Source organism: Idiomarina sp. UBA3176, assembly GCF_002364295.1.
GTDB lineage: Bacteria > Pseudomonadota > Gammaproteobacteria > Enterobacterales > Alteromonadaceae > Idiomarina > Idiomarina loihiensis.
The window spans coordinates 114587-172022 of sequence record NZ_DEXU01000023.1; the positions used below are offsets into that span (position 1 = coordinate 114587).

Sequence of the window (57436 nt, forward strand, 5' to 3'; positions counted from 1 at the left end):
GGGTGGGAATCCTTCGGTGGTGTCGGCATTGTTCTGATATCCGTTCTTTATGCCGCTATTGGCTTAAAGCTTACTCATGTTTTCTCCGCTAAAAGCTTATCTATTCCCGCAGGAATCTGTGCCGCCTTTGTGGTCTGCTTAACGCCGTTGGCTATTTATGGCCTTCAGCAATGGTTGGGAGTGTGGCCCGACGAAACTGTCTATCGTGAGTATCACCGATATATAAAGTGGCACTGGATATACATGGAGCTGGGCACCCTGGCTGTCGGTGTCATTATGGCGTGGAAGTACAAATATCCTTTTTTAGTTATGCCTATAGCTGTGACTCTTTGGTATATGACTATGGATATTGCCGTCATGATTGCTGGCGGTGACATCAGTTGGGAGTTAAGAAAACTCGTATCCTTGTACACTGGGCTATTAATGATAGGTCTTGCATTCTGGGTGGACATTCGTGCGCGTGATACCGTCGACTATGCTTTCTGGATTTATATCTTCGGTGCTTTGGCTTTTTGGGGCGGCCTATCTTTTATGGAATCAGACAGTGAGCTGTCAAAATTTGTTTATTTCTGCGTAAACCTTCTGATGATAGGTGTTGGTGTATTACTGGTTCGCCGGATATTTGTGGTGCTTGGAGCCCTTGGAAGTTGCTTCTATCTTGGTTATTTAGCTCAGGATGTTTTCCAGGATAGCTGGCTATTTCCGGCCGCTTTAACTGCTATTGGTCTGGGGATTATTTACTTAGGCATTCTCTGGCAAAAGCATGAGAAAGCTATTACCAAAAGGTCGCGTGAGTTGCTTCCTGCGGCGTTACGGGAGTTGTTAGAGGAAAGATCTTAACGGACAAGCTGGATGTTGGATACTGGCAACTGATACTTTGTGTTGAAACATAGCCCGAAATTGGAGGTTTCCATGTCGAAAGATGATGATTTTCTATTTCAGTCAGAAGAGCTTGAAAAAGCGCTCGCTATACTTTCAAAGCATCTCGCTGGCGACCGCGGCGTGACGCCAGAAAAGCCCGCTTTTAATCTGCCGACAGAGCTTCCGGTCGAGGGACTTGGAGGCTCGGCTGCTTTAGAGCATTTGGCGAAGGGCTTTTTTCCTTCGGCAGCCCGGCTTAATCATCCCGGCTATTTTGCGCATATGGATCCGCCGACTCCCTGGGTGTCCTGGGTTGGTGCGCTCTGGGCTGCGTCGTGTAACCAGAACCTTTTACATACAGATACCGGAAAAGGGGCTCGGCAGCTTGAGGAAACCGTCGTTCACTGGCTTAGTAAATTTTTTGGTATGGACGGTGGGCATCTGGTTCCGGGATCGACAGTGGCGAATATTACAGCACTTTGGGCGGCACGTGAGCTTAAGGGCGTACATAATGTGGTTGCGAGTGAAATGGCACACTTAAGTATTCGTAAGGCCGCCTCTCTTCTTAACTTAAACTTCCACGAGGTACCCGCGGACAGTCAGCATCAGCTGCGCCCGGAAGCGATAGAGAATATCGATATGGAGAAAACTGCTGTTGTACTAACCGCCGGGACTGTTGCGGCGGGTGCTATAGATCCTTTGAATGCTTTTCCAGATGCTGCATGGCGTCATGTTGATGCAGCCTGGGCGGGGGCCCTTCGTTTAACTAAACATTCCAATTTGTTGGATGGTATTGAGAGTGCAGACTCTGTTTCTGTGTCAGCTCACAAATGGCTGTTTCAACCTAAAGAGAGTGGTGTTGTAATGTTTAGGCAGTCTAAGGAGGCTCATGAGGCAATGAGCTTCGGCGGAGGGTACCTTGCGGTGCCGAATGTCGGGTTGTTGGGCTCTCATGGCTCTACTGCGCTTCCTCTGGCTGCAACGCTTATGGCCTGGGGTAAAGAGGGTATTGCGGAGAAAATTGAGCATTGCATGCAATTAGCGCAGCGGCTCGCGTCTCGTATAGAAACTGAACCAGCCTTAGAGCTTTTCGCAAAACCGGTTACTGGCGTTGTGCTTTGGCGGCCTCGGAATGCTTCTCCGACTGAAGTGCGCAAACGAATGAACGAGGCGTTTGTTTCATTGACCCAAGTAGGTTATGAAAGCTGGTTTCGTTCAGTAGCGGCTAACCCACAAGCCGATCCAGACCGCGTGATTGATAGTGTTCTTGCCGCAATTGAAACAGAGTAGGTATGGAACAGCCAAAAAAGGGGAACATCAATGCCATCAAAGGTCGTTAATTTTGCCGAAAAATTGAGTAAGTTTTCCGAACACTGGTCGCCACGGGTGGTTGCCGAAATGAACGACTATCAAATTAAGGTCGTTAAAATTAAAGGGGAGTTTGTCTGGCACGATCATAAAGATACTGATGAAGTTTTTCTGGTACTCAAGGGAAAAATGGGTATTGAGTTCAGGGATAACGTTGTGCAGTTAGCGGAAGGCGAAATGTATGTGGTGCCTAAAGGAGTAGAGCATAAACCCTTTGCCGAGAGCGAATGCCAGGTGCTCCTGATTGAACCAAGTGGCGTTATCAATACAGGTGAAGCCGGTGGTCAGCTTAAGGCGAAGAACAATGTTTGGGTTTGAGGTTAATTCGTAACCTGCTACAGTTGAAACAGTCTTTAAAAAGCCTTTTTAAGGTTGGTTATGAAAACGGAAACGGTTACCTATTTAAAAGAGCATGCTAACTCGCTTGAGCTAGAAGAAGACTTACTGGTAACTAAAAAAGGTAAGCCCGCCTATATGGTGCAGTCATATTCTGATTACGAGTTTCAGCAGGAAATCATGGCTTTACTTAAGTTGGTCAAGTTGTCTGAAAAGACTCTAAGCAGCAAAGAGCTGAGTCTAGATGAAGCCTTCGAATAATAACTGCGCGGTGGTTGCTTCAACGGTATTTAGATTATCGTTACAACGCTTTAGAGCCAAACCTGCAAAAAATTGATTGATGAAAGTGGATTCGGGATAGCCTAACTCAATGAACTTAGCTCTCTTTGACTTTGACGGCACAATAACTAACCAAGACACCTACACAAAGTTCCTGCTTTACGCAACCCCTAAGCACCGCGTTATAGCAGCTCTGATTTTAGCCGCACCAATTATTATTCTGTATAAACTGGGGCTTTTAAAAGCCTCACGAACGAGGCCTGCGTTATCCAGAATTGTATTCTGGAATCGTCGTGAGTCTGAAATTTTAAAGTCAGCGAAAGAATTTGCTACGCATTACCTCCCTAGCGTTATAAGAGAGGAAGCACTTGCAAAAATTGAATGGCATAAAGAGCGCGGCGACGAAATTTATGTGGTGTCAGCATCGTTAAATTCATATTTATCGTTTTGGTGTAAGGCTCAGGGTATTAAGTTCATATGCAGTGAACTGGAGCTTAAAGACAATAAATTAACAGGCCGTTATGTTTTCGGCGACTGCAGCCTGGGCAATAAGGTGAAAGGGATTAAACGTACCCTCGATTTGTCAGCTTTTGAAACCATATTTGCCTATGGTAATACCGAAGAAGACATGCCCATGTTGGCATTAGCGGATGAAAAGTACTTTAGGTGGCAACGTATATCTGAATTAGCAGAGCCTTCTGCTGGTTTGAAAAATTAAAATGTTATTTGTTAATGGGTAACCGAAAATGGATCCACATACTCTGGCTTCACAGCTACGTCACCCTAGTGGAGAGCATGCCGCTGAAGTCGCTTTAAACATGAACAGTGCAAACGGTCAGTTGAACGTAAAATGCATAAACCTTTTAAACCTACAACATTCAGAATCACTGCTTGAAATTGGTCCCGGCAATGGAGTTTTTGCTGCTGACATAATCAAACGGGCTGATAACCTCTCCTATACCGGCGTTGACTGGTCAGCAGATATGATTGCCGAAGCGAAACGCATGAACGAAGATATAGTGACTTCGGGGCAAGCGACATTTCAGCAGGGCAATTCCTCTCAACTCAATTTTGATAGTAATGTATTCGATAAGATTCTGACCGTTCATACTCTCTACTTTTGGGACAAACCGCTTGAACATTTAGCGGAAATTCGACGTGTTCTTAAACCTCAAGGGCTATTTTGCCTCGCTTTTGGCGATAGTTCGTTTATGAAAGACTTACCTTTTGTGCCTTATGGTTTTGAGCTATACGATAAAGAACTTGCCTGTAACTTGTTGCAAGAATCGGGGTTTAGATTACTAAATGCGGAGTATTATGTAGAGCAGGGCGTTAGTAATACAGGTGAAGTCGTTGATAAAATAATAAATATCATTATCTGCGAAGCTTAACTAGAAAGCCGGAAACCCTTTTACCGACTCAGTTACAGGGACAAAACTTGACCAATTTTAAATACATTCTGGTTCTTGCTTTATTGGTAAGTGCTTTCACGTATGCGGACGATACTGCGATCGCAGAGGACAAAGAAAAGTACTGTGATTTTAACTTATATTTACCAGCAAAGAGTGAGGGAGCCCCGGATACCTTACTGTTAGAGCGTTCTGACCTTAGTTCGTTAAATACAACTACCGACAATAATACGGTTCAATGGACAATAGAAGTGGCCGACCATGCGCTGAGTAAATGGAAAGCCGCGAGTAAAGAGCATATTGGTTTACCCATGCGAATTTATTGTGGTGATGAATTGATATCAAGCCCCGTTGTCAGGGCACCACTTGGAAAGAAGTTTAGAGTGACCGGAATGGACGAGGGCGCTCGTCGCATACGTTAGTTCCTCCAGGCCGTTATGCAGAAACTTAGGGTTAAGTTTCTGTAAAGGTGTCCACAACTGTATTGGAGCTGGGTATTAAGTTGGGTAAACTCAGTTTACAAAATGACAACACGGTGCCAATGGAAGGTGCATAGTAAGTTTTCTTCCGTTAGCTGTATTGTGAAGAGCCGCGCTATTACTAATAAGGGAATGTCTTATGTCGATGCACGAGTTTGAAGACCTGGTTGAGTCGTCGGTTAACTGTCTGGCTCAGTCGAAAACAAAGACGAGCCAGGAACTGCGCTCGCTATTCTGGAACCTCTATCAATTTCAGGAATGTTGGGATACTGGTTTTACTCATCTTCGTGTTATTGACACTTTGTTGAAACACAACTTTGTTTACCAATTTAAACTCACTCAACACCCTGACTACGCCGCGCATAAAGCCTTTTTCGATAGCGTACGCGAGTTTACTTTTGTTGGACTTCACCCTGAAGAAAAGTGGAACGGCGAGACAAACCCCACCGTCGGCTACATTGAACCACCTTACCTATATTGCGATGCTGGCTCACCGCTCTGGCAGAAATTCGTCGAAGCAGGCTTGCTTACGGGCGACGATGCATTGCCGCCGGTGGAAATGGCTATTCAGGATACGGCAAAAGAAGTCATTGTTGAGGCAAAAGAGCAGAGTAACCCTGAATTAGTCAGCCTGTGGTATTCCGCATTAGGCTTATATTTATGGTCTTTTCACGAGGAAGCGCAGCTGGAAGAGGCTAAGTCGGATGCATCCATTAAGGCAATTAGAGGTATTGTTCAGGAAACCGGAGCGCTTGATCTTGATCCGGGTCATGGCTTTTTACAGCAACCGCCGCCGGAAGCTTTAGAAGAATATCCGTACTTGTTCTGGTGGTTTCAAATAAACGAGTAGCACACAAAGATGTACCAAAAAAATAGGTAGGGAAACAGTGAATATATACAAAGTTTTGGGTGTTGCTTTTGTCAGCGCAATGCTGAGCGCGGGTTGTGCAGAAAGCAAGGAAGCTAAGCAGGAGGGTCGAACTGTGTACGAGCAAATTCAGCAACGCGATGAACTTCACGACGCCCGTTTTGAAATATTAAAAGGGCTTGAGGACGAAGAGCTCGGACGTGCACTGTACGGTCAGGAAATGTCTAACTTCCAATGGATGATGGACGTTTTTGTCTTTTATGCCGGGATAGAAAAAGTTGAATACACTCAGCCGGAGTTTTTCCATTTCAACCAATACAGTGACAGGGACGCAATGATCGAAGCGTACTTGCAAAGTATGGTAGCGGTAAACAGTTGGAAACACCTCTCTTGCATGCAATATTCAAACGAACAGGGTTTTACTCTGAAGCCTGGCTTTGAGTTTCCGTTTCGTTACAGTCTGACATACACCAATATGATTTTCGACAACGGTGATACCTTGGGCTTCCCTGAATATGCGAGCTTTCCTGATATGGCAAATAATAAGCAGGCATTGGGCGATATTGTCGATACACGTGAAGAATTCTGTTTCACCGAGGCACGCGATGAGAAGTCCCCCAGACCAGTTGCTGTAAAGGGAGAGTTTTATGCAGAATTGCCAGAACAGATAATTACATTTGAACTCAGCGCTGAAGATGTTGGAGAAACTCTGGAGCGGGACGGCTTTTTAATTAACGTGCTGGAGTTTGGGGAAGACTATTACGTAGTTGAAATTAGTACTGAAGACGGCACTGCCCCCGCTAAATTGTTTGGGAATGAAGATGTTCTTGCTGAGGCCGTTACAGCCAATGGGGATTATCTTGCCTGGCGGTCAACTCGACGTCGGCCTATGTCTGAGGTTTATCAGGAAAACGACCTGCTGGAAGAGGTGATAGAAAAGGCTAAACAGGGAAATATCGATTTAGAAGCTGTAAAAAAGGATTTTGAGGCCTGGCAAAAAGACAGTAAAGAGGCGCGCGCTGGTAAAATATACTTAGGCAGGGCCTTTAACGGACAAGTAGACAAAGGATTGTTAACGCTATTAGTGTACGGTGAAGAAAGCCAAAAAGTGGAACGTGAGTTAGAGCTTCCAGTGCTTGACCTGCCATATTCCCGGACTTATGAGATCAGCCTGGGCGATATACCTGAGATTGAGCTAACGGCTCCTGTTTACAATGATCGTCTGCCTGTTACAGCATCCCGTACCGAATTAAATGCACAAGAAATTTCAGATTTAATGACATTACTGCATTTCCGGGGATATGAGTTCGACGACCCGAAAAGACAGGATGTTGAAACCCCCGGAGTTATAAGGTGGTTTTACCCCAATGTACAAAGTGATGTATTTATTGAAAGTGGTAACCGGGTGGCGGCATCTGCAATGGCCGGTCATAAGTTCTTTGATGAAAATAATGAGCCAGTGCAGGATGCCGCTGAAGTTGAGTTAAAGAAAAGTGGAAACCTCGAAAGCACGGACTTAGAGAGCATTGAATTTGCTTATGACTTTAAAGCGCACAGTATTGATTATTATCCAAAAAGGTTCACAACCAAACCTGAACGTTTTAAAGCCGCGCTTCCAGTGCTTATCGCGCCTAATCTAACGAAAGAAAGCTATGCTAAAGACGAACTGCCGCAAGGCGTAAGTCTAAAAGGTAACCGACTCATTATTGACTACGCGGAGTTTGAGCCGCGCGAAACGATAAAAAGAAAAGCGTACGAACAAGAACGTCGCCGGAATGAGGTTTTTGTTAAGGATAGCAAGGGATACCTCAAGGAAATAACGAGGCAGTCTTTTGTGTATGCTCATGGTCGGAACAAGCCACCGGTAGATGTTTACTATTTTTATGGCGAGCCCGAAACCTTTGAAGTTTGGTATATGGGGGAGGCTAAATTTATCGACTATGACGTAGATATTGACTTGAATTCTACTGGCACGCAGAACGCAAAGTAGTTTATAGGCTTATAGCTTTATTGCTCTGCGCTAGCGTTCGCGGCTTAAGTTCGATAAAGTAGCGGGCATGAAAATCTCATGGTTACTCATTACAGTCATCCTGATATACAGCTTTTTTACCTGTGCGTCTGTGGTTGGCCATATGGAAGACGCAAGCCACAGCAGTGTGGATGTTGTTTTTGATGTAAACCATGGTTTGGAACATAGCCCGAATTCTTCATCTTTAGATCTTGAGCAGGGGCACGACCACCAGTTTCATGCGCACGTTAGTTGCATTACTGGTTATGGCATTAGTGTCTCTGCTTGTCCCGTTATTACCGAAGCTCAACCTACCGCTGTGATTTTTGATAAGGGTTTAGCCCATCAACCGCCGGTTCCCCCACCAAACGCTTAATCTCCATTTCTACCGTCATTTTTAAATAGCGAACAATTGGAGAAAAAACATGAAGCGTTTGAGCTTCGTGGTGGTCTTTCTGGGTGCCATATTGGTGTTTCCGGTTAGTGCTGCCGCGTCAGATTTAACTTTAAGTGATGCATTAAACCGCACGCTGAAGAGTAACCCCGATTTACAAAAGTACGATTACCAACAGCAGGCCGCCGAGGCACTGACTCTGCAGGCTGAGTTTTCACCTAATCCGAGAGTTGGACTGGAAGTTGAAAACTTTGCTGGCTCTGGTGAAAGCTCCGGTCTGGATAGTGCGCAGATGACGCTGTCCTTCTCTCAGGTCATTGAGTTAGGTGAGAAACGCCAGCAGCGTATGAATGCGGCTACAGCCGAAGAAAAAGTGCAACAGGCCGAGTTTGAATACCAGCGCATTGAGGTACTGGCACAAACCACACAACGCTTTTACCAAGTACTCAAGCTGCAGGAGTTTATTCGTCTTAGCAAGCAGCAGCTTCATCGTATGGAGAGTCTCTTAGAAACTGCGCAGGAGCGGGCAAATGCCGGCGCGGTTCCAAACTCTGAGGTAACCCGTATCCAACTTCAGCGCGAGAGCCAACGGGCTGATATAGAGGAACTGAAAGGCCAGTTGGCTAAAGCGCAGGCAAAGCTCAGCGCAATGTGGGCTGAGCAGCCAAACTTTAACCAAGTTTCGGGGACTTTTTATTTCCCCTTAAAGTTGCCGAAGCAATCGGACGTTCTAAATGCAGTAAATAAAGCGCCTGAATATTTACGCCTGTTAGATTCCGAACGCTTATTGCGGGCTCAGGCAAAGGCGTTGGAAGCAGACTCTACCTCTGACTTAAGTCTCGGATTTGGCGTACGTTACAACAATCAGTCGGATGATACCGGTTTTGTTGTTGAAGCTTCGATGCCATTGCAACTGCAAGATCCTAATATCGGGCGTATTAAGCAGCGTCGGGTTTTGCATCAATCGAACCTGCAGCAGCAAAAACTAGTGCGAACTCAGTTGCGCTCGCTGGCACTGGCGCTAATAAACAGCCTGCAAACCCACCAAAACTACCGACAAAAAGTGAAAGACACGCTATTGCCATTGGCACAGCAACTGGTCGAACAAACGAACCAGGGCTATGTGCGCGGTACGCATTCGTTATTGCAGGTGCTGGATGCGCAGAATGAGCTAGCTCAGCTCGAGTACCAAAGAGTTTCGCGGGAGCACGCCATATACAGCGATGTCATTCAGCTGGAACGTATGACCGGACAAGCATTTTTAGGAGAACAGCAGTGAAACTATCAACTTACTTTTTAGCAGCTGCTTTGTTGGCTGTCTGTAGTTACCCCCAAAAAATCTGGGCGTCGGAAGATGACCACCATGAAAAGTCGCATACCGAACTGAGCGATAAAGCTATTGAAAACGCCGACCTGACTATGGGACAAGTTAGCTCCCAACGCATGGCTGTGACTCAAACTGTTTTCGGCGTAATTGCCCCGGAGAATAACAATATTGCGCATATTAGCGCCCGCTATAAAGGCATTGTGAGTTCGCTTAATGCCAATATCGGCGACTCAGTTAAAAAGGGCGAGGTACTTGCCGTAGTCGAAAACGTCAGTACAGGTACCAAGTTCAATGTGGTCAGCCCCATTAGTGGCGAGGTTTCTGAACGATTTACTAATATTGGTGAACTGGTTGATCAACAACCTTTATTTCAGGTAATTAATACCGCTTCAGTTTGGGTAGAGTTGTCAGCATTTCCCGAAAACGTGGAGGCAATGCAAGAAGGTCAGAGCGCTGAGGTATATGACTTACACCACCATAAAACGGTAAGCGGTACAGTATCTTACATTGCACCTCAGATGACCGGCGGTCACATAGCCCGGGCACGCGTCGTGTTGCCCAATAAGTCAGGACATTGGCGCCCGGGAATGCATGTTAAAGCGGATGTCACAACTGACACCTTTACTGCCGATATCGCGGTTGAGTCCGATGCCATTCAGACCTTGAACGGAGAAACCGTAGTTTTTATCCGCAACGGCAACCGGTTTGAAGCCAGTGAGATTAAAACAGGGCGCAAATCGGGTGACTACGTCGAGGTTCTTTCGGGGCTTCAGTCAGGCGCAGAGTATGTCATTGGCAACAGTTATTTGATTAAAGCTGACATTCTCAAACAAGGTGCAGGGCACAGCCACTAGGGGGACTATCATGATTGATGCACTCATTCGCTTTGCGGTTGAACGCCGCTGGTTAGTGGTGGCTGCGACCTTTTTGATTGCGGCTGTTGGTGTGTATAGCACCATGAAGCTGCCAATTGATGCGGTGCCGGACATTACCAATGTGCAGGTACAGGTGAATACCGAGGCGCCGGGTTATTCACCGCTGGAAACAGAACAACGTATCACTTACCCGGTAGAAACGGCTATGGCGGGCATTCCGAAGCTGGATTATACCCGCTCAATTTCTCGTTATGGTTTGTCTCAGGTAACCGTGGTATTTGAAGAAGGCACCGACATTTACTGGGCTCGACAGCAAATTAGTGAGCGACTACAGCAGGTTAGAGGGGAACTGCCGCAAGGCGTTGAACCCGCAATGGGACCCATAGCCTCCGGTTTGGGAGAGATCTTTAACTACGTTGTCAGAGCAAAACCAGGGGCAACCGACGCAGAGGGTAAGGCTTATACTGCGGAAAGTCTGCGCACTATACAGGACTGGATCATTAAACCGCAGTTGGTAAAAGTACCGGGGGTTACCGAAATAAACAGTGTTGGCGGCTATGAAAAGCAATACCAGGTTGCACCTCAACCGGGGCGTATGCTGGCTTACAAAGTGACCATGAAGGACTTACTAAAAGCTCTGGACTTGAACAACCGAAACGCCGGCGCCGGATATATAGAAAAGAACGGGGAACAGTGGCTGGTGCGCTCGCCGGGTCAGTTACAATCTCTGGAAGACATTGGCAATGTGGTGGTATCAAAGCGGGACGATGCGCCGGTTCGGGTGCGCCATGTCGCTGAAGTCAAACTGGGTGAACAGCTGCGCACCGGTGCAGCTACATCTAATCAGGAAGAAGTGGTTCTGGGCACCGCCATGATGCTTATTGGTGAGAACAGCCGCATAGTGTCACAAGCGGTGTCTGAAAAGCTGGAACAAGTGCAACAAAGCTTACCAGAAGGCGTGGTTGCTGAGCCTATTTATAATCGTACTACCTTAGTGGATAAAACCATTGCCACGGTTGAGAAGAACCTTTTTGAAGGTGCGGTTCTGGTTATTGTGGTTCTGTTTATCTTGCTCGGCAATATACGTGCTGCCTTGATCACCGCATGCGTTATCCCGCTTAGTATGCTGTTTGCTATTACCGGAATGGTCACGAATAAAGTGTCCGGCAACCTGATGAGCCTGGGTGCGATAGACTTTGGCATTATTGTCGATGGGGCCGTTATTGTAGTGGAAAATGCTTTGCGACGACTGGGTAATGCGCAACAGCGGTTAGGAAGAGTGTTAAGAACTCAGGAACGCTTAGTTGAGGTTATGAAAAGTACGCGTGAGGTATTCAATCCGGCGGTATTCGGTGTCCTCATTATTATGCTGGTATACCTGCCCATATTCGCGTTAAGCGGCGTGGAAGGAAAAATGTTCCATCCTATGGCCTTTACTGTCGTTGCGGCGCTGCTGGGTGCCTTGATTTTTTCGGTCACTTTTGTCCCTGCCGCTGTCGCTATCTTTGTCCGTGGCAATATTAAGCACGGCGAGAACAAAGTGATGCGCGGCGCTCGTAAAGCTTATCAACCGGTATTAAGGGGGGCTCTAAAACTTCCGGTGTTCGTTATTGCTATCGGTTTCGGCTTGTTCGCTGTTTCTTTGTTTCAGGCCAGTCGTATGGGTACGGAGTTTTTGCCGCAACTGGACGAAGGCGACATTGCGATGCATGCCTTGCGAATTCCGGGCACAGGCTTACAGCAGTCGGTTGATATGCAAAAAGACGTAGAAGCCGTGGTGGCGGAATTTGCCGAAGTAAAGCGCGTCTTCTCTAAAATTGGTACACCAGATGTAGCAACGGATCCGATGCCACCGAGCGTGGCTGATACCTTTATTATGCTGAAGGAGCGCAAAGACTGGCCCAACCCGGATAAAACTAAAGAGCAACTGGTCAGTGAAATTCGTGAGGAGGTACAAGAGTTACCCGGTAACAAGTACGAATTTACCCAGCCGATAGAAATGCGGTTTAACGAGCTGATTGCTGGAGTGCGGGCTGATCTTGGCGTACGTATATACGGCGACGACCTTGAGCAGCTCAAACAACTGGGTGACTCAGCCGCGGCTATTATCAGAGAGGCTCCGGGGGCTTCCGGCGTGCGCGTTGAGCAAATGACCGGCTTACCTATCTTGTCTGTTGAACCTAAGCGAGACCATTTGGCGTTGCTGGGGCTTACGGTTGCTGATGTACAAAGTACACTGCAGAGTGCCGTAGGCGGCATTCAGGCTGGGGTTATTTATGAAGGTGACAAACGTTTCAAGTTATTGGTTCGGCTGGACAATGACTGGCGGCAGAACATTGAAAAATTGAAACAACTGCCGGTAGATGTGCCTGCGGCAAATAACCCAGAGCTACAGTATGTGCCGTTAGGTGAAGTGGCTAAACTGACTTTAGCTAATGGGCCTAATCAAATTAACCGGGAAAGTGGTAAACGGAATGTCATTGTCAGTGCTAACGTTACTGACCGCGACTTGGGCTCATTTGTTAATGCGGTTCAGGAGAGTTTAAACACAAACCTGGATATTCCGACTGGTTATTGGATTGATTATGGCGGCACTTTTGAGCAGTTGCAGTCAGCTTCACAGCGCTTAAGCCTGGTGGTTCCGTTGACGCTGTTGCTGATTTTAGGTCTGCTGTATAGCGCCTTCGGTTCTTTAAGCAGCGCATTGATTATCTTTACCGGAGTGCCCTTGGCATTAACCGGCGGGATTTTCGCTTTGTCATTGCGAGGCATGCCTCTGTCTATTTCTGCGGCGGTGGGTTTTATTGCCTTGTCCGGCGTCGCGGTGTTAAACGGGGTTGTTATGCTGTCTTTTATCCGACAGTTGCTTCGGGATGGTTTACAGCTGAAAGACGCTGTATTTGAGGGGGCGCAACAACGTCTGCGACCGGTACTGATGACGGCTCTTGTGGCGAGCTTGGGCTTTGTTCCTATGGCATTTAATACGGGTACCGGAGCAGAGGTTCAACGGCCTCTGGCCACCGTTGTTATTGGTGGTATTATTTCGTCAACGCTTCTGACGCTGGTTGTTCTACCCGCGTTGTTTTATTTGGTAAATCGATTTAAACAGGCGAAAACGTAATTTTATTAATCCCTCCGAATAAGCGTGTTCATTTTGAGCGCGCTTTTTTATTGATTTACTCTCAACTTGCTTTTAGTCTGATACCCGCAGCTGTTATTTGGACATATGTTCTTTTTCATTATCTAAATCGGTTTGATGATTAAGCTTCCATAATTAACAACGGATTGGAAAGGGACAATAATGGAAGATAAAAAAGAATACGCTAAGTACGCCGGGTTTCGAATTCGCTTTGCAGCGATGTTAATTGACGTTGTTATCTTGGTGATTTTGTTTTCAATACCCGTTGGATTTATCTACGGTCAGGAGTACTGGCAAGGTGAAAAGCTGATATACGGCTTCTGGGACGTACTGATTAACTACGTTATACCGGCCATACTGACTATCTTTTTCTGGATTAAGTTTTTAGGAACACCCGGTAAAATGATATTGAAATTACGGGTAGTGGATGAGCATACTGGGGGGACCCTGAGTATAGGGAAAGCCATCGGCCGTTATTTTGCTTATATACTCTCGGCACTACCTGTCCTTTTAGGCTTTTTCTGGATAGTGTTCAGTGACAAAAAGCAGGCCTGGCACGATATATTAGCTGGTACCGTAGTGGTTCGCAGCGAATCGAAAGGGCCTTTTGAGTTTAGATCTTAGCGTTTTTTTGCTATATTCTGGAGCCTAGCCACAGCACCCTGAAATGTCAGTTTTCTCACCCGTTTTTACTGCTCGTGCATCGCGAATAATGCGTATTGCAGAGCGCAGCACAATTAAAGCAATGACTGTGGCTATGACTAAGTCCGGCCAGGCCATATTAAGCTTAGCAACCAGCAGAGCTGAGAGAATTACCCCGCCGTTCATTATCATGTCGTTGCGCGAGCATATCCAGCTGGCACGAATGTTAATATCGCCATTGCGCGAGCTGTACAGCAAAGCGAAACAAGCGATATTAACGGCAAGAGCGAGCAGGGCAACCCAGAGCATCATGTTGGCGTTAGGCTGGCTGCCAAAAATTAAACGTTGTAACACATCTGCCAAAACCACAAGTGCCAGCACGGTTTGCAGTGTGCCGTTAAGAATGGCGGCGTTGGCTTTGTATTTTATGGCTTTACCAACAGCATACAAACTAACTGCATAAACCAGAGTATCCGCCAGCATATCTAATGAGTCGGCAATAAGCCCACTGGACTCTGCTAACCAACCCGCAATAAATTCAACGAAAAACATCACTCCGTTAAGAACCAGCACGGTCCATAATAATGTCCTTTGTGCTTTGTCGATGTGTTGTTGTGCGGTGGTGCTACAGCAGGATGACATAAAGTAACTCCGAATAGGTTTTAGCTGGCGCTATACTAGCAAAAGTGCTTGGTTGGAGACAGGTGGCGTGCTTTTTATTTGTTGTTAGGGTCGTCTTTCGGTATACTACTTTCCCGTCTGAATGCAATCCCAAATTTGACCTGACCAACTAGGTATCACATGGCGACAAACTATATTTTCGTAACCGGCGGAGTTGTATCCTCGCTGGGTAAAGGCATTGCTGCAGCCTCCCTGGCGGCAATTCTAGAAGCACGGGGCCTTAACGTTACTATCATGAAGCTGGATCCCTACATTAACGTAGATCCGGGTACCATGAGTCCAATTCAGCACGGTGAAGTTTTTGTCACCGTAGATGGAGCTGAAACCGATCTTGACCTTGGTCACTACGAGCGTTTTATTCGCACCCGTATGACCAGCAGCAACAACTTTACCACCGGCCGTGTCTATGAAGACATTATCCGCCGTGAGCGTAAAGGTGAGTTTTTAGGAGCGACCATTCAGGTCATTCCTCACATTACCAACGAAATTAAGCGTCGTGTTATTGAAGGCAGTAAAGGCTTCGATATTGCCATTATTGAAATTGGTGGCACGGTGGGTGACATTGAGTCACAACCTTTCCTTGAAGCCATTCGTCAGTTGGGCACGGAAATTGGTCGTGACCACACCTTATTTATGCATCTGACCCTGGTGCCATTCTTAGGCGCTGCGGGTGAAGTGAAAACCAAGCCAACACAGCACTCAGTGAAAGAACTGCGTTCTATTGGTATTCAACCCGATATATTGATATGCCGTTCAGATCGTTCTTTACCGGCAACTGAGCGCTCGAAAATCGCTTTGTTTACCAACGTAGAAGAGCGCGCGGTTATTGGCCTGCGCGACGTTGACAGTATTTACAAAATACCTTCTATGCTAAAAGCTCAGAGCCTGGACGACATAGTCACTAAACGTTTTCGTCTGGACTGTCCTGAAGCCGACTTGCATGAGTGGGAAGAGGTTCTTTATCAGGAATCGAATCCGAACGGTGAAGTCACGGTTGGTTTTGTCGGTAAGTACGTTGAACTGCCTGACGCTTACAAGTCAGTTAACGAAGCCTTAGCGCATGCTGGTCTTAAGAATCGTTTAACGGTGAACATTCGTTATATAGACTCGCAAGATTTAGAAACCAAAGGTACCTCTAAGCTTGAAGACGTGGATGCTATTTTGGTTCCCGGTGGCTTTGGTGGTCGTGGTATTGAAGGAAAACTAATTGCGGCGAAATACGCTCGTGAAAACAATGTTCCGTATTTGGGCATTTGTTTAGGTATGCAAGTCGCAATGATTGAATTCGCTCGTAATGTGGCTGGTTTAGCTGGCGCTAACAGCACTGAATTTGATGAGAGTTGCAGCGATCCTGTGGTGGGACTTATCACTGAATGGATGGATGCCAGTGGCCAGAAAGAATTGCGCGATAAGCATTCTGATTTGGGGGGCACTATGCGCCTGGGCTCACAAGAATGTCATTTAGAAAAGGGCTCTAAAGCACTTAAAATGTACGGTAAAGAGACTATTGAAGAACGCCACCGTCATCGTTACGAAGTGAACAACCATTATGTTGAAGCACTGGAGAAAGCTGGCTTAAAAATTACCGGTTACTCGCACGATAAGCAGTTGGTTGAAATTCTGGAAAACCCGAAACACCGCTGGTTTGTGGCAGTACAGTTCCACCCGGAATTCACTTCAACGCCGCGTGACGGGCACCCGTTATTTAAAGGCTTTATAGAAGCTGCTGGCGAATTTCATAAAGAGCGTTTGGGTTAATAACCCGGCTAATGATTAAGCATTAAACAGGATTTAAGCATGAGTAAGATTGTTAAAGTTGTTGGTCGTGAAATTATGGACTCCCGTGGTAACCCGACGGTTGAAGCCGACGTTTACCTGGAGTCTGGCCACATGGGCCGTGCGGCAGCACCAAGTGGTGCATCAACCGGTTCACGTGAAGCTCTGGAGTTACGTGACGGCGACACTTCTCGTTACTTAGGTAAGGGTGTTGAAACGGCAGTCGCCAATATTAATGGCGCTATCGCTGAAGCCTTAAGCGGTATTGATGCGATTAACCAGGAAGCTGTCGATAACATTATGTTGAGGCTGGACGGTACCGACAATAAAGAAAAGTTGGGTGCTAACGCTATTTTAGCTGTGTCTCTTGCTGTGGCGAAAGCAGCGGCTTTGAGTAAAGGCATTGAGCTTTACGAACATATTGCCAACCTGAATAACACCAGCGGTAAATACAGCATGCCACTGCCAATGATGAACATCTTAAACGGTGGTGAACATGCAGATAATAACGTGGATATTCAGGAGTTCATGATCCAGCCGGTTGGCGCTGAAAGCTTCAAAGAAGGCCTGCGTATGGGCGCTGAAGTGTTCCATGCTCTGAAAAAGGTTCTGCAGAAGCGCGGTTTAAGCACAGCGGTTGGTGACGAGGGCGGGTTTGCGCCTAACTTGGCATCTAATGAAGAAGCCTTGCAGGTGATTGTCGAAGCGGTTGAAAACGCGGGCTATAAAATGGGCAGCGACATTACCCTGGCTTTGGATTGCGCTGCATCTGAATTCTACCGTGACGGTAAATACGAATTGTCTGGCGAAGGTAAGTCCTTTACCGCCGAAGAGTTTGCTGATTATCTGGCAGAGCTGTGTGACCGTTATCCTATTATTTCTATTGAGGATGGCCTGGATGAAAGCGACTGGGACGGCTGGAAAGTCTTAACCGAAAAACTGGGCAGCAAAGTTCAGTTGGTCGGTGATGACCTGTTTGTAACTAATACGCGTATTCTGAAAGAAGGTATCGACAAGTCGATTGCCAATTCAATTTTGATTAAATTTAATCAGATTGGTAGCCTGACAGAAACCTTAGCAGCCATTGCGATGGCGCGTGAAGCAGGTTACTCGGCGGTTATTTCTCACCGTTCGGGTGAAACCGAAGACGCCACTATTGCCGATTTGGCAGTAGGCACCGCAGCGGGTCAAATTAAAACCGGCTCGCTGTGTCGCTCTGACCGGGTTGCTAAGTACAACCAATTATTGCGTATAGAGGGCGATTTGAATGGCCAAGCGCCTTACCGCGGACGACAGGAAGTCAACGCTGGCTAATCAACAGGCGGACATATTTCAGCCGCTGGCTCAGCAGGGCGATTTTGCCGAGCTGTGCTCAGCGCTGTATGAACGTGAATTACCGCAACTGGCACAGGTTAATGATATGCCTGTTGCGGCTCTGCAACGTCGTTTAGCCAGTCTCCCGCACTATATTCGTCACGCCGCTCATGGTTGCCTCAATGCAGTGCAGTATTCGCCGTTAAAGTTGGATGTTCAGAACGCCAGCTGGCAGGCTCCTCAGCCAACAAAAGCTCCTTCAGCCGGTATATCTGCCGAAGGGCAGAGCCAATGGTTTGCTAAACATGCAGCTTTGGGTCTGGTGGTTCCTGTTCGTTATCAAACTCCTGAATTTACGACCATAATGCTCGACAGCATCGACCGTGTGGATCCTGATAAAAAGCGTCTGCATCTGAATTACCGTGGCTGGTTTGATTTTACCGGGCAGGGTGAACATAGTCAGGATACCTTACTCAAGCCTAATAAGCGTGTTATGACCGCAGCCAGCTGTGGACATCAGTGGAATCATAAAGGGCGCGTTAACCCACGCACCTTAACGCTGCGTGAGTTGTTACTGGTGGCTACTCTGGACTGGAAAAAGTTTCAGGTGGCATTGCGGATAGCTCGTTAAGCCAGTCCTGCCATACCGGTTGTAATCCTTTCGCTTTTATTGCCTGCGCCACTTCACTTACTGGCCTGTCGTCATCTATGGAAAACTGTTCCAGCTCTTGTTGCTCGTTGGCGTAACCGCCGGGCTGAGTTTTCGATTCGGCACTGACCGAGGTCACACCTAGCCGAAACAACCCATCACGAAGCGCCTGCTGTTCGCGCGTGGAAAGGCTGAGTTCTACATCGGGGAACCGCAACCGATAGGCGCAAATTAACTGAACCAGTTGTTTATCAGAAATTGTCCTTGCGTTATCGACACCACCGGCACAGGGCCGTAGCCGGGGAAACGACAGCGAATAACGACTGCGCCAGTAGAGTCGCCGTAAATAATCCAGATGCATGGCGGTAAAGGTGCTGTCGATACGCCAGTCCTCCAGTCCAATCAGCGAGCCCAGGCCAATTTTATCGATACCGCATTCGCCCAGGCGGTCGGGCGTTTCAAGCCGCCAGCGGAAATCGCGTTTTTTGCCTTTTAAGTGATGTTTAGCATACGTGGCGGCCTGATAAGTTTCCTGATACACCATAACGGCGTCCAGACCCAGCGTGCGTAATTCAGCGTATTCATGGGTAGCCAATGGCTGCACCTCAAACATGACATAGCTGAAATAGCGTTTGATAATAGGTAGCGCGTGACGAAAATAATCAATACCTACCTTGGTTTCATGCTCGCCAGTCACTATCAGCAGGGTGTCAAAACCTTTGGCTTTTATGGCCTGACATTCCTGCTCGATTTCAGTTGGTGACAAGGTTTTGCGCTTTAAGCGGTTACTCATGGAAAAGCCGCAGTAGCTGCAATCGTTAGCACACAGATTCGATAAATACAGCGGAATAAACAAGTGCAGTGTGTTACCAAAGCGTTGCCGGGTCAGTTGTTGTGAGCGCTCTGCCATAAGGGGCAGATAGGACTCCGCCGCCGGCGACAGTAACGCCATAAAATCGCCCGTATTCAGATGTTTTTTGCTTAAAGCGGTTTCAACGTCAGCCGCGTTTTTACTGTAAAGCTGCAGGCGGGTATCATCCCAGCTGGTCTGCTCCCAGGTAGTATAAAAGCTCATAGCGACTCCAGAAACTCCGTTAACGGGCTGGATGCGGACGCTTTTAGCGAAGCGTTTTGACTTAAGCCTGCTTCAAAGGCCTGACGCCCAACAATAACCGCATCGCGAAAGGTTTTTGACATAGCGACGGGGTCGTTTGCAGTGGCTATGGCGGTATTCACCAGCACAGCGTCTGCGCCCATTTCCATAGCTTCAACAGCGTGGCTTGGCGCGCCAATGCCCGCATCGACAATGACGGGTAGCGATGCCTGCTCGATAATAATCCGTAGGAAGTCTCGAGTAAGCAGGCCCTGGTTTGAGCCTATGGGAGCGCCTAACGGCATAACTGCCGCACAGCCAACTTCCTCTAAGCGTTTACACAATACGGGATCAGCACCGCAGTAGGGCAGTACGGTAAAGCCTTCTTTTACCAAAGTTTCAGCGGCTTTTAGGGTTTCTATCGGGTCCGGCAGCAAATAGTTGGGGTCGGGGTGTATTTCCAGTTTAAGCCAATGGGTACCTAAAGCTTCACGGGCAAGGCGTGCAGCAAAAATAGCGTCTTGTGCAGTTTTGGCACCAGAGGTATTTGGCAAAAGCTGTAAACCTAAGTTTTGTATAGGCGTGACAATGTCGTCAGTGGGGCGCTCAAGTTCAACGCGCTTTAATGCCAGCGTTACTAACTTGCTACCGGAAGCCGCAAGGGACTTCTGCATAATATCCGCGCTACTGTATTTGCCAGAGCCTATGAATAAACGGGAATGAAAATCTCGATCGGCTATTCTCAGCATGGTTTAACCTCCGGCCACGGCTTGAACAAGTGTAATGGTATCGTTGTCTTTAAGCTCAGTCTGTTGCCATTGCTCGCGGTGTATAATCTGTCCGTTTAAGGCGACGGCAACGGCCGAGGTATCGACGTTCTGAGCAGACAGTAGCTGCGATAAGTTGGTTTTTTCAGTGATCTCAAAATCTTTGTCATTAATTTGAATGCGCATTTTGACCTCCGCATACAGGGCATGAAGCGGCCCGCGGTAAATAGAGTTGTTGCCAGTTTTGCGATAAGCCATTGAAGGTTTGCAGGTAACCCCAGGCAAGCTTATGTCCGGTAAAATAATTAATTGCCAGTAGCGCCTGACTGGATCCCATAATGCCCACAACAGGAGCGGCTATACCCGCGTTACTGCAGTTCAGTGGCTCGGTAACAGCGTCGGGATAAAGGCACTGATAACAGCCGTGCGATTGCCCCGGATTTAACGCGATGAGTTGCCCGTTAAAGCCGCGCGCCGCAGCAGAAATGAGCGGGGTGTTCAGGCGGTAGCAGCTTTGGTTGATCAGGTACCGGGTCTCGCGATTGTCGGTGCAGTCGAGGACTAAATCGGCTTGTTCGGCGAGCGCGTCCAGATTGCCTTCATAGGCCTTTTCTTCAATAGCGGTGATACGAATGTCCGGGTTTAACCGCGACAAAGAATGACCAGCTTGCCACGCCTTGGACAAACCAATATCGTCGCTGGAATAGAGTGTTTGGCGCTGTAAGTTGCTGAGACTTATTGTGTCGTGATCGACCAGTGTGATTTGGCCAACGCCCGATGACGCCAGATATTGGCTGGCAGGACAACCGAGACCACCCAAGCCAATAATCAGCACATGACTTTTGAGCAAACGCTGTTGTCCGGTTTCGCCAATTTCTTTCATCAGTATGTTGCTGCTGTAACGCAGAAGTTGCTCATTACTTAGCATAGGCAACCTCGCTTTCTTCCTTAACTTCGGCTTTAACTTCAGCTTCCATTGCAGTCAGTAACTGACGAACAGCCTGCTCGACGTCGCTCGTAGCAGTAATAGCGCTAACAACCGCTATGCCGTTAATTCCGGTAGCTTTTACGGCAGCTACGCGCTTTAAAGAAATACCCCCAATAGCGACTGTCGGTATGTTCGTTGGCGCTAATAACGCGGCATAGCGGCGTAGTCGCTGCAGCCCTTGCGGTTTGGATGGCATAGTCTTGGTTTGAGTTGGGAAAATATGACCTAACGCGATGTAAGATGGCGTGTACGCTTGAGCAATTAATAACTCGGTGTAGCTGTGAGTGGAAATGCCCAACCTCAACCCTGCTTGCTGAATAGCGTGAAGGTTAGCCTCGGTTAAGTCTTCCTGACCTAAATGCACGCCATAAGCGTTGTGCTTAATAGCCAGTTGCCAGTGGTCATTAATAAACAACTGCGCTGAATATTTCTCTGCCAGCTGAATGCTTTTTTTAATAGCGGTTTCCAACTGAGGAGCATCAGGATCTTTAATACGCAGTTGCAGTGTCTTAATGCCCAGTTTTAAGAGCTTTTCTATCCACTCGTAAGAATCCACTACCGGATACAATCCGGGTTCCTGGTCTAGACTGGGAAACTGGAGGTCAACACAGGGCAACTCCGGCGTATTAATCTTTGGAAAATGGTCAATTTGCTGTGGCCAGTGTGTATGAGCAACAGGGCCTGGTCCTCTGCCTATACCTTTCGCCTCAATCAGGCCCTGATGCACGTAGGCATTAGCGACTGTTATGGCGTCCTCAAGTGGATAGTCATGTGCTAACGCCGCGGCAATGGCTGAAGACAAGGTGCAGCCTGTTCCGTGGCTGTGTTTTGTTCTCAACTTCTGCTGAATGTACTGGGTATGTCCATCGGAGCTAAGGTAATAGTCAGAGATTTCATCGGCGCGACCAAAATCGGTGCCTGTTACCAGAATTCGGGACAGTCCGGCCTGAAAGAGTTGTTCTGCAGCGCGATACATTGAGTCCTCATCAGTAACCTCTAATCCGCTCAACCAACTGAGTTCATCCAAATTCGGTGTCATAATATCAACCAGCGGGAATAACTCCGCGCAATGTTGAGGCTTGAGCTCCGACAGGCGATCCTGCTGAGTGCTGACAACCACCGGATCCCAGACCACGAAAGGCTGGGGAAGGGGATCAGACCATTGCTTTAAAAAGTCAGCCACACACTGAAGCTGTTGCACATTACTAAGCAACCCAATTTTTATCGCAGCAGGCGGCATGTCCTGTTGCAGGCATTCCAACTGCTGACGAACGGCGTCAGCAGCTAACGGGAATAACCCGGTGGTTGCAACAGAGTTTTGGGCGGTAATTGTGCTTATGACACTGCAGCCATGCAGGTTCAGACTACGGAACGTGTGCAAGTCCGCCTGAATGCCTGCGCCACCGCCGCTGTCAGAACCTGCGAGGGTCCATACGACAGGTACCGACATCATTCTACTCCTTCGGTCGCCGCGTCTTTCACTTTTACATCAATGCGAGTGTCCGGGTTGTACTGACGTACCTCGTGAGAAATTTTCATGGAGCAGAACTTAGGACCGCACATGGAGCAAAACTGCGCGGTTTTGTTCGAATCCTGAGGCAGTGTTTCATCGTGATAGCTGCGAGCTGTAACCGGGTCCAACGCCAGGTTAAACTGATCCTCCCAGCGGAATTCGAAGCGGGCTTTTGACATAGCGTCATCCCTCGCCTGAGCGCCTGGGTGTCCTTTGGCTAAATCGGCCGCATGAGCCGCTATTTTGTAAGCGATCATCCCCTGTTTTACATCTTCCTTGTTAGGCAAGCCTAAGTGTTCCTTCGGGGTAACATAGCAGAGCATGGCGCAGCCAAACGCGCCAATCATGGCAGCACCAATACCTGAGGTAATGTGGTCGTAACCGGGTGCTATATCGGTGGTTAGCGGCCCTAAGGTGTAGAACGGCGCGCCGTGACAGTGCTTTAACTGCTCATCCATATTTTCCTGAATTTTATGCATGGGCACATGGCCGGGGCCTTCTATCATCACCTGTACATCGTACTCCCAGGCAATTTGAGTCAATTCGCCGAGTACTCTCAGTTCAGCAAACTGAGCTTCATCGTTGGCGTCGGCAATGGAACCGGGGCGCAGGCCGTCACCTAAAGACAGCGACACATCATATTTCGCACAAATTTTGCAGATATCGCGGAAGTGCTGATAAAGAAAACTTTCTTGCTGGTGCGCCATGCACCATTTCGCCATTATCGAACCGCCACGGGAGACTATGCCGGTAACTCGCTTTGCAGTCAGTTTAATGAAGTCGTGCAGTACGCCGGCGTGAATCGTAAAATAGTCCACACCTTGCTCAGCCTGTTCCAGCAGTACGTCTTTAAATACTGGCCAGCTCAGATCCTCAGCAACGCCATTGACCCGTTCTAAAGCCTGATAAATAGGCACAGTACCAATAGGCACTGGACTGTTGCGTAAGATCCATTCCCGGGTTTGGTGAATATTACGGCCGGTAGATAAGTCCATTACGGTATCAGCGCCCCAGCGAGTCGCCCATACCAGCTTTTCGACTTCTTCTTCAATAGACGAACTAACCGATGAGTTACCAATGTTGGCATTCACTTTAACCAAAAAGTTGCGGCCAATAATCATTGGTTCTGATTCGGGGTGGTGGGTATTAACGGGAATAATCGCGCGTCCACTGGCGACTTCGTCGCGCACAAATTCCGGCGTTATGGGGTTTTCAAGGTGCTCCCGACCCATATTCTCGCGCAGTGCAATGAACTCCATCTCAGGGGTGATCACGCCGCGCCTTGCGTAAGCTAACTGCGTAATGCCTTGATTATATTGCTGATTCTCGCTATGGCGATCCTGAATCCAGTTCTCACGAACCTTTTTCAAACCCACTTTTACGTCAATTGCAGCTTCCGGGTCACCGTAGACGCTGGACGTATCATACACGTCCACCGGCTCGTTCGGTGGTAACTTCACGTCCGGTGTGGGCTGGTGCAGGGTTTCGCTAAGGTGAATGCGACGAAAGGGGACCTGGATGTCTTTGTTGCTGCCTGAAATAAATTCACGGCTGGAATTAGGGTAATAATGCCCGGATAGTGATGATAAGAAGGATTCAGCCTGTTGGCGGTTTAAACGGTTATTCGATGGTGCAGTTGACATAGCATTCTCTCATTTTGTTGATGTTAGAGATGCTTGTCAGGAGTGTTGAAAGGAACATCAGCGCAGAAACAACGGTCGTGTCATGCTGATGCTCTCTTGTTCCCTTCGCAGGTATTAGCCTGATCAGGTTCAACGGATCCCGCAATTGCGGTCTCAGCCGGTAACTTCATTAAGAAAGCTACCGGCACTCCGACAAGATTCCTTTTTAGTGGAACAAAATCTTAGAGCGAATGCAACCGCTGTTAATCGTTAACCAGTTTAGCGACAACGTTAGCTGGCTTCTCCATTGGCTGGCTTAGGCCTTCTATGCGTTCAACAATAAGCCCTTGTTTATCGAGAATAGTGATCAAATTGCTGTGATCAAAATCACCGTCCGGACGCTGTCGATACCTCACGCCAAGTACTGTAGCTAAGGTTCTGATATCCTGCTCCGAACCGTTCAGAAACAGCCAGTTGTCATTGTTAAGTTGATACTGCTTAACATAGTCAGCGAGTGCCTCGGGTGTATCGCGATCGGTGTCAAAACTCACCATAACGAGCTTAACTTGCTGTTTAGTGTCTTCGTCCAGCTTGCTGTATAAACGTTTTACGTCATGGACCAACACTGGGCAGGCGGTGGTGCAACTGCCATAAATCATGGAAAGAATAACGGGATGACCTTCAAGTTCTGAAAGCTTGAGTTGGCTATTCTTATGCGTGTTCCAGGTAGCATCTATCTGGTATACCGACTCGGAGTGAGAGACCTCTGCTGCGTTCATTGCCGTATGATTGCTGTGGTCGTTAGCTGTCTGATTCTTGTGCATATTGTGATGCGAGTGATCCTGCGCAAAAGACTGGACAGCAAAGATCAAAGAGGCCAGGGCGGTCAATTTTAGCAATTTATTCATGGTCGTTCTCCAGGTCGTATGCGCAACGAAAACCCATAGTGCTGGTCGCACTTTGCGGGGCGTAATCACTGCGTGACTGATAACGGAAAAATGTGGCGTAATTGGCGTTACTAAAACTCGACATAAAGCGCGCTCCGTCGCCACATGAGCCGGAGAGCAAATCGACGTCATCGCCGTTGGTTAATAATAATTGATAGTCGTCTACCCATTCGTTGACACGGTCGTGCATGTGCATCAATTGCTCAGCATTTGGGTCGACGGTTTGTTGTTTCGCACTGTGTGGCTGGCTGTACCAGGCAAACAGGTTACGGGCATAATCATCGTCGCTGATGTTCTGCTGTTGCCGATATTTGACCGACGCATACTCCCACTCGTTAAGACCAGGCAAACGGCCACCTTGTGCGGAGCAGTATTCGCGTGCGGCAAACCAGGATACATAAGTGACGGGTTCGTTGTCTTTGCCTTTAGCAAATCCAGTATTATCATCCCAATGCTTCAGGTAATTTCCATCATGGAATAGGGCAGCGATGTTGTCTCGCTGCCACTGAGGTTGTTCAATGACAAATTCCAGAAACTCTTGGTTAGTGACAGGGGTTGCGTCCAGCATGAAACTTTCCATTTCTATACTGAGGCGCTCTTTGTCCAGTAAGACCGGAGGTTCGAAAGTACCACCATTGATCAGAACTGGATCAGCGAGCACTAAGGGTGACAATAAAACACCTGCAACTCCAAGCCACTTAACCATAAGTTTCCCCTTATTTCTCTTTACGCGGACCGGCAATTAATGCACCAGCTGCGCCACGCTCTGCATCAGCAAATTCGTGATCGACCAACTTATAGATGCCTTCTTCCGGAACAATAAATTCAATGGTTGCGCTGTTACTGGCACCCAGCAGCACGGTTTGCATGCCATACCATTCGTTACGCGGATCACCTTCGTACCAGACGCGGTCGAAAATCGCACCAATTACGTGGAAGCTGGAAGTGCCTGAAGGACCTGCGTTTAAAACATGTAAGCGCACACGGTCACCTTCGTTCGCTCGTAAAGGGTTGTCGCTAAGTGCTGCAACATGTCCGTTAAAGGTCACATGACTTGGCTGGCGGTCTAAAGCTGCACCGTGGTTATAGATGTAGTTACCTTCTGAGGCTTCTTCCAAATAGTGCTCTGACTGAACCAGAACGAATTCTTTATCAACGTCTTTGTCAGTTGGGTAGCCATCTTTAGGAGATACCACAACGGCGCCGTATTGGCCCATAGCTGTGTGCATGAGTACGCTGGAAGTACCACAGTGATACATATAAGTACCCGCGTAGTTGGCTATCCATTCGAACTCAATAGTTTCACCCGGAGAAATGGTACGCCATTTGTCTTCCGCTGCTACTGTGCCACTATGAAAGTCCATAGAGTGGGGCATTGGGTTAACGACTGGCTGGTTATTCTGATAACCGTTGGCCTGCAGTTGCTGAATGAATGGAGCACCATTTTTAACTGGCTTAGTAATAGTCACTTCTTCGTCAGAGCGGTTTTTCATTTTGAAGATAACACGGTCACCTTCACGTACGTGCAATACCGGGCCGGGTACTGAGCCACCGAATGTCCAGGCCGAATAGGTTACTCCCGGTGCTACTTCTATTTTCTGAGAGAAAACATCCATGCGTATGTCATGAGTTTTGTTACCTTCGTAGTCAAGTTTCGCTATGTTTGGAACCTGAGTCAGATAGTCGCCAACAACCGCCGGGCCGTTGTAGTCTTCGCGGTAGACTTTAGCTTCTGGTAATCCAAAGATTTTACCATCAATGACATATTCGCTGTCGTGCTTAAGGCTGAGCTCTTCCGCATTAACCGGAGCTGACGCTGACGCCATAGCAGCCAGAAGAGAGGCACTGATAATTGATAAGCTTAGAGTTTTCATAATTATTTTTCCTTTAACTGATAACAAATAGGTTTAACGCAAACTGGCAACGGCTTCGGCTGTGATAGTCTCACTGCCGCCTGCAAGATCGGTATTGATGTAGTTAGCTAAGGTCGCGATATCGGCGTCTTTCAGATAACCCATGGGCGGCATAGCTCCGTTGTAATTTGTTCCGTTAACGGTTAGCGCGCCGGACTTACCATTGATAATTGTCTTAGCTATGTAGTCGGGGTTATCTTTGATATTTGTATTTCCTGCCAGCGGAGGAAATACGCCCTGCATGCCTTTGCCATTTGGTTGATGACATGCCTGACAATATTTTTTGTAAACGTTTTCGCCTTCGCCTGCGTTGGCTGACTGGCTCATAAACAAGCCAGCTAATGACACGGCAATGACTGAAATTTTGCAAAGAGACTGAATGCTCATAACGACACCTTCGTAATTGACTTAAGATGCCTTTAGAATACTGCTTTAATGAGCTTTTGCGAGTGAAATGAAGGGGTAACTCAGGCCTACTCCTTTATGTGTAAAAGAAGTAAGCCGAATGCAGGTTGGTAGGTATTAAATGCTGCGTGCTTCCAGTTCAATACGAGAGGCAGCACCGTAAATTTTACTAGGATCTCCCTCAAATTCACCTTCTGGGGTAGTAGTAGGCCAGAGGTTTTCAAGGTTACTGATGACCTTGCGGGTTTCGCTAATGGCTTCTTCAGCTTTTTCTGCTTCTTTATCATTAATACGGTTTAAGCGTTCAAGCGCAATTTCTTTAAAGCCCATGGCGTCTTGATATTCGTGAACATTAGTGACTTCGCCATTTTGAATGCCTATAGCGTACTCGTCGGCGGCTACCATTAGCATTGATGAAACACTCAATATGACGTCTTTAGCTGACATGTCAGCTATAGGTTCATTAGCGCTGATAGAGTCCAGCAGAGCCTTGTAGTTGTTCATGACCGTGCCTTCATTTTTATCATTAATGACACTTTCCGCCAGGGTATTTAACGGTTCGGCAAATCCGGGTAAGCCGCGTGCTTCAAATGCTTCAGTGAGACCACTATAGAGCTCGTCACCCGGGTGTTTCATGTGAGTTTTAGCCATTTCAATGTGGCCTTGCTCGTACAGTTTCATTCCCACCCATAAATGGCCGCGAATAAAACCGAGCTGAGCCAGAAAAGCCGTGTCATTGGTGTTTAAATCAATTTCAGGAGCGGCCATTTCGCCTTCTGCCATAGGGGCAGCCATGAACATGGAAGGTGCCGCGCCCGGTTGAGTCAGTGGCGCTGCTGTTACCTGTGATGCTGCTACTGTGGTGGCCAGAACACTGCCAACGCCAAGCCAAACTTTTTTCTTTTCAAACATATAAAGACCTTAGTATGCTTTTTTGCGAGAGTTAACTAATGTATATTTGCAGAAATGATAACTATTCGCAAGTTAGAAGTGTGGAATAATGATATTACAAATTAGCAATGCCGTAGATACAGATACGGTAAAGAGTATTGTTGCAGGCCTTGATGCCGGGCAGTTTAGTGATGGTAAGAAAACCGCAGGCTGGGCAGCGAAAGGTGTAAAAAATAACCAGCAACTGTCGGGTAAAAAGTCTGAGGCAGCTACACAAGTGCTGCTGGACAGGCTTCAGCAAAACGCTCTGGTGCAATCGGTTATGCGGCCAAAGCAGGTGGCGCGGGTGACTATAAACCGATATCAGCAGGGAGAGTACTACGGTACCCACATGGACGACTCCTTAATGAACGGGGTAAGAACCGATATTTCTTTTACGCTGGGTTTGTCACCCTTATCGGATTTTGAAGGCGGAGAGCTGGTTATTGAGGATGCCAGTGGTGAGCGGAGCTGGCGGCTTGGGCAGGGGGATATTCTTATGTATCCGAGCCATTACCTGCATCGGGTTAATCCGGTGACTAAAGGTTCCCGGCTGGCAATGATAGGCTGGGTGCAAAGCTTGGTTAAACAGCCGAATTACAGGGAGCTACTCTTTGATATAGAACAATCGTTGAAAGCTGAATTTGATGCAAACGGTAAGTCTGAAAACTTTGATCGCCTGACCAAGGTGTTTCATAACCTGTTAAGAGAATGGGCTGATGTGTGATCAGCCCAGAAAAAATTTAACGGCTTTTAAACCAGAGTGACACCGCACAAAATAAGCAAAGCAACGTTAGCTGCTAGCCCAATCATAAAGAAATAGCTGCGGGGGCTGGGGTTTTTCTCCGTTGCTATGGCGTAGTAAAGAACCATGTGAATTAAGCGAGCAATAGCGAAAATCCAGATAAATATCCCTGTCCAGAAAGCGCTGACACCTATGAAGAAGGCCAGAAATACTGTGCCCAGCATCAGCGGATAGTTTTCTAACGAGTTCATTAGCGTGCGGTGAGCACGAAACACAAAAGATGAATGACTCAGTGAGTCGTCGATTTTACCCGGAACGGCACCGGGTTGTTTCGCTTTTTGACCGCTGGCAATAACCCATTGAACCAGCAAAATGACCAGAGCAATGAGTACGCCCCAATAAGCCATTGTATAAGTTTCACTTCCGTTCATTTTATGTCTCCTTTTGTTCCGTATGATTTGGTTAAGCTGGGCTACCGCAACTCCAGCATACTTCAAAAGCGGCTCCGTTAATTTCCTGACAATTATTGCAACGCCAGTCCGGGCCGTTCGCTTGTTCTTCCATATTTTCAATCAGTGTTTTTGCGACAGCGAGTTGAGTATCATCAACAAGCCATAATTCAGGCCAGGTATCCAATGGCGCTAAATCACCAGCGGCGCCACTGGAAAACTCATTTTTCATAACTGTTTCAATGCCTTCCATTTGTAATAGGTTACGGGCGTTTTCCACTAATAGTTTGTTTTCATGGGTATAAATAAGTTTCATAGGCGTTTCTTATAGGTAAAACCTGAATAGCAATGTATTTTTACGTTATAGTTAATGTATCAGACTCAGCGTCTGTTTGTGTTCTCCATTTTTCTAAGGAGTTGTATATGGCGGGTGGCTGGTCGCACGATGGTGCCGTACAGGAACAAATTGATGCCAGTACCGAAGATGAAGTAAAACGTGTACGCAGCAAACTTACCGGCGGGGAAAGTCTGGAGTTTTGCGAAGAATGTGGCGAGCCTATTCCGGAGGCCAGGCGCAAAGCGATTCCTGGTGTTCGTCTGTGTGTGGAATGTCAGGCGGAACTCGACAAGCAGGACTCAAACAAAGCGGGTTTTAACCGGCGTGGAAGTAAAGACAGCCAGTTACGTTAAGCTATGGGGCTGTCTTATCTGCCAGAAATTCAGACTCAGGTACGGGTTTGCTGAACAGGTAACCTTGAAAGGTATCGCAATTTAGTCGCGCCAAATAATTAAACTGTTCTTCGGTTTCTACTCCCTCAGCAACAATATTCAGTTTAAGGCTTTCTCCTAGCTGAATAATAGTGTAAACAATTTGAGCCTTTTCCATACTATCCAGCATGTTACGTACGAAAGATACGTCAATTTTCAGGGTGTCGAACGGAATTTGCATAAGATAAGAAAGCGACGAGTAACCCGTACCGAAGTCATCCAGCGCGAACTCAATACCAAGGCGCTTTAATTGCTTTATTTTATTGGTTACGCTGGAAATGTCGTCCATCAGCAAACTCTCAGTGAGCTCTAGCTTTAATCGATGAGGCCGTATCTCGTACTTCTCTACCAGAAGTTGAACCTGCTCAACAAACTCGGGCTGCTGAAACTGTTTGGCACTGACGTTAATCGACAGTTGCATCTTTGCTTTTTCAGGGCTCTGTTGCCATTGCTGGAGAATTTGGCAGGCACGCTCAGTAATCCAGTACCCTAAAGGAACAATTAAGCCGGTTTCCTCGGCTAAAGGAATGAAGTCAGCAGGAGAAACAAAGCGGCCATCACTTTGTTTCCAGCGGATGAGCGCCTCAGCTCCGGTGGGCTTTGACTCAATATTTACCTGAGGTTGCAGATAAAGTTCGAATTCGTTCTGTTTTATTGCATTACGCAGTTGCTCTTCCAGTTTGACTCGCTTACTTACTGCATCAGCAAACTCCTGACGAAACAGTGAGACTTCTCCCGCACCTTTGCGTTTTGAGTGAGATAATGCCAGGCCTGACTGGGTCATTAAGGTTTCAGCATTTGATTCGCTGTCGTCAAACAGGGAGGCGCCTGCGCTAAAGGAGCAAAGGTGCGTGTAGCTGTTGAGCTGATAGGGCTGTTGCAGTTGATCCAGCAATTGATAAATTCGGGTCAGCAATTGCTGTTTTATATTGACTGAATTACCACGCTCAAGTCCGGTTAGCACGACCGCGAATTCGTTCGCGCTCAAACGCGCCAGGAATGAGTTGGCTTTCGTCGAACTTTGCAGCCTTTCTGCCACGCGTTTTAACAGTAAATCACCCATATCCGAACCCAGGGTGTTATTCAGTATTTTAAATTTATCGATATCACAGAGAATTAACGCGCCGTTTTGGCCTGCTTCTTTATAAGTTGCGAGCTGATCTTGCAAATGATCCAACAAAGAGCGGCGGTTCGCTAACCCGGTTAACGCATCGTTGTAAGCCAGATAACGAATACGTTCACTGGATTCAACTTCTGCACTAATGTCTGTGACCGTTGCTACAAAATGTCGTTCTTTCTGTTGGTTATAGCGTACTTCTGAAATACTTAAGCGAACAGGGAAAGTCGTACCAGAACGTTTTCTTACATTAACTTTACCTTGCCAGGCAACTCTGCGGGCTAGTGAGTTCTTAATATCCTCCAGTAACTTATCTGAGCGCTCAATATAGTCTTCAATATTGAGTTTACTGCCTTTTATTCGTTCCAGGTCATCTCCGGTAAGTCGCGTAAATGCCTGATTCGCTAACAAAACACGGTTGTGTTCGTCGAATAGCAGCAAGCCGTCATCTATGGCACTAATAACTTCATAAAGTTGCTCTGCAGACATTTGGGCTAACTTTTGCTGTTGTTGCAAGCGTCTGTCTATCTGAGAGGCTATAATGGCCATTATAGCGGTTAAGCACGAGCCAATTCCGACAACGTAAGCCAGCCAGTTGCCATGGCCGCTGAATACCGCATCGGGTGCCCGGGTAGGGTAAAAATTGGCTGCTATCATGGCGGTATAGTGCATACCAGAAATAGCCAGAGCAATAATGGCGGCAACAACAATTTGTGCGCTTCTGCGCCTGAACCAGCTGGTTCTTTCCGATTTTTTATAATGGCGATATGCCAATAAAGCTATGATGCCCAACGATACGGCGACAAATACCGAAAGTACAAACCAGAGAGGGTCATAACGAAGGTGGGCTGACATTTCCATTGCAGCCATTCCGGTATAGTGCATCAGGCCAATACCGGCGCCCAAAACAGTTCCGGCGATGAGTGTTGCACGCACCGATGACAAAGACATTTGAATTTTCATTGCTATAAAGCTGCCGACAATGGCCGGAACAACTGAAATAAGCGTTAACAACACGCCATGACTCATGGGCAGGTGAAGCTCAAAAGCCAGCATGCCAATAAAATGCATACTCCAGACACCAACGCCAGAGATAACTGCGCTGACAATTAACCAACTGTAGCGAGCAACCTTAGCCTGATATATTTGTACACGTTCCAGTGTGAGTATCGCGGTATAAGAAGCTAGCAGCGCGACACAATAGGAGAGTATGACTAACCCCGGGTTATGGGAGCCATTTATAGGGGACTGGGAAAATTGACCCAAATCGAAAAATGCGTACAGGGTTTCAAGCATAAATTTAATTTTACCAGAGCCGTTGGCTGGAGTACTAAAACTATTTAATACTTTGCAATACGACACTGAGTCCCGAAAGTATCATTAGTGCCAGAGTAAATTGTCTAAAACGTTGTTCTGATACATGCTGTTGAAGTCTTTGTCCCACGCTGGCGCCTATAAGCGCACAAGGTAGTAAAGCGAGTACCAGATAGAGATGGGGCTCTGCGTAAATAGACTGGCGTGAGAAATTCGCGACGTTTGCCATGGCAATGCAGCAGAAAAACAGACTGAGTGTAGCGCGAAACTGTTGTTTTGGGATACGGGCATTGGCCAGAAATAAAACAATAGGAGGCCCGCCTAACGTCATTAACCCGTTGAGCAAGCCAGAGCCTGTACCTACCGCAATATGTCCGGGCGCATGTTCAGCCGTAGGGAGTTGTTTACCGCTAGCCAAAGCGAGCGCAACAGCCAGTATGACAAAACCAAGAATCAGTTTAATAAACTGTTCGTTTACGCTTAACAGCAAAGATCCCGATACCAGAGAAGCAATGACGCCTGAAAAAATTAACCATTTCCACTGAGATGGGCGAGCCGCCTCTCTGTTTTTCCAGTAGATCCAGCCGCCAATCACGATATTAATGACAGACAGTGCAGGCGTAAGTACGCTAATAGGGAACCACAGCGCCAGAATTGGGACGGCTAACAAACCGGAGCCAAAACCGCTTACCCCCTGAACCAAAGCTGCGAAGAAAAATACTATTGCGGCAGCGAAATACTCCAAATGAACCTCTTTTGTCTTATAATGCTGAAAACGGCTTTTCAGTCACGTCAATAGTCTTCATAATGATAACAGGAAAAACAACGGAGCTGAGCATGCGGGTGACTCTGGTCGTGTTGTTGGCCTTGTTCCTTGCGTTACAATACCGTCTGTGGTTTGGCAAAAATAGCCTACCGGATTATTGGCGGTTGCAGCAAGAAGTCAGCAATCAGAAAAATACGAATGAAAATCTGGAAAGACGCAATCAACTCATTTACGCAGATATTGAAGATTTGCGCGAAGGGGAGGATGCGCTGGAGGAGCGTGCCCGTAACGAACTAGGGATGGTAAAAAAGGATGAAGTTTTCTTCCGTCTTGTACCTGATCGTAATCCATAGCCTGAGCGGGTGAGCGAGATGAAAAGTGAGTCTGAAAGCCACGCACAAAGCCAGATTGATTCGTTAATGGCTGTGATCCCTGCAGCTGGCAGCGGAAGCCGGATGCAGGCTAACATCCCTAAGCAGTTTCTGATGGTCGCTAACCGGACTTTGCTGGAGTACAGCATCGAAGCCGTATTAAAGGATGCGCGGGTTGAACAGGTTTTCGTTGCGGTTTCTGACTCTAATGCTGAATACCTTATTGAACTTAAAAAGAGCCTGCCAACAAAGGTTCATTTTGTGACAGGCGGCAACAGCCGCGCTGAATCCGTATTGGCTGGAGTTAAAGTTGCTGTTTCGCAAGGGGCTACCCATGTGCTGGTACATGACGCGGCACGCCCATGCTTACCTAAAACGGCACTAACAGCGGTCATTAATACCGGATTAAAGGACCTTCAAGGCGCAATTCTTGCCATTCCGGTAAGAGACTCCTTAAAACGCGCTGTTATCTCTGTTAATGATGAAACCGGCGTTACCCATATAGAATCCAGTGTTGATCGGGAAGCGTTGTGGCAGGCACAGACACCACAAGTTTTTAATGCAGAGCGTTTACAACAAGCCATAGAGCATATGGGGGCATTAAACCCTCAGTTAACTGATGAAGCTTCTGCTATGCAGTGGTGTGGTTTCCAGCCGGCGCTTATTCCTGGCTCTATCCGCAACTTAAAAGTGACTCACCCGGAAGATTTTGAATGTGTTCGCGACTGGTTATTAGCGGACAATAATGATCATAAAAATTAAAGAGGGCATCGTTCATGAAAATCCGTGTTGGTCATGGTTATGACGTTCATCGTTGGGGCTCTGATAAGCCTTTGATTTTAGGTGGTGTTGAAATTGAGCATCATCAGGGACTTGTCGCTCATTCCGACGGAGATGTTGTTCTGCATGCTGTCACCGACGCGGTATTAGGCGCTTTAGCGTTAGGTGATATTGGCCAGCACTTTCCTGATACCGATGAACGCTATGCCGGGGCGGATAGTACCGAATTGCTGAGTCATGCCGTAAGTCTATGTCAGGAAAAAGAGTTTAAGACGGGTAACATTGACGTAACCATTGTAGCTCAGGCTCCGAAAATGGCACCACATATTGACGATATGCGGGCCAGCATTGCCCAGTGTTTAAAAACCTGCATCGACAATGTGAATGTCAAAGCGACAACGACAGAAAAATTAGGCTTTGTGGGGCGTGAAGAGGGTATTGCCTGTCATGCTGTGGTTCTGATGGAGTCATTTTAATGTTGGCACCCTCACAAGTGTCTTTGGCTGATTTACCGCGTTTACATAAAGGCGACAGACCGCAGGCCGAATTTAAACAGACGCCGGAAGATTTTCAGGTTATTGAGCAGTTGGATGTTATTGATGACGGTGAAGGTGAGCACCAGTGGCTTTGGGTTAGAAAAACCGGGGCTAATACAAATTTTTGTGCAGAAAAAATAGCCCGGTTTGCCGGAGTATCAGAAAGAAATGTCAGTTATTCCGGATTAAAAGATCGCCAGGCAGTGACCTGGCAATGGTTTTCCATTCAACTACCCGGCAAAGAAACGCTCAATTGGAATGAGTTAACCGATGAAGAAATGTCGGTTGAGCGGGTAATACGCAGAACCAAGAAATTAAAGACGGGGTTTCACCGTGCGAACCGCTTCGTTATCAGGTTAGCTAATGTCAGCTCCCGCGAGGCACTTGAAAACCTCTGGCAAGGTGTGAGTGAGCAGGGCGTAATAAATTATTTTGGCGAACAGCGCTTTGGCCGCAGCGGAGATAACGTTGCACAAGCTGAGCGCTGGCTTATGGCTAGCCGCCCCCCGCGTATCAGCCGCAGCAAGCGAAGCCTCTATTTGTCTGCACTGCGCAGCTATTTATTCAACGAGATAGTAGCTGAGCGAATACGTCAGTTTGGTATAGAAGGAACTTTGACTGGTGATTGTGTCATGCTGGAAGGCTCGCAGTCGGTTTTTACCGTAGCGCAATGGGACGACGAACTTAAACAGCGGCTGGCAAATAACAATATTTACTTAACGGCACCTCTAGCAGGAAGCACAAATAAACCCTTAGTGAAAGGGGAAGCCGACGCCTTTGAACAAAGTTTATTACAACCGTTCGATAGTTGGTTACAGGCGCTCAGAAAGCTGCGCGTAGAGGCGGCTCGCCGGACTATTCTGTTGCGCGTAGAAAACCCCGAAATTAGTTGGCAGGGCAAGGACGCAGAGCTTCGCTTTACGCTTCCGTCCGGTGCTTATGCAACAACCGTATTGAATGAAATTGTCGACTTAAGTGGTGAATCCAGATGATGAAAATTTTATTAAGTAATGATGACGGCGTGCATGCGCCGGGTATTCTCGCGTTGTACCAGGCTTTAAAAGAAGTGGCAGATGTACGAGTGATAGCTCCGGACCGCAACTGCAGTGGTGCCAGTAATTCGTTAACCTTACATAATCCTTTGCGGGTGCGTCGGCTGGATAATGGTTTCTATTCTGTTAATGGTACGCCCACAGACTGTGTTCATTTAGGCACTAACTCGCCGATGGCTGAAGACGTAGATTTAGTAGTGTCGGGTATTAATGACAGCCCTAATATGGGTGACGATGTGTTGTACTCAGGCACGGTGGCGGCCGCGATGGAAGGGCGCTTTATGGGACTGCCTGCCATTGCAGTATCGATGGGTGGTCGTGGACACGACTACTATGATACCGCCGGGCGGGTCGTGGCAGAAATTGTCGCAAATATGGAAAACGATCCGCTGCGGCTTGATACGGTACTGAATATCAATGTGCCTTACACGACCTACGATAAGTTAAAAGGTACCCGGGTGACTAAATTGGGACGTCGGCATCGCGCAGAGACTATGGTTCACGACCGTGACCCTTTTGGCAGCGAAATCTTTTGGTATGGACCCATTGGGCATCATGCAAGTGATGAGCCTAATACCGACTTTACCGCGATTCATGAAGGTTATATCTCAATTACACCGTTAAGCCTGGATATGACGGCTCAACGCCACACCGATACACTGACAGACTGGTTAGAACAACAAAAATGATGATTAGTAATGGGCAGTCGCGGGTTAAGCGACTGATTCAACAATTAGAGGATCTCGGTATTACCAACAAAGAGGTTTTACGGGTGATATCTGAAACCCCAAGACATCTGTTTATGCCCGAGTCGTTAGCTCACAAAGCCTATGAAAATACGGCGCTGCCCATTGGTAATGGGCAGACAATTTCGCAGCCATTAATGGTGGCAACAATGACGCAGTTATTAATGCAGCATCATTGTAAAAATGTGCTGGAGATAGGCACCGGCTCAGGCTATCAGACGGCGGTTCTGGCTCAGTTGGTTGATAAAGTCTTTAGTGTTGAGCGCATTGCTACGTTGCAGTATCAGGCCAAGCGCCGCATGCGTCAGCTGGATTTACATAATGTTGCTATGCGTCATGGTGATGGCTGGAAGGGCTGGCGCAGCAAAGGTCCGTTCGACGGCATTATTGTTACCGCCGCGGCCAGCGACATACCTCAGGATTTAGTCGATCAGCTTGCCGACGGCGGCGTGATGATTATTCCGGTCGGCGAGCAGCACCAATCGCAGAGCCTTGTCGTTATGCGTCGCTTTGGTGATTCGCTGGAGCAACAGCGTATTGGTGATGTGCGTTTCGTGCCTTTAGTTAAGGGAGATGTCGTTTGAAGCTGTTCTCCGCACTGTACGATAAAGTATTATCCTGGACTCAGCATCCCAGAGCAGACATTATTCTTGGTCTGTTGAGTTTTGCGGAATCGGTGATATTTCCTATTCCACCCGATGTCATGCTGGCGCCAATGGCAATGACTCAGCCTAAAAGAGCTTGGCGATTAGCGTTTCTGACGACAGTTGCCTCAGTAGCAGGCGGAATTTTAGGCTACTTTCTGGGCTATTGGGCTTATGAATCATTAGTTCTGCCAGCGGTTGAGGCACTTGGCTACGAGTCGAAGCTAGTTACTGTTCAGGGTTGGTTTGCGGACTGGGGCGTCTGGATAGTGTTTATTGCAGGTTTTTCTCCTATTCCTTATAAATTATTTACGGTAACTGCCGGGGTTATGCAGATAGCGTTTTTTCCTTTTGTTATTGCATCGGCTATCAGTCGCGGCATGCGTTTTTATCTGGTGGCCTGGCTGTTACGTACGGGTGGTCCGGAAATGGGCGTAAAACTCCGTGAATATGTTGACCGCATTGGCTGGACACTGGTAATACTGGTTATTATTGGGTACGTAATAGCGCAGTTGGTATAAATGATGTTGGTATCGTCCGGGGCAATTAAGCAATCTGTATTATTGGTGTTTGCCATAACTCTACTGCAGGCTTGTAGTGGTCGGTCGGCACCTGCTCCAGTCGAAGAGCTTTATACTGGTAAAACTTACCTCGATTTTGAAGCCAACTCCATTAACGAAAAAGAGTATGAAGTTCAGCCCGGAGAAACACTTTATTCAATAGCTTTTCGGGCTAATCTGGATGTCCAGGATATTGCCCAAATCAATAATTTACAAAAACCTTACACTATTTATCCGGGACAAAAATTGAGTCTGGAAAGCGCGCCGCAACGGGGCGCCACCACAGCCAGAAAGGCGCAGCGAACAGCTAGTGCTAAACAGAATAAAAAAGCCTCTGATAACGCACAAAATAATATAAAAACGCCCGTTGCTAATAAGAAACAGAAAGGGTATGGTCAAAAAACAAGCACAAGAAAAACGGTTGCAAAACAAACCGATAAGGGTAGCAATAGCCAACCGAGACAGCGAATTGAGCGGCCTGAAGTGGTGCTACCGAGCAATAATAATATTGTTTGGCGTTGGCCTTCATCGGGGAAAGTAATAGCCGATTTCTCGTTGCGTGAACAAGGCAATAAAGGAATAGACTTTGCCGGTAGCAGGGGAGATTCAGTTAACGCTGCGGCGGCAGGGAAAGTGGTTTATGTCGGAAGCGCATTACACGGGTTTGGTAATTTAATCATTTTGAAACATAACGATGATTTTATTACTGCCTATGCTCACAACGAAGACATTCTGGTGAAGGAAAAAGAATGGGTGGACGTAGGTGAGACTATCGGACGTATGGGAGACTCCGGTAGTTCTCGGGTGAAATTGCATTTTGAAGTTCGTTTCCGTGGTAAGTCGGTCAATCCGAGGCATTACTTACCCAAATCTCGCTAGTCATGTGGGAATAATAATAACAAGATAAGGAAGTCGACGTGTGTTGTAACACGGTGTTCAGTATAACAGGAGCTTGTTATGAGCCGCATAAAGGAAGAAGCAGTTGAAAACGTCGAAGCTAATGAAGATGAGTCTATTGTAGATAGCACGGACAGTGCTGCAGAAGAGTTAGAAGAGGCGCTATCCTCGTCTTCAACTCAATATCAAAAGAAGATGGACGCGACGCAGCTATATCTGGGAGAAATCGGTTTCTCTCCATTACTGACTGCTGAAGAGGAAGTCTTTTATTCCCGTCGTGCTTTAAAAGGCGACAAGGCAGCCCGCCGTCGTATGATTGAGAGTAACCTGAGGTTGGTTGTTAAAATTGCCCGTCGCTATTCTAATCGGGGACTGCCTTTATTAGATTTAGTTGAAGAAGGTAACCTCGGCCTTATCCGGGCGGTTGAAAAATTCGACCCTGAACGCGGGTTCCGCTTCTCAACTTACGCTACCTGGTGGATACGACAAACTATTGAGCGCGCAATTATGAACCAGACGCGCACCATTAGACTGCCGATTCACGTCGTTAAAGAGCTTAACGTGTATCTTCGTGCTGCCCGTGAACTTGCGCATAAACTGGATCACGAGCCAACCGCCGAAGACATTGCTAAAAGCCTCAATAAGCCCGTGGGTGATATCACTAAAATGTTGCGTCTGAATGAACGCATTGGTTCGGTAGATACGCCTATAGGCGGTGATAACGACAAAGCCTTGTTGGATATCCTCACCGATGATGCTGATACCGGACCGGAAGGTGTCTTGCAGGATGAAAACCTGAAAGGGAATATCACTGAATGGCTGCAGTCGTTAAATCAGAAACAACGTGAGGTGCTGGCTCGCCGCTTTGGGCTGATGGGCTATGAGCCTTCGACTCTGGAGGATGTTGGTCGTGAAATAGGCCTTACGCGTGAGCGAGTCCGGCAGATACAAGTGGAAGCTCTGCGTAAATTACGCGATTCGTTAAAACAGCAAGGCCTAACGTTAGACTCACTATTTACTGCTCAGTAAAACTAGCAGTTACTAAACGTACTAAAAAGGCTCAACTTTGTGTTGGGCCTTTTTGTTTTTGCTGCCATTGGTAAAGAATATCAAGCGCCTGCTTCGGAGTCAGATCATTAATGTCCAGTTGTTCCAGCTCATCAAGCAGTGGGTTGCGTTTTTCTGGATGAGACGGGATAGCTTCAGGTGGAGGAGTGAGCTCCATAGTGGCTTGTTTGGGTTCGTTTAAACCACCATGGTGAGTATGCTCCAGTTCGGACAACTTTTGCTTTGCTTTATTTATGACGTGATCGGGGACTCCTGCCAGTTTAGCCACTTGCAAACCAAAGCTCTGACTAGCTGCTCCAGGGCTGACTTTATGTAAAAAAGCAATGGTATCGCCATGCTCTTTTGCATCGACGTGAACGTTTACCGTGGCTGGTAACTCTTCTGCCAATTCCGTTAACTCAAAGTAATGAGTGGCGAATAAGGTCAGGCACTGGAGTTGTCGGGACAGGTAATCGGCACAAGACCACGCCAGTGACAAGCCGTCATAAGTTGAAGTGCCACGACCAATTTCATCCATAAGCACCAGACTTTTTGCTGTGGCGTTATGCAGAATATTCGCAGTTTCTGTCATTTCTACCATAAAAGTCGAGCGGCCTGAGGCTAAATCGTCAGAGGCTCCAATACGGGTAAAGATACGGTCAATGTCGCCAATAACGGCCTTATCAGCTGGTACGTAGCAGCCCATGTGCGCGAGAATAACGATTAACGCGGCTTGTCGCATGTAAGTTGATTTACCCCCCATGTTCGGACCTGTAATCATGAGCATGCGTTGCTGCGGCGTTAGCGACATGGGGTTAGCAATAAAGGGGGCGTCACTCAATTGCTCGATAACCGGGTGACGGGCAGCTTCTAGTTCAATTAAGCTGGTTTCCTTTTGCAGTTGCGGGCGGCAATAACGATAATTGTCAGCCAGCCGTGCAAAACAGCACAAGGTATCGAGTTGAGCCAGACCCGAAGCACTTTTTTGCAATGCAGTCACCTGCGGCAGTAAGTGCTCAAAGAGTTGGTCGTAAAGCCATTTTTCTCTGGCCAGAGAACGCGCCTGAGCATTCAGAACTTTGTCTTCGTGCTCCTTTAACTCTGGAATAATATAGCGCTCTGTATTTTTTAGTGTCTGGCGACGCTGATAGTCATCGGGTACCGCTTCTGACGACTGCCGGCTGACCTCAATAAAGTAGCCGTGAACTCTGTTATAGCCAACTTTTAATGTGGCGATACCACTTCTCTCACGTTCACGCTGCTCCAGTTGTTTCAGGTAGTCGGTAGCACCCGTTGCAAGATCGCGCAATTCATCAAGCTCTCTATCATATCCTTCGGCAATAACACCGCCGTCGCGAATCAATAAAGGTGGCTGCTCAATAACGGCTTTAGTCAACAAGTCGACCACTTCTGGAAAGGGAGCAATAATGTCGTGCAGATAACTCAGCGAACGGTGAGATAAAGACGCTCTGACTTCCGGTATTTTAGCCAGGCTGTCACGCAAACGAGCAAAGTCTTTCGGACGCGCGCTTCGTAAGCCCATACGGGCAACAATACGTTCAATATCGGCTAACTGTTTTAATGTTAGCTGTATATTTTCAAAATTCAGATTTTCTTTTAATGCGTCGACAGCATCATAACGCTGGTTAAGTTCCTGATGGTTCCGAATAGGGCGCTGCAGCCAACGCTGGAACTGGCGGCTTCCCATAGCTGAAACGGTTTTGTCCAGTACAGCTGAAAGGTGTGTATCGCCTTCGCCCATGCTTTGCTGCAGCTCAAGGTTTCTGCGTGTTGCTGCGTCGAGAATAATAGCGTCTTGCGGATGTTCCGTTATTAGCGCCTGAATGTGAGGCAGGGCGGCGCGTTGAGTTTCTTTTACATAATGCAGAATAGCACCGGCGGCTGCCAGGGTAGGCTCATTATTTTTGATACCGAAGCCTTCTAAATGCTGAGTGCCAAACTGGCGAGTAAGCAGCATAAAAGCGGTTTGTTGTTCAAACTCCCAGGCCGGTCGGCGTTTGCATTTCGCTTTTGCTAAAGGTAGTCCGGCTAAGGAAATAGACTCAGGATAGAGCAATTCGGCTGGCTCTAAACGCTGCATTTCTGCAGCCAGTTGTTCACTGGAATGAGCTTTGGTTAGCCAGAAACGGCCGCTACTTAGCTCCAGACTGGATATTGCGTATTCCGCTTCCGGCTGTTTTGGATTCAGCGGACAAATCGCAACTAACAGATTTTGTCTTTTTTCCGCTAACAGCGACTCGTCAGTGACGGTTCCCGGCGTGACAATACGCACGACTTTTCTTTCAACCGGACCTTTGCTGGTTGACGGATCGCCAATTTGTTCGCAGATGGCAACGGATTCGCCCATATTGACCAGGCGCGCCAGATAGTTTTCTACTGCGTGATAGGGAACACCTGCCATTGGAATAGGTTCACCATTACTCTGACCCCGCGCTGTGAGGGAGATATCTAACAGTTGGGCTGAGCGTTTCGCGTCTTCAAAAAACAGTTCGTAAAAGTCCCCCATACGATAGAATAAAAGCATGTCAGCATGCTCCGCTTTTATCCGTAGGTATTGCTGCATCATTGGGGTATGTGATTGGATCTGTTTATCAGAGAATTCAGGCATAATTGATTATTCTTATCTGGAGCCAGTGTTATGTTAGCAACCACGGCAATCGCGCCGCAAACCTTTAAACTCGCGGAACAAGTGGGTTCGAGTCTACAGCAGAAGCAGCAGACATTATGCACCGCAGAATCTTGTACCGGAGGAGGGATAGGATACGCTATTACCGAAGTTGCGGGAAGTTCTGCTTGGTTTAATGGTGGATTAATCACCTATACTAATGCCCTTAAGCAAAAGTTGCTGCTGGTTGAGTCTGACGTACTGGAAAAGCATGGTGCAGTTTCTGAAGCCTGTGTTCGGCAAATGGCCGTTGGAGCCATAGCGGCATGTGATGCCGATTGGGGTATCGCTGTGAGTGGTGTGGCAGGCCCCGCAGGCGGTACAGCGGATAAACCAGTGGGTTTGGTGTGGATGGCAATAGCAAATAGTGAAAGCTGTTGGTGCTGGTCTGAACAATTTGCAGGTGACCGCACTCAGGTGCGCTTACAAACCTTAGATACAGTTCTGGATAAACTTATAAATCTAATTGAATTACAATAACTTACTTTTGTTTTAATGAAAAAATAAGAACAACGCTTGATACTGTAAATGTGTACAGTATACTGTTTATAAAACCAGTGATTAATAACGGAGCTTATAATGAGCAATGATCGTCAAAAGGCGTTAGATGCAGCGCTCGGACAAATCGAACGTCAATTTGGTAAAGGTTCTATCATGCGTCTGGGCGATAACCAGACCCTGGATATCGATTCTGTTTCAACCGGTTCGTTAGGGCTGGATATTGCTCTTGGTATTGGTGGCTTGCCTTTTGGGCGGGTTGTAGAAATTTACGGTCCTGAGTCCAGTGGTAAAACGACCATGACTCTGGAAGTGATTGCCGAAGCGCAAAAAATGGGTAAGACCTGTGCCTTCGTAGATGCTGAGCACGCGTTAGACCCGATTTATGCCGAAGCTTTAGGTGTTAACGTTGATGATTTATTAATATCGCAACCAGATACCGGTGAGCAGGCTTTAGAAATTTGTGACATGCTGGTTCGTTCCGGCGCAGTCGATATTGTGATTGTTGACTCGGTAGCAGCGCTAACACCCAAAGCGGAAATTGAAGGCGAAATGGGCGATAGCCATGTTGGCTTGCAGGCTCGTTTAATGTCTCAAGCCCTGCGTAAGCTAACTTCGAACATTAAGAAATCCAACACCATGTGTATTTTCATCAACCAAATTCGGATGAAAATTGGTGTGATGTTTGGTAACCCTGAAACGACTACTGGCGGCAACGCACTGAAGTTTTATTCTTCAGTCCGTCTGGATATTCGTCGTACTGGTGCATTGAAAGAAGGTGACGAAGTTGTTGGTAACGAAACCCGCGTGAAAGTGGTTAAAAACAAGGTCGCTCCACCGTTTAAAGAAGCACATTTCCAAATTTTATACGGCAAAGGTATTTCTAAAGAAGGTGAACTTATTGACCTGGGTGTTAAACACAAAATGGTTGATAAAGCTGGTGCCTGGTACAGCTATAACGGCGACAAGATTGGTCAGGGTAAAGCTAACTCAATGAAGTTTTTGCAGGACAACCCTAAAATTGCCGATGAATTAGAAGGTCGTATTCGCGAACTGTTGTTGTCGAAACCAGAAAAGCGAACAAAAGAAATTCGTGAAGCTGAGCGCGCTGCTGCGAAAGAAGACGAGAAGAGCGAAGCTAAGGCTGACAAGAAAGCAGAAAAGAAAGGTAACGAGAAAGACGACATCAGTTTGTCATAACGGATTTATTTTTCTTAATAACAAGCCGGAGCTTATTGCTCCGGTTTTTTTATGAGTAAAAGTTACTGAAACGCACTTTTGGGGGAGCTGACTGAGAACAGTTCCTGGTAAAGTTTAGCGGCATACCCGTCAGTCATGCCGGAAAGGTAATCAGAAATTACGCGCAGAGCATTCCCGCCTTTTTGTTGCTGTTGCAGATAACGCAAACGGGTATTTTCAGGCAATAAACGTTCCGGCTCTACAGCTAAAACCTCAAACAGCTCCATAACAATTTGCTGCCCTTTAAATTCCTGTGCCTGCATTTCGGGCTTTCGAATGACCCATTTAAAAATAAATTGCTTTAACGAGTTCAGCAGAATTTTTTCGGCTGCTCCTAACTGAACTTCATATTGCAGCAAAGGACAGTCAAAATTGTACTCAGTAGAGTTCAGTCTTGCTGAGGTAAGCAGCCGGTTAACTAATCCTCCTATTGCCTGTTTGCGGAGGTGATGGCTGCCGGAAAAGAGATCTTCGGTTAACTTTCGGGCGTTAAAGTCGGAAAGCTCTGCTTCAAGCTGCTGCAGGTCAGAGAACATGTGTTCTTCCCAGTGATGCCGCTGGATAAGGCCGACAACAATGGCGTCCTCAAGATCATGAACGCCGTAGGCTATATCATCAGCCGCTTCCATAATGGATGCATCAATACTTTTTAGAGCACTTTTTCCGTGGGTAGTTTGTGCTGGTTCATGCACTAAGGACTGGAAATTTTTCTTATCGTTAGTGCTTAGCGGCTGAAGTACCCAGTCTAACTGCTCTGAGTCGTCGTCATACAAGGCTTTTGGTGGCAACCATTCGCGAGTGGGTAAATGACGAAAGTTTGTTACCTCAGGGGGGAGTTCTTGTCTTCGGATTGCGCTGGCTAATACCGGGTACTTTAACAGCCCCAGCAGAGTTCTTCGGGTTAAGCTCATGCCATGTTCAGGCGTGTATGCTTCAAGCTGAGTGACAATACGAAATGTCTGGCCGTTACCTTCAAATCCGCCGTTGTTTCGCATCATATAATTAAGGGCAATTTCACCACCGTGGCCAAATGGCGGATGGCCTATGTCGTGCGCGAGACATAAAGACTCGAGCAAAGGTTCTGAAAGCTCCAGTTGTTCAGCCAGTAACGGATGCTGGTTACTTAAATGAACTACCAGGCTGGCACCAATTTGACTGGCTTCCAGCGAGTGGGTCAGTCGTGTACGGGGGAAGTCGTGCATACCAACATACATAACCTGAGTTTTTGCCTGCAGCCGCCTGAATGCCGCACTGTGAAGAATTCGGGCTTTGTCCCGTTGAAAGTTTGTGCGGGTATCGTTAGGGCGCTGTTCCGAGGTACCTGACTGACGTTCTGTCCAAATCATCTAACTGCTCAGTGATGTTGTTGACGAATGAGTAATCATAGTACGATAGATACATTATTAAGAAAAGTAGGAAACAGCGCATGTCGGAAGTGAAAGTCGCTTTAGCTCTGGGCTCTGGAGCGGCCAGAGGATGGGCTCACATTGGTGTCATTAAGGCATTGGAAGAGATGGGCGTGCGCATCAATATGGTGGCCGGTACATCAATTGGCTCGTTAGTAGGAGCCGGCTATGCGTCCGGACGATTGGCCGAAGTAGAGCAATGGGTTCAGGGCATGAACCGTTGGGAAGTGTTTAATTTGCTGGATTTTGGTTTTAACCATGGCGGCATTATTGGTGGAGAAAAAGTCTTTAACCGCGCGCGGGAAGAATTTGGTCAACGCAATATAGAAGATTTGCCTGTTACTTATGGTGCAGTTGCGACCGATTTATACAGCGGTCGCGAAATTTGGTTACGTAAGGGCGACCTTTATGATGTTTCCAGAGCATCTTGTGCCATGCCGGGCGTGTTGTCACCGAAGTCTCTTGACGGACGCTGGCTAATAGACGGAGGCTTGGTGAACCCAGTGCCTGTGTCGTTGTGCCGAGCTTTGGGGGCAGATTTTGTTATTGCTGTGCATCTTAATTCGCAATTAAATTCAAAAGCGTTGAAACGCAGAGGGCGAAGCATCCCACCTCAGACGGAAACCGAGCAGGTTGAAAAAGAAAAAGCTGATATGGAAGAGCACGGAGAGGATGATAACGGCTTTTTTGACAGCCTTTGGTCAGGCAGTAAAGAGTATCTGGACAGTTTTAAAGAACGCTTTAGAAATAATGGTGAAAAAGCACCGGGTATGTTCAGTGTTATGGCAAGCTCCATAGACATTATGCAGGAGCGTATTACTAAGGCCCGTATGGCGGGTGATCCGCCGGATATTTTAGTGCAGCCTAAGCTTGGCCATATCGGTATTATGGAGTTTTATCGGGGTCAGGAAGCCATTGATCTGGGTTACGATACAACCACTAGAATGCGTGACTTGATTATGGAAGAAATTGAACTTTATCGTGAGCGCAGAGGTTAGTCAGAACTTTTTCTGAGTTGAAAAGATAAAGCCGTCTCGCCTGCGCTGAGACGAGACGGCTATTATTCTTAATAACCAGCGGCGTGCCCATCCTTACGGCTTTCAGAAGCACCAATATAGACATCTTGTTCATGGTCTTTCCAGATAGCCTGATAGCCACCGTAGGGTCCCACGGCTTCCTGTAGTGTGTGCCCCATTTTTATTAATTCACGGCGAGTGTTTTTTGAGAAACCATTTTCCAGACTAACAACGCCACCATCTTCCATTATCGATCCTGTTGGCTGACTTGAGCCTGTATGCAGAATACGCGGCGCGTCACCGGCTTCTTGCAAGTTCATATCAAAATCAATGAGGTTGATAAGAATTTGTGCGTGCATTTGTGGCTGCGTAGCTCCTCCCATAACTCCGTAGCTCATAAGCGGCTTACCGTCCTTAGTGACGAAAGCAGGGATAATGGTGTGGAAAGGGCGTTTACCTGGTTCAAATACGTTACGGTGGTTTGGGTCTAACGCAAAGAGCTCGCCCCGGTTTTGCAGAACGAAACCTAAACCGGTTGGAGTAACGCCTGAACCCATACCGCGATAGTTACTTTGAATTAGTGACACCATATTGCCATCTTTATCGGCAGTGGTCAGATAAATAGTGTCGCCCTCTGTTGGCGGGTTACCCGGCTCAAAGGAGCGTCCGGCGCGTTCAGAGTTAATTAGCTGCGCCCGTTTTTTGCCGTACTCTTTGTCGATAAGACCCTGAACCGGTACGTCATTGAACGCCGGATCCGAATAGTATTTAGCACGGTCTTCAAACGCCAGCTTTTTGGCCTCTACAAAATGATGAATGTACTCGGGGCTATCGTGACCCATGGCTTTGATATCAAATTGCTCAAGTATATTCAGAATCTGCAGTGCTGCTATGCCCTGTGTATTGGGTGGTAATTCCCATAAGTCGTAGCCGCGATAGTTAGTGGATACGGGATCAACCCAGGTAGAGCTATGTTGCGCTAAATCATCATATGAGAGAAAACCGTCGTGCTTTTCGACAAAGTCGCTGATAGTACGGGCTATCTTCCCTTTGTAAAAGCTGTCGCGACCCTCATTTGCCAATATTTTGTATGTATTGGCAAGGTCGGGGTTTTTAAAACGTTCGCCTTTCTCCGGAACATTGCCGTCACGCATAAAGACGTCGGCAAAGCCGGGGATATCTTTTAGTACTTCGGCGTTACGCTTCATGTAATAAGCGATAACTTCAGTAACCGGAAAACCGGATTCAGCATAGTTAATAGCTGGCTGCAATATTTTCTCCATGCTTAACTCACCGAAGCGGTCGTGCAACTCAAACCAGCCATCTACCGCCCCAGGTACGGATAAGGGAAGTACACCGCGAGCCGGAATTGACTCGTATCCGTTTTCTTTAAAATAGTCGAGCGTTAAGCTTTGCGGGGAACGGCCAGAGGCATTGAGACCATGAAGTTTCTTAGTTTCAGCATCCCAGACAATGGCGTAGAGGTCACCACCAATGCCGTTTCCGGTTGGCTCAACCAGACCTAATACCGCATTAGCTGCAATAGCGGCATCTATTGCATTGCCGCCATCCTGCATAATATCTAATGCAACTTGCGTGGCTAATGGCTGACTTGTTGCGGCCATTGCCGTTGGTGCCATCGCTTCTGAGCGGGTAGCAAAGTGGTGTCCGGTAATACGGTCACTGGCATTACTGGGTAAGGTTGTTGCCGCGCAGGAAAATGCGAGCGCCGCGGATGCAATAATATTTAATTTAGCCATAGTGGTTACCTTTTTGTTTTTCTACCACTATAGGCCGGACTTCTAAAACAAAAAAGACCAGCCACGATGGGCTGGTCTTTTTATCAGTTACAAGTCGTAAATAGTTTAGCCTTTTTTGTCACCATGGTAGTAACCGTCAATGACGCTCTCCATTTCAACAAACTTGTCCTGAAGCTCCTGAGCCGGTTCATCTGTCAGCTTACTGAAGATGATAATCGCCAGAGTCGACAGAATAAAGCCAGGCACCATTTCATAGACAACTTCGTCACTAAGGTCGATACCGAACAGTATTGGACTGAAAATCCAGAGTAGAACGGTAATTGCTCCGGTAAGCATGCCCGCTAGTGCGCCGTTACGGTTCATACGCTTCCAAAATAGACTGAGAATAACGACCGGACCGAAGGCAGCCCCGAATCCTGCCCAGGCTTTAGATACCAGAGCGAGTACCGTTTCTGTCTCACCGTACGCTAGATAAATAGCGACCAGGGTCACTACTAAAACTGACAATCGACCGACCATTACAAGCTCTCTTTCACTTGCGTCTTTACGCAGGAAGGCTTTATAAAAGTCCTCAGTTAATGAACTGGAACTAACCAGTAACTGAGAAGAAATTGTACTCATAATTGCGGCAAGAATAGCGGCAAGCAGGAAACCACCAATAAGTGGGTGGAACAGTACCTGAGAGAACTCAATAAAGATGGTCTCAGCATCAGCTATTCCCATTGGCTGAGTTGCCACATAAGCGATACCAACAAAACCGGTTGCCATAGCGCCGATGATGGATACCACCATCCACGACACGCCAATACGACGAGCAGCTTTGACATCGCTAACTGAACGTATTGCCATAAAGCGTACGATAATGTGTGGTTGGCCAAAGTAGCCAAGACCCCATGCCAGCAGTGAGACGATACCCAGAAAGCCAATCGCTTCGCCTTTGTCTACGTTGTAGAAAAAGTCGAGGAAGTTAGTATCAATGTCGTTAACCTGTCCAACTACACTGCTGTATCCACCGAGGTCGACAAAAGCCACGATAGGCACCAGTACCAAAGCGACAAACATAATACAGCCTTGCACAAAATCGGTCATACTCACCGCCAAAAAGCCCCCGAACAGGGTGTAAGCACAGACAACACCGGCCGTTACCCAGAGCCCTGTGGTGTAGTCCATGCCGAAGGAGCTGTCGAACAGCTTTCCTCCCGCAACTAAGCTGGCAGACGTGTACAAGGTGAAAAAGATGATAATAACAACTGAAGAAAAGATACGTAGACGTCGACCTTTATCGTTAAAACGATTAGAGAAATAGCCTGGTATCGTAATTGAGTCGTTAGCAACTTCGGTGTAGGTTCTGAGGCGGGGCGCCACTATGACATAGTTTAAGAATGCACCAATGACCAGACCCACTGCAATCCACAACTGCGATACGCCAGAGACGTAAATTGCACCGGGTAAGCCCATCAACATCCAACCACTCATATCGGATGCACCTGCTGATAATGCCGTAACTGCAGGGCCTAAGCCTCGTCCTCCAAGCATATAGCCTGAAACTGAGTCGGTAGACTTTTTATAGGCGTAAAGCCCAATACCTAGCATGACAATAAAGTACAGCGCTAGTGATATCAGAGTACCTGTTTCCACATTAAACTCCCGTTTTTTAGTTTTTAGTCAGCGATCTTAGCGCTTCTGTCGCTGTTATATTGAATGTTCTGTTTTAAATGTTCGTGCAGCAATTGTTGAACGTAAGTTTGCTGCGTGTCCTCTAGTACTATGTCTGTTTTATCAAACGCGATCATTTTACCACGATATAAAATTAAGATCTTATCCGCAATGTGTTTCACGATTTGCGGCGAATGTGTCACTAAAATGTAAGAAATACCCATATCTTTCTGAAGATCGAGCATAAGATTAATGATTTGAGCTCTAATTGATGGGTCAAGTGCAACCAGGGCTTCGTCGGCGACAACAATCTGCGGTTCCAGAATAATGGCCCGCGCAATACAGACTCTTTGTTTTTGCCCACTGGACAGCATATGAGGATAAAACTCCCAGTGCTCCCGCAGCATACCAACGCGTTGCAAGGTTAAATTGACCCGTTCCTGGCGCTCGGCGGCTGTTAACTGGGTATTAAATAACAGAGGCTCTTCCAGCTGTTTACCTATATTCAGATGCGCATTCAGAGAGTTTTCACTGTCCTGAAATATCATACGAATGTTGTTACATAGCTGCGGATAGTTATTGCTATGGAGCTTTTGGCCATTAAGCAGAATTTCGCCACTGGTTGCGGTATCTACCCCGCCAATAATTTGCGCCAGGGTAGACTTCCCCGACCCGGTCTCACCCATTACAGCCAATATTTCTCCGGCTTCAAGGGTGAAAGACAAAGGTTCTATGGCTACCGACTTAGGAGTCCATGGCCAGCCTTTTCGAGAGCGGTACGTTTTGCCGAGGTTTCGAACTTCCAGTAAGTGACTCATGAGCTGCTATCCAGTAGCGGGAAATGGCAATGATACACACGTTGCCGGTCGTGAGTGGCCCGTGGGGCTTTAACGCAGGTCTTTTGAGCGTAAGGGCAACGGGGTCCCAGACGACACCCAATTGGCATATGCCGCAAGGTTGGTATAGAACCGGGTAGGGTCGGTAAACGCGCTTTGTGAGGCAACTCCTGCTGCGTTTGCAATGACATGCGAAGCATCGAATCGGTGTAAGGGTGTGCCGGTTCTGACAAAATCTCGTGGGCGGGCCCTGTTTCCATTAGCTGCCCACAATAAAGCAGTGTTAAACGTTTGGTCTCAGGCAAAATGGAGCCAACATCCTGCGAAATCAATACGACGGACATCTTTTGGCTAACCGCCAGGCGCGCTAGCAAACGATGGATCTGTAAACGGGTTGATGGCTCCATTGCCGTGGTGGGTTCGTCGGCAATAAGAAGTCTGGGACGGTGAGCAATGGCTATAGCAATACTCACCTTTTGCGCGATACCCTGAGACAATTCAAAAGGGTAGCTTTCCATTATTGACTCGTGGTCGCGAATACCCACTCGGTGAAGCAGCCTTTTAACCCGGGTTTTACGGTCAACCCGGCGGCGCATGAATGTACCGCGAACATCCCCTTGTGGAATGGCCTCTACAATTTGCTGCTCGACTGTGCTGTTAGGATCCAGATAGGCATTAGGGTCCTGAAAAATCATAGCCATATCGCGCCCGGTAATTTTCCGTCGCTGTTTAGGCGTCATTGCTAGTAGATCCTGGCCATTCCACCAAAGTCTGTCGGCGGTAACTTGCCAGTTAGGGTTGATAAAACCCATAATGGCTTTTGCCAGCAAGCTTTTCCCCGACCCGGATTCGCCCACAATACTGTGAATTTCTCCCTCGGTAAGCTGCAGATTGACTTTATCCAATACTCGAACGATGCCGTGCGCTGTTTGCATCTCTACTGTCAGATTGCGTATATCGAGTAACTGCATTAGCTGTTAACCCTTTCTTTTAATGCACGGCGCAGGCTGTCTCCGACAATGTTAATGGCCATAATGGTAATAAACAAGGTTACGCCCGGCAGCACCATGGACCAGGGCGATAAATAAACCTCGTCCAGACTGCGTGCCAGCATGCTGCCCCATTCAGGAGTTGGAGCCTGAATACCCAGCCCAAGAAAGCTAAGAGCCGCAATATCCATAATAGCAACGGAAAGCGATACCGTAAGTTGCATGACCAATGTGGGGGTCACGTTAGGTAATATCACCCGGTAAAGCAAGTAGGCTTTGGAGCAACCATTGAGTCTCGAGGCGGTAACATAGTCCTTATGCCATTCTTCGTGCACCGCATTACGGGTAACGAAGATAAACTGTGGAATTAACGAAAGCGTTATAGCAAAGGCTACGTTATTAAAACCGGTACCGAGAATCGCAATGATGATAAGCGCCATCAAGAAGGAAGGAATGGACAGCAAAGTATCAAAAAGTCGCGATAAGCTTTGGTATTTTATAGTTCGGTCGATACCGGCAAGAGCCCCTATGCTCATGCCAATTAGTGAGGATACAGCAACCATAAGTATGGGGAGTCCCAGACTGTATAGTCCACCAATTAATAGCCGCGATAGCATGTCCCGACCTAAATCGTCGGTGCCAAACAAATAATTCATATTGCCGCTTTCGACCCATGAAGGGGGAAGTGCAATGGCATCAGAGAACTGGGCTGACGTATTAAAGGGTGCGAGCAAGGGGGACAGCAACACAACCAATATCATTGCCAGCAGAACATACAAGGCGGCCATGGAGAGAAACCTTGAGCGGAAGCTCTTCCAGACTAGCTTGAGTGGCGACGGGGTTTCATCGTGATGGTAAAGATTAACGTGTGGCATATTGTTCGTGCCTCACTATTGGGAATCGCCAGCCATGATATAGCTCGACCAGTAAGTTAAAGAACAAAATAACGAAAGCGAACATTAATACAGCTGCCTGAATAATAGGGTAGTCACGTTCAAAAATACTGCGGATAAGCCAATTGCCCATTCCCGGCCAGTTAAAAATGGATTCAACCACAATGCTGTTGGTTAACAGTAAACTGAAAATTAGGGTGGTCTGTTGCAGTACCGATTGCACGGCATTAGGAATAGCGTGTTTTACCAGTACTCTAAATTCACTTAACCCGCGGGCACGAGCCGCTTTTACGAAAGGTTTTTGCAGCATTTCCTGGGTTGCATTTCGCATTAAGCGCAGTAACAGCATCATTGGCATGATAGCCAGTATGATCACCGGCAGAACAATATGATTTAAAGCGTCCTGAAGCGCCGCGGCTTTATATTCCGAGTCACTTAAAAATACATCGATGAGAATTGAACCGGTTTGTGGTTCGACACCATATAAAGGGTTTATCTGGCCGGTAATAGGGAACCAACCGAGTTTTATGGCAAACAGTAGTATCAGTAACTGAGCTAACCAGAAAACCGGGATAGAGTAACCAACCATAGCCAGACTTATTACCGTCTGATCGGAGCGCTGACGAAAGCGGGAGGCAGCAAATACACCTAATGGTAAACCAAAAATAATGGCAACCAGTAAGGCCAGAAGAATGAGCTCCATTGAGGCCATAAAGTGTTGAATACCATCGGCAAATACCGGTGTACCATTACTCAGCGATAGCCCCCAGTCGCCGGCAAACAAGTGTTGCAGGTAACGCATGTATTGAATGGCCAGGTTCTGGTCACCGCCACGCAGTTCAACCATGAGTGGATAACTGCTCTGGAACGACCGGATGCCGCTCATATTGGTTATTGGGTCGCCCGGAAACAAGTAATTGAGGCTAAAACTAAACACCGTTAGTAAAAACACAGCAATAATAAAAACGCTTAAACGGCCTATAAGATAGCGGGTCATTGTGACTCTTCCTCCGCGGTATCTTTGGTGGCCAGGCGAAAGTTAATACCGCCATAAGGGGGAAGTTCTACGCCGCTGATGTTTTTCTGCTGTGCCTGAAAGCGTTTTGAGTGGGCAATAGGTAATAAAGGTTGCTGCTGATTCAGTAAGTGCTGAGCTGACTGATACAGAGCTTTACGCTCTTCCGGAACCGTGGTTGCTATGGCGCTGTAAAGCAACTGGTCAAAACCCGGGTGGCACCAGTTAGCCCGGTTGCCACCGGTAGCTACGGCAGCACAGCTCAACAGTGGTCTGAAAAAGTTGTCAGGGTCAGCATTGTCGGCATACCAACCAATGAGCACGGTATCGTGTTCACCACGAGAAAGGCGTCGGCGAAAGGTGTTCCACTCATAAGAAACAATGCTAGCAGAAACGCCAATTTGAGCTAAGTCTGACTGCATCAGTTCCGCCATTCTGCGGGCGTTAGGGTTGTAGACGCGCTGTACCGGCATAGCCCAGATGTTAATATTCAAATTTGAATGACCGGCTTCTTCCAATAAACGTTTGGCTTTTTCCGGGTCATACTGATACTGAATGCCACGGTCATCATAAGCCCAGGATGTTGGCGGTAGTATTGATTGTGCGAGCTCAGCATTACCGTAATATATGGTCTGAATAATTGCTTCGCGGTTAATGGCGTGGCTCAGAGCCTGACGAACCCTGGGGTCATCAAAAGGTGCTTTCTCAGTATTAAATGCCCAGAAAGAGACGTTTGGACTTACTTCATCGGTGACGATTAACTGTTCCCTGTTGAGCGCCTGCAACTCACTCACTAGCGGATAAGGAATAATGTCACATTCGCCGGTGACCAATTTAAGCATACGCTTGTTCGCGTTCGGAGTAATAGAATACACCAGATGTTCAATTCCCGGGCCTTCCCGCCAATACCCAGGATGTCGGGAGTAACGTATTAACACGTCTTTGCGATAACTCTCGAAACGATAGGGGCCGGTTCCTATGGGTAAAGCATCAATTTGCCCGGGCCGGTCGTCAATCAAAAGTTGTTGGGCGTACTCAGCGGATAAAATAATGGCGAAGTCTGTTGCAAGGTTCGCTAAAAAGGAACTGTCGGCATTATTCAGCACAATATCGACCGTCATTTTGTCAATTTTGACAACTTTATTTATTAGTTGATCCAGCCCTGTGGCTCTGAAAAAGGGATAGCTCCCTCCGACCTGATGATAAAGACTGGTCTCATCCAGCCACCGGTTAAAGCTGAATTGAACGTCTTCAGCGGTTAGTTCGCGGCTGGGCTGAAAGTAGTTGGTGGTATGAAATTTTACGCCTTCGCGCAAATGAAATCGATAACGAGTGCCGTTATCCAAAGTTTCCCAGCGCTTCGCAAGCGCCGGTACAAATTTTTGTTGCTCAGCATCGTAATCAATTAACCTGTCATAGAGTTGAGCAGCGGTGGCATCAACGGTGGTGCCGGAGGTAACAAGCTGAGGATTAAAAGAAGCGGGGTTGCCTTCCGAACAATAAATAATACCGTTGGCCAGAGGAGCTGGCTCAGGTTCATCGGACTGGCAGCCTGAGAGAAACGCTGCTGCTATAACAGCTACATTGGCGTACGCTTTAATCATTAGCTGCAGAAGCCCCTTCCAATAACTGATACTTTTTTAAGTAACCCCGTAACTGATGATAAGTCAGTCCAAGAAAATTAGCTGTTTTCTTTTGGTTAAACTGACATAAACGCAAGGCTTGCGACAAGACATCAATTTCATACTCTTGCGACTTTTGCTTAAAGTCTATTGGCTGTTCGGCGTTGAGTTTCGGCATATCAATTAATTCATTACTTTCAGCATTGCTTTGTTCATTAGCTACCGGCTCTTGCGGTACAGCTTTTTCGGTAACCGGAGTTTTTGGCCGGAACGGACTGTTAAACGGGTCAATAATAATATCGTGAATAGGCACATGCCCATTTCCCAGCCGATATAAGCTTCGCTCTACTGTGTTTTTAAGCTCGCGTACGTTACCGGGCCAATGATATTCAAGCAAGGTCTTACGTGCTTTCTCGGAAAAACCACTGAATAACTCCAGTTCCATTTCGCGTGCCATAGAAATAGCAAAGTGCTCAGCAAGTAACATAATATCGTCACGGCGCTCGCGTAATGGCGGCAGCGTAATGACATCAAATGCCAGGCGATCCAGCAAATCTGAACGAAATTGACCTTTGGCAGCAAGTGATGGGAGGTCTTCATTGGTAGCGGCAATGAGGCGAGTATCGACTTTAACTGAATGACGGCCACCCACTCGCTCAAATTCTCCGTACTCAATAACCCGCAGCAGCTTTTCCTGAACCCGCAAAGACGTATTGGCTAATTCATCAAGAAATAGCGAACCACTGTCAGCGCGTTCAAAACGACCTTCGTGCTTCTTTGCGGCTCCGGTGAAAGCACCAGCTTCATGTCCAAAGAGTTCACTGTCGAGTAAGTTTTCATTCAGTGCGGCACAGTTGAGGGTAACGTATTGCTGTTGCCAGCGTCTGGACAGGTAATGACAACGCGCCGCAATAAGCTCTTTACCAGTACCACGTTCACCAATAATTAATACGGGCTTATCGAGAGGAGCAATCTGCGACACTTGTTCCAGCACATCGGAAAAGCTGTTGGATTGTCCGATGAGGTTGTCGGGTTTTCGCTCAGGGCGCATGTCGAATGCCTTATATTATAGTTATTTTTGCTAATTATTAGTTTATTTTACGAACTCCCGCAAGGGTGTAATTCACATAAACTATAAAAAGTATTTATAAAACAAGTTGTTATGGCATAAATAAAAGTTGGCCTGATATTTGAATAATAAATCATCGAGTTGTTTATTAAACCAGTATGAGGTCATTATTATGGGTATTTTTTCACGTTTTAGCGATATCGTGAACTCCAATATCAATTCTTTATTGGATAAAGCCGAAGATCCGCAAAAAATGGTACGCCTGATTATTCAGGAGATGGAAGATACGTTAGTTGAAGTACGCTCTACGTCAGCGCGCCTGTTAGCTGAAAAGAAAGACATTCAGCGTCAGCAGCAACGGATGGAAAACGAAGTT

The 57436-nt window shown here is 47.2% G+C and carries 58 protein-coding genes and 1 riboswitch (2 of these 59 cut by a window edge); of the genes, 32 read left to right on the forward strand and 26 right to left on the reverse strand.

What is annotated here, in order from left to right; translation table 11 throughout:
* The 14 genes from B2U97_RS10100 to B2U97_RS10165 all read left to right on the forward strand — a co-directional run.
* On the forward strand, positions 1-840 hold the 3' portion of the coding sequence (locus tag B2U97_RS10100) for a DUF2157 domain-containing protein (protein ID WP_114981447.1). It extends 189 nt beyond the left edge of the window; only the last 840 of its 1029 coding nucleotides appear in the window; its start codon lies beyond the left edge, outside the window; its stop codon occupies positions 838-840.
* Positions 841-912: 72 nt separating this feature from the next.
* Positions 913-2151 (forward strand): pyridoxal phosphate-dependent decarboxylase family protein, encoded by a 1239-nt coding sequence (locus B2U97_RS10105; RefSeq protein ID WP_114981445.1) that lies wholly within the window; start codon positions 913-915, stop codon positions 2149-2151.
* A 30-nt stretch (positions 2152-2181) separates the two neighbouring features.
* Positions 2182-2547: a cupin domain-containing protein gene (locus tag B2U97_RS10110; RefSeq protein ID WP_114981443.1), complete on the forward strand. Its 366-nt coding sequence runs from the start codon at positions 2182-2184 to the stop codon at positions 2545-2547.
* 60 nt (positions 2548-2607) lie between these two features.
* The gene (locus B2U97_RS10115; RefSeq protein ID WP_114981441.1) at positions 2608-2826 is read left to right on the forward strand and encodes a type II toxin-antitoxin system Phd/YefM family antitoxin; all 219 of its coding nucleotides are present in this window, start codon (positions 2608-2610) and stop codon (positions 2824-2826) included.
* Between the two features lie 109 nt (positions 2827-2935).
* Entirely contained in the window at positions 2936-3562 is a 627-nt protein-coding gene (locus tag B2U97_RS10120; RefSeq protein WP_114981440.1) for an HAD-IB family phosphatase, read from the forward strand.
* Between the two features lie 28 nt (positions 3563-3590).
* Positions 3591-4235 carry a class I SAM-dependent methyltransferase gene (locus B2U97_RS10125; RefSeq protein ID WP_114981438.1) on the forward strand — a complete coding sequence of 215 codons (645 nt, stop codon included), beginning with the start codon at positions 3591-3593 and terminating at the stop codon, positions 4233-4235.
* Positions 4236-4282: 47 nt separating this feature from the next.
* Positions 4283-4675: a SecDF P1 head subdomain-containing protein gene (locus B2U97_RS10130; protein WP_110014063.1), complete on the forward strand. Its 393-nt coding sequence runs from the start codon at positions 4283-4285 to the stop codon at positions 4673-4675.
* Between the two features lie 196 nt (positions 4676-4871).
* Positions 4872-5582: a hypothetical protein gene (locus tag B2U97_RS10135; RefSeq protein ID WP_114981436.1), complete on the forward strand. Its 711-nt coding sequence runs from the start codon at positions 4872-4874 to the stop codon at positions 5580-5582.
* Between the two features lie 37 nt (positions 5583-5619).
* Entirely contained in the window at positions 5620-7590 is a 1971-nt protein-coding gene (locus B2U97_RS10140) for a hypothetical protein (RefSeq protein WP_114981434.1), read from the forward strand.
* Positions 7591-7657: 67 nt separating this feature from the next.
* On the forward strand, positions 7658-7984 hold the full coding sequence (locus B2U97_RS10145) for a hypothetical protein (RefSeq protein ID WP_227016301.1): 327 nt from the start codon (positions 7658-7660) through the stop codon (positions 7982-7984).
* A gap of 49 nt (positions 7985-8033) precedes the next feature.
* Positions 8034-9281, forward strand: coding sequence for a TolC family protein (locus B2U97_RS10150; RefSeq protein ID WP_114981432.1), 1248 nt, complete (start codon positions 8034-8036; stop codon positions 9279-9281).
* Positions 9278-10183, forward strand: a complete 906-nt coding sequence (locus tag B2U97_RS10155) for an efflux RND transporter periplasmic adaptor subunit (protein WP_114981430.1) — start codon at positions 9278-9280, stop codon at positions 10181-10183. Before B2U97_RS10150 ends, B2U97_RS10155 begins: the two co-directional genes overlap by 4 nt.
* Positions 10184-10193: 10 nt before the next feature.
* Positions 10194-13325 carry an efflux RND transporter permease subunit gene (locus B2U97_RS10160; protein ID WP_114981428.1) on the forward strand — a complete coding sequence of 1044 codons (3132 nt, stop codon included), beginning with the start codon at positions 10194-10196 and terminating at the stop codon, positions 13323-13325.
* A 180-nt stretch (positions 13326-13505) separates the two neighbouring features.
* On the forward strand, positions 13506-13967 hold the full coding sequence (locus B2U97_RS10165; RefSeq protein ID WP_272988044.1) for an RDD family protein: 462 nt from the start codon (positions 13506-13508) through the stop codon (positions 13965-13967).
* 24 nt (positions 13968-13991) lie between these two features.
* Here the strand turns inward: B2U97_RS10165 and B2U97_RS10170 are convergent, their stop codons facing one another.
* A complete protein-coding gene (locus B2U97_RS10170; RefSeq protein WP_272988042.1) occupies positions 13992-14627 on the reverse strand; it encodes a cation transporter in 636 nt (211 codons plus the stop codon).
* Positions 14628-14786: 159 nt separating this feature from the next.
* On the opposite strand from B2U97_RS10170, the gene B2U97_RS10175 reads away from it, so the two are divergent.
* The 3 genes from B2U97_RS10175 to B2U97_RS10185 are packed head-to-tail and all read left to right on the forward strand — an operon-like array spanning position 14787 to position 18387.
* Complete coding sequence (locus B2U97_RS10175; protein WP_114981422.1) at positions 14787-16424, forward strand: CTP synthase; 1638 nt, start codon at positions 14787-14789, stop codon at positions 16422-16424.
* 39 nt (positions 16425-16463) lie between these two features.
* Positions 16464-17756 carry a phosphopyruvate hydratase gene (gene eno / locus B2U97_RS10180; protein ID WP_011234024.1) on the forward strand — a complete coding sequence of 431 codons (1293 nt, stop codon included), beginning with the start codon at positions 16464-16466 and terminating at the stop codon, positions 17754-17756.
* Positions 17710-18387, forward strand: a complete 678-nt coding sequence (locus tag B2U97_RS10185; RefSeq protein WP_114981418.1) for a hypothetical protein — start codon at positions 17710-17712, stop codon at positions 18385-18387. The genes eno and B2U97_RS10185 overlap by 47 nt, the downstream gene beginning before the upstream one ends.
* Here the strand turns inward: B2U97_RS10185 and thiH are convergent.
* The 11 genes from thiH to B2U97_RS10240 form a co-directional block, all read right to left on the reverse strand.
* On the reverse strand, positions 18338-19480 hold the full coding sequence (gene thiH / locus B2U97_RS10190) for a 2-iminoacetate synthase ThiH (RefSeq protein ID WP_153849042.1): 1143 nt from the start codon (positions 19478-19480) through the stop codon (positions 18338-18340). The genes B2U97_RS10185 and thiH overlap by 50 nt on opposite strands.
* A complete protein-coding gene (locus B2U97_RS10195; RefSeq protein WP_153849043.1) occupies positions 19477-20247 on the reverse strand; it encodes a thiazole synthase in 771 nt (256 codons plus the stop codon). Before B2U97_RS10195 ends, thiH begins: the two co-directional genes overlap by 4 nt.
* Positions 20248-20250: 3 nt before the next feature.
* Positions 20251-20451 carry a sulfur carrier protein ThiS gene (thiS, locus tag B2U97_RS10200; RefSeq protein ID WP_011234020.1) on the reverse strand — a complete coding sequence of 67 codons (201 nt, stop codon included), beginning with the start codon at positions 20449-20451 and terminating at the stop codon, positions 20251-20253.
* Positions 20435-21193 (reverse strand): HesA/MoeB/ThiF family protein, encoded by a 759-nt coding sequence (locus B2U97_RS10205; protein ID WP_114981411.1) that lies wholly within the window; start codon positions 21191-21193, stop codon positions 20435-20437. The genes thiS and B2U97_RS10205 overlap by 17 nt, the downstream gene beginning before the upstream one ends.
* Positions 21183-22706: a thiamine phosphate synthase gene (gene thiE / locus B2U97_RS10210; protein ID WP_286824255.1), complete on the reverse strand. Its 1524-nt coding sequence runs from the start codon at positions 22704-22706 to the stop codon at positions 21183-21185. Before thiE ends, B2U97_RS10205 begins: the two co-directional genes overlap by 11 nt.
* A complete protein-coding gene (gene thiC / locus B2U97_RS10215) occupies positions 22703-24409 on the reverse strand; it encodes a phosphomethylpyrimidine synthase ThiC (protein WP_286824248.1) in 1707 nt (568 codons plus the stop codon). The genes thiE and thiC overlap by 4 nt, the downstream gene beginning before the upstream one ends.
* Before the next feature lie 83 nt (positions 24410-24492).
* Positions 24493-24611: riboswitch (TPP riboswitch) on the reverse strand.
* 40 nt (positions 24612-24651) lie between these two features.
* A complete protein-coding gene (locus tag B2U97_RS10220; protein ID WP_011234016.1) occupies positions 24652-25296 on the reverse strand; it encodes an SCO family protein in 645 nt (214 codons plus the stop codon).
* Positions 25289-26041, reverse strand: a complete 753-nt coding sequence (locus B2U97_RS10225; RefSeq protein ID WP_286824246.1) for a formylglycine-generating enzyme family protein — start codon at positions 26039-26041, stop codon at positions 25289-25291. Before B2U97_RS10225 ends, B2U97_RS10220 begins: the two co-directional genes overlap by 8 nt.
* Positions 26042-26051: 10 nt before the next feature.
* A complete protein-coding gene (locus B2U97_RS10230; RefSeq protein WP_034820614.1) occupies positions 26052-27209 on the reverse strand; it encodes a multicopper oxidase domain-containing protein in 1158 nt (385 codons plus the stop codon).
* Positions 27210-27242: 33 nt separating this feature from the next.
* Positions 27243-27635 carry a c-type cytochrome gene (locus tag B2U97_RS10235; protein WP_011234013.1) on the reverse strand — a complete coding sequence of 131 codons (393 nt, stop codon included), beginning with the start codon at positions 27633-27635 and terminating at the stop codon, positions 27243-27245.
* Between the two features lie 135 nt (positions 27636-27770).
* Positions 27771-28565 carry a hypothetical protein gene (locus tag B2U97_RS10240; RefSeq protein WP_272988786.1) on the reverse strand — a complete coding sequence of 265 codons (795 nt, stop codon included), beginning with the start codon at positions 28563-28565 and terminating at the stop codon, positions 27771-27773.
* A gap of 88 nt (positions 28566-28653) precedes the next feature.
* Here B2U97_RS10240 and B2U97_RS10245 point away from each other — a divergent pair, with 88 nt between their 5' ends.
* Positions 28654-29310, forward strand: coding sequence for a Fe2+-dependent dioxygenase (locus B2U97_RS10245; RefSeq protein ID WP_272988785.1), 657 nt, complete (start codon positions 28654-28656; stop codon positions 29308-29310).
* 26 nt (positions 29311-29336) lie between these two features.
* On the opposite strand, the gene B2U97_RS10250 is transcribed toward B2U97_RS10245, so the two are convergent.
* Both B2U97_RS10250 and B2U97_RS10255 read right to left on the reverse strand, forming a co-directional pair.
* On the reverse strand, positions 29337-29759 hold the full coding sequence (locus B2U97_RS10250) for an MAPEG family protein (RefSeq protein ID WP_011234010.1): 423 nt from the start codon (positions 29757-29759) through the stop codon (positions 29337-29339).
* A gap of 31 nt (positions 29760-29790) precedes the next feature.
* Entirely contained in the window at positions 29791-30093 is a 303-nt protein-coding gene (locus B2U97_RS10255) for a DUF2007 domain-containing protein (protein WP_034820623.1), read from the reverse strand.
* 107 nt (positions 30094-30200) lie between these two features.
* Here B2U97_RS10255 and B2U97_RS10260 point away from each other — a divergent pair, with 107 nt between their 5' ends.
* A complete protein-coding gene (locus B2U97_RS10260) occupies positions 30201-30467 on the forward strand; it encodes a DksA/TraR family C4-type zinc finger protein (RefSeq protein ID WP_011234008.1) in 267 nt (88 codons plus the stop codon).
* A 1-nt stretch (position 30468) separates the two neighbouring features.
* On the opposite strand, the gene B2U97_RS10265 is transcribed toward B2U97_RS10260, so the two are convergent.
* Both B2U97_RS10265 and B2U97_RS10270 read right to left on the reverse strand, forming a co-directional pair.
* Positions 30469-32958, reverse strand: a complete 2490-nt coding sequence (locus B2U97_RS10265; RefSeq protein ID WP_272988782.1) for a bifunctional diguanylate cyclase/phosphodiesterase — start codon at positions 32956-32958, stop codon at positions 30469-30471.
* A 40-nt stretch (positions 32959-32998) separates the two neighbouring features.
* A complete protein-coding gene (locus B2U97_RS10270) occupies positions 32999-33721 on the reverse strand; it encodes a sulfite exporter TauE/SafE family protein (RefSeq protein ID WP_114981402.1) in 723 nt (240 codons plus the stop codon).
* A 92-nt stretch (positions 33722-33813) separates the two neighbouring features.
* Here B2U97_RS10270 and ftsB point away from each other — a divergent pair, with 92 nt between their 5' ends.
* The 9 genes from ftsB (at position 33814) to rpoS (ending at position 40357) form a co-directional block, all read left to right on the forward strand.
* The gene (gene ftsB, locus B2U97_RS10275) at positions 33814-34095 is read left to right on the forward strand and encodes a cell division protein FtsB (RefSeq protein ID WP_011234005.1); all 282 of its coding nucleotides are present in this window, start codon (positions 33814-33816) and stop codon (positions 34093-34095) included.
* An 18-nt stretch (positions 34096-34113) separates the two neighbouring features.
* Complete coding sequence (ispD, locus tag B2U97_RS10280; protein WP_272988777.1) at positions 34114-34875, forward strand: 2-C-methyl-D-erythritol 4-phosphate cytidylyltransferase; 762 nt, start codon at positions 34114-34116, stop codon at positions 34873-34875.
* Between the two features lie 14 nt (positions 34876-34889).
* The gene (gene ispF, locus B2U97_RS10285; RefSeq protein ID WP_034820631.1) at positions 34890-35369 is read left to right on the forward strand and encodes a 2-C-methyl-D-erythritol 2,4-cyclodiphosphate synthase; all 480 of its coding nucleotides are present in this window, start codon (positions 34890-34892) and stop codon (positions 35367-35369) included.
* Positions 35369-36421, forward strand: a complete 1053-nt coding sequence (truD, locus tag B2U97_RS10290; RefSeq protein WP_272988775.1) for a tRNA pseudouridine(13) synthase TruD — start codon at positions 35369-35371, stop codon at positions 36419-36421. Before ispF ends, truD begins: the two co-directional genes overlap by 1 nt.
* The gene (gene surE, locus B2U97_RS10295; RefSeq protein WP_011234001.1) at positions 36418-37170 is read left to right on the forward strand and encodes a 5'/3'-nucleotidase SurE; all 753 of its coding nucleotides are present in this window, start codon (positions 36418-36420) and stop codon (positions 37168-37170) included. Before truD ends, surE begins: the two co-directional genes overlap by 4 nt.
* A complete protein-coding gene (locus B2U97_RS10300) occupies positions 37170-37811 on the forward strand; it encodes a protein-L-isoaspartate(D-aspartate) O-methyltransferase (protein WP_370543297.1) in 642 nt (213 codons plus the stop codon). Before surE ends, B2U97_RS10300 begins: the two co-directional genes overlap by 1 nt.
* On the forward strand, positions 37808-38392 hold the full coding sequence (locus tag B2U97_RS10305) for a YqaA family protein (RefSeq protein ID WP_011233999.1): 585 nt from the start codon (positions 37808-37810) through the stop codon (positions 38390-38392). Before B2U97_RS10300 ends, B2U97_RS10305 begins: the two co-directional genes overlap by 4 nt.
* Positions 38393-39310, forward strand: coding sequence for a peptidoglycan DD-metalloendopeptidase family protein (locus tag B2U97_RS10310; RefSeq protein ID WP_034820639.1), 918 nt, complete (start codon positions 38393-38395; stop codon positions 39308-39310).
* 78 nt (positions 39311-39388) lie between these two features.
* Positions 39389-40357, forward strand: a complete 969-nt coding sequence (rpoS, locus tag B2U97_RS10315) for an RNA polymerase sigma factor RpoS (RefSeq protein WP_011233997.1) — start codon at positions 39389-39391, stop codon at positions 40355-40357.
* Positions 40358-40388: 31 nt separating this feature from the next.
* Here the strand turns inward: rpoS and mutS are convergent, their stop codons facing one another.
* Positions 40389-43004 (reverse strand): DNA mismatch repair protein MutS, encoded by a 2616-nt coding sequence (gene mutS, locus B2U97_RS10320; RefSeq protein ID WP_286824243.1) that lies wholly within the window; start codon positions 43002-43004, stop codon positions 40389-40391.
* Positions 43005-43034: 30 nt separating this feature from the next.
* Between mutS and B2U97_RS10325 the strand changes: the two genes are divergently transcribed.
* Both B2U97_RS10325 and recA read left to right on the forward strand, forming a co-directional pair.
* A complete protein-coding gene (locus B2U97_RS10325; protein ID WP_034820645.1) occupies positions 43035-43541 on the forward strand; it encodes a CinA family protein in 507 nt (168 codons plus the stop codon).
* A 99-nt stretch (positions 43542-43640) separates the two neighbouring features.
* On the forward strand, positions 43641-44759 hold the full coding sequence (recA, locus tag B2U97_RS10330) for a recombinase RecA (protein ID WP_034820647.1): 1119 nt from the start codon (positions 43641-43643) through the stop codon (positions 44757-44759).
* A 62-nt stretch (positions 44760-44821) separates the two neighbouring features.
* On the opposite strand, the gene B2U97_RS10335 is transcribed toward recA, so the two are convergent.
* Entirely contained in the window at positions 44822-46144 is a 1323-nt protein-coding gene (locus tag B2U97_RS10335; protein ID WP_034820648.1) for an anti-phage deoxyguanosine triphosphatase, read from the reverse strand.
* A gap of 80 nt (positions 46145-46224) precedes the next feature.
* Here B2U97_RS10335 and rssA point away from each other — a divergent pair, with 80 nt between their 5' ends.
* Positions 46225-47202 carry a patatin-like phospholipase RssA gene (rssA, locus tag B2U97_RS10340; RefSeq protein WP_034820650.1) on the forward strand — a complete coding sequence of 326 codons (978 nt, stop codon included), beginning with the start codon at positions 46225-46227 and terminating at the stop codon, positions 47200-47202.
* Positions 47203-47270: 68 nt separating this feature from the next.
* Here the strand turns inward: rssA and ggt are convergent, their stop codons facing one another.
* From ggt to pspF, 8 genes are all read right to left on the reverse strand, one after another.
* Positions 47271-48980 carry a gamma-glutamyltransferase gene (ggt, locus tag B2U97_RS10345; protein WP_272988766.1) on the reverse strand — a complete coding sequence of 570 codons (1710 nt, stop codon included), beginning with the start codon at positions 48978-48980 and terminating at the stop codon, positions 47271-47273.
* Between the two features lie 105 nt (positions 48981-49085).
* Positions 49086-50618, reverse strand: coding sequence for a sodium/proline symporter PutP (putP, locus tag B2U97_RS10350; protein WP_011233990.1), 1533 nt, complete (start codon positions 50616-50618; stop codon positions 49086-49088).
* A 23-nt stretch (positions 50619-50641) separates the two neighbouring features.
* Positions 50642-51454: an ATP-binding cassette domain-containing protein gene (locus B2U97_RS10355; RefSeq protein ID WP_011233989.1), complete on the reverse strand. Its 813-nt coding sequence runs from the start codon at positions 51452-51454 to the stop codon at positions 50642-50644.
* On the reverse strand, positions 51451-52443 hold the full coding sequence (locus B2U97_RS10360) for an oligopeptide/dipeptide ABC transporter ATP-binding protein (RefSeq protein WP_110014033.1): 993 nt from the start codon (positions 52441-52443) through the stop codon (positions 51451-51453). The genes B2U97_RS10355 and B2U97_RS10360 overlap by 4 nt, the downstream gene beginning before the upstream one ends.
* A complete protein-coding gene (locus B2U97_RS10365) occupies positions 52443-53336 on the reverse strand; it encodes an ABC transporter permease subunit (protein ID WP_034820655.1) in 894 nt (297 codons plus the stop codon). The genes B2U97_RS10360 and B2U97_RS10365 overlap by 1 nt, the downstream gene beginning before the upstream one ends.
* Complete coding sequence (locus B2U97_RS10370; protein ID WP_034820656.1) at positions 53323-54351, reverse strand: ABC transporter permease; 1029 nt, start codon at positions 54349-54351, stop codon at positions 53323-53325. The genes B2U97_RS10365 and B2U97_RS10370 overlap by 14 nt, the downstream gene beginning before the upstream one ends.
* Positions 54348-55973 (reverse strand): ABC transporter substrate-binding protein, encoded by a 1626-nt coding sequence (locus B2U97_RS10375; RefSeq protein ID WP_272988762.1) that lies wholly within the window; start codon positions 55971-55973, stop codon positions 54348-54350. The genes B2U97_RS10370 and B2U97_RS10375 overlap by 4 nt, the downstream gene beginning before the upstream one ends.
* Complete coding sequence (gene pspF / locus B2U97_RS10380) at positions 55966-57042, reverse strand: phage shock protein operon transcriptional activator (RefSeq protein WP_011233984.1); 1077 nt, start codon at positions 57040-57042, stop codon at positions 55966-55968. Before pspF ends, B2U97_RS10375 begins: the two co-directional genes overlap by 8 nt.
* A gap of 190 nt (positions 57043-57232) precedes the next feature.
* Between pspF and pspA the strand changes: the two genes are divergently transcribed.
* A protein-coding gene (gene pspA / locus B2U97_RS10385; RefSeq protein WP_011233983.1) for a phage shock protein PspA crosses the window boundary here: on the forward strand, positions 57233-57436 show its start. 471 nt of this gene lie beyond the right edge of the window; the window shows 204 of its 675 coding nt (coding positions 1-204); it begins with the start codon at positions 57233-57235; its stop codon lies off the right edge, out of view.

Coding starts and splice junctions, on each gene's coding strand:
- ispD (WP_272988777.1), top strand. CDS start 34,114: ATGAAAAGTGAGTCTGAAAGCCACGCACAAAGCCAGATTGATTCGTTA.
- B2U97_RS10370 (WP_034820656.1), bottom strand. CDS start 54,351: ATGACCCGCTATCTTATAGGCCGTTTAAGCGTTTTTATTATTGCTGTG.
- recA (WP_034820647.1), top strand. CDS start 43,641: ATGAGCAATGATCGTCAAAAGGCGTTAGATGCAGCGCTCGGACAAATC.
- B2U97_RS10230 (WP_034820614.1), bottom strand. CDS start 27,209: ATGAAAACTCTAAGCTTATCAATTATCAGTGCCTCTCTTCTGGCTGCT.
- B2U97_RS10195 (WP_153849043.1), bottom strand. CDS start 20,247: ATGCTGAGAATAGCCGATCGAGATTTTCATTCCCGTTTATTCATAGGC.
- B2U97_RS10365 (WP_034820655.1), bottom strand. CDS start 53,336: ATGCCACACGTTAATCTTTACCATCACGATGAAACCCCGTCGCCACTC.
- thiE (WP_286824255.1), bottom strand. CDS start 22,706: ATGATGTCGGTACCTGTCGTATGGACCCTCGCAGGTTCTGACAGCGGC.
- B2U97_RS10355 (WP_011233989.1), bottom strand. CDS start 51,454: ATGAGTCACTTACTGGAAGTTCGAAACCTCGGCAAAACGTACCGCTCT.
- truD (WP_272988775.1), top strand. CDS start 35,369: ATGTTGGCACCCTCACAAGTGTCTTTGGCTGATTTACCGCGTTTACAT.
- B2U97_RS10220 (WP_011234016.1), bottom strand. CDS start 25,296: ATGAATAAATTGCTAAAATTGACCGCCCTGGCCTCTTTGATCTTTGCT.
- B2U97_RS10170 (WP_272988042.1), bottom strand. CDS start 14,627: ATGTCATCCTGCTGTAGCACCACCGCACAACAACACATCGACAAAGCA.
- B2U97_RS10335 (WP_034820648.1), bottom strand. CDS start 46,144: ATGATTTGGACAGAACGTCAGTCAGGTACCTCGGAACAGCGCCCTAAC.
- B2U97_RS10165 (WP_272988044.1), top strand. CDS start 13,506: ATGGAAGATAAAAAAGAATACGCTAAGTACGCCGGGTTTCGAATTCGC.
- B2U97_RS10325 (WP_034820645.1), top strand. CDS start 43,035: ATGTTAGCAACCACGGCAATCGCGCCGCAAACCTTTAAACTCGCGGAA.
- B2U97_RS10115 (WP_114981441.1), top strand. CDS start 2,608: ATGAAAACGGAAACGGTTACCTATTTAAAAGAGCATGCTAACTCGCTT.
- B2U97_RS10225 (WP_286824246.1), bottom strand. CDS start 26,041: ATGGTTAAGTGGCTTGGAGTTGCAGGTGTTTTATTGTCACCCTTAGTG.
- B2U97_RS10260 (WP_011234008.1), top strand. CDS start 30,201: ATGGCGGGTGGCTGGTCGCACGATGGTGCCGTACAGGAACAAATTGAT.
- B2U97_RS10160 (WP_114981428.1), top strand. CDS start 10,194: ATGATTGATGCACTCATTCGCTTTGCGGTTGAACGCCGCTGGTTAGTG.
- ggt (WP_272988766.1), bottom strand. CDS start 48,980: ATGGCTAAATTAAATATTATTGCATCCGCGGCGCTCGCATTTTCCTGC.
- ispF (WP_034820631.1), top strand. CDS start 34,890: ATGAAAATCCGTGTTGGTCATGGTTATGACGTTCATCGTTGGGGCTCT.
- mutS (WP_286824243.1), bottom strand. CDS start 43,004: ATGCCTGAATTCTCTGATAAACAGATCCAATCACATACCCCAATGATG.
- B2U97_RS10150 (WP_114981432.1), top strand. CDS start 8,034: ATGAAGCGTTTGAGCTTCGTGGTGGTCTTTCTGGGTGCCATATTGGTG.
- B2U97_RS10250 (WP_011234010.1), bottom strand. CDS start 29,759: ATGAACGGAAGTGAAACTTATACAATGGCTTATTGGGGCGTACTCATT.
- B2U97_RS10145 (WP_227016301.1), top strand. CDS start 7,658: ATGAAAATCTCATGGTTACTCATTACAGTCATCCTGATATACAGCTTT.
- B2U97_RS10265 (WP_272988782.1), bottom strand. CDS start 32,958: ATGCTTGAAACCCTGTACGCATTTTTCGATTTGGGTCAATTTTCCCAG.
- thiS (WP_011234020.1), bottom strand. CDS start 20,451: ATGCGCATTCAAATTAATGACAAAGATTTTGAGATCACTGAAAAAACC.
- B2U97_RS10310 (WP_034820639.1), top strand. CDS start 38,393: ATGATGTTGGTATCGTCCGGGGCAATTAAGCAATCTGTATTATTGGTG.
- B2U97_RS10105 (WP_114981445.1), top strand. CDS start 913: ATGTCGAAAGATGATGATTTTCTATTTCAGTCAGAAGAGCTTGAAAAA.
- rpoS (WP_011233997.1), top strand. CDS start 39,389: ATGAGCCGCATAAAGGAAGAAGCAGTTGAAAACGTCGAAGCTAATGAA.
- B2U97_RS10240 (WP_272988786.1), bottom strand. CDS start 28,565: ATGTTTGAAAAGAAAAAAGTTTGGCTTGGCGTTGGCAGTGTTCTGGCC.
- B2U97_RS10185 (WP_114981418.1), top strand. CDS start 17,710: ATGGCCAAGCGCCTTACCGCGGACGACAGGAAGTCAACGCTGGCTAAT.
- B2U97_RS10205 (WP_114981411.1), bottom strand. CDS start 21,193: ATGCTAAGTAATGAGCAACTTCTGCGTTACAGCAGCAACATACTGATG.
- B2U97_RS10375 (WP_272988762.1), bottom strand. CDS start 55,973: ATGATTAAAGCGTACGCCAATGTAGCTGTTATAGCAGCAGCGTTTCTC.
- ftsB (WP_011234005.1), top strand. CDS start 33,814: ATGCGGGTGACTCTGGTCGTGTTGTTGGCCTTGTTCCTTGCGTTACAA.
- thiH (WP_153849042.1), bottom strand. CDS start 19,480: ATGAGCTTTTATACTACCTGGGAGCAGACCAGCTGGGATGATACCCGC.
- B2U97_RS10255 (WP_034820623.1), bottom strand. CDS start 30,093: ATGAAACTTATTTATACCCATGAAAACAAACTATTAGTGGAAAACGCC.
- pspF (WP_011233984.1), bottom strand. CDS start 57,042: ATGCGCCCTGAGCGAAAACCCGACAACCTCATCGGACAATCCAACAGC.
- B2U97_RS10235 (WP_011234013.1), bottom strand. CDS start 27,635: ATGAGCATTCAGTCTCTTTGCAAAATTTCAGTCATTGCCGTGTCATTA.
- eno (WP_011234024.1), top strand. CDS start 16,464: ATGAGTAAGATTGTTAAAGTTGTTGGTCGTGAAATTATGGACTCCCGT.
- B2U97_RS10110 (WP_114981443.1), top strand. CDS start 2,182: ATGCCATCAAAGGTCGTTAATTTTGCCGAAAAATTGAGTAAGTTTTCC.
- thiC (WP_286824248.1), bottom strand. CDS start 24,409: ATGTCAACTGCACCATCGAATAACCGTTTAAACCGCCAACAGGCTGAA.
- B2U97_RS10120 (WP_114981440.1), top strand. CDS start 2,936: ATGAACTTAGCTCTCTTTGACTTTGACGGCACAATAACTAACCAAGAC.
- B2U97_RS10245 (WP_272988785.1), top strand. CDS start 28,654: ATGATATTACAAATTAGCAATGCCGTAGATACAGATACGGTAAAGAGT.
- rssA (WP_034820650.1), top strand. CDS start 46,225: ATGTCGGAAGTGAAAGTCGCTTTAGCTCTGGGCTCTGGAGCGGCCAGA.
- B2U97_RS10135 (WP_114981436.1), top strand. CDS start 4,872: ATGTCGATGCACGAGTTTGAAGACCTGGTTGAGTCGTCGGTTAACTGT.
- B2U97_RS10360 (WP_110014033.1), bottom strand. CDS start 52,443: ATGCAGTTACTCGATATACGCAATCTGACAGTAGAGATGCAAACAGCG.
- B2U97_RS10175 (WP_114981422.1), top strand. CDS start 14,787: ATGGCGACAAACTATATTTTCGTAACCGGCGGAGTTGTATCCTCGCTG.
- B2U97_RS10125 (WP_114981438.1), top strand. CDS start 3,591: ATGGATCCACATACTCTGGCTTCACAGCTACGTCACCCTAGTGGAGAG.
- surE (WP_011234001.1), top strand. CDS start 36,418: ATGATGAAAATTTTATTAAGTAATGATGACGGCGTGCATGCGCCGGGT.
- B2U97_RS10300 (WP_370543297.1), top strand. CDS start 37,170: ATGATTAGTAATGGGCAGTCGCGGGTTAAGCGACTGATTCAACAATTA.